The organism is Ruegeria sp. AM4, from assembly GCF_056540665.1.
Map to the genome: position 1 here is coordinate 1 of NZ_JBQFXD010000018.1, position 56,057 is coordinate 56,057.

Sequence of the window (56,057 nt, forward strand, 5' to 3'; positions counted from 1 at the left end):
CTCGGTCCCATCATCGCCAATCCTCCAGCCCATTGGAAGAATTGAATCAGCAGTTCATGCGGCGATCAAGGATGAGTTTTTCAACAAAATAGGCCGTCATCAATAGTTGAATTCTGCACCAATGCCGTCTCGAAAAAATCCATTCCGCAATATGGTACGGTCAGACATTAGGTGAGGACCAGATATGCTCGAAAAAGTAACAACTGCATTGTCCACGTTTCTGATTTCGGGGCAGGCAATTGCGCTTGATTGCGGCGAAGTATCCAAACCCTGCAAAGTAGATACCGGCGAATACCAAATCGCCCTGCCAGACGAATGGCAGGGCGGGCCAGTCGTGATACACTTGCATGGTTATGGCGGGTCCGGAGCAAAGGTGCTTAAAAACAAGCAGTTCGTCGAAGCATTCACCGCGCGGGGCTATGCGTTTGTGGCGCCGACCGCACTGCCATGGCAGGAAGGCAAACCCGCAGATTGGTCGGTTCGGGATGGGTGGATTACCTATCCCCGCTCTGATGTCAGGTTTCTCCGTGACGTGCTGGCAGATGTCGTGATCCGTGCAGACGTGAATCCGGACCAGGTGTTGCTCACAGGGTTCTCACGAGGCGGTTCCATGGTGTGGGAAGTTGCGTGCCTCGCACCAGATCTGGCGCGTGGCTATGCCCCTGCTTCCGGTGGCTTCTGGCTCCCAATGACCCAAGAATGCCTCGGGCCAGTTCACATGCTTCACACACACGGTTTCACTGACAAAGTTGTGCCGCTTGAGGGCAGATCAATACACAATGAAGAATTCGATGTCACCATTACCCAGGCCGATATCTGGGAAGGTCTTGCGTTGTGGCGCCAAACTAACGAATGCCAACACAACGCGGCGGAAAACGAAGTGAGAGCCAATCTCTGGCGCAAACGGTGGGAATGCGAACACGGTAGTCTTGAACTCTTTTTGCACGACGGCGGACACGGCTACCCAAAAGATTGGGGCACGATGGCGCTCGAATGGTTCGAAAGCCTGGAAAACTGACGAAACAACAAAATCACAACAGTCGTATTCGTTCAGACTGAATCGGCCCGTCGACTCTCAAGTCACACCGTGCCGGGTAAACCTCACTAACCCTTAAAGAAAATTTCCCAGATAGCAGCAATGATGACACTGATGCCAGCGGCGAATACCAATGCGATTGCGCTGAAGAACAAACGCGGCTGGCTGGAGCGGCGGATAATCGAAAAATGAACTCTTATCTGGCCTCTAAGCAAACCATCTGCTGCCATCGATATTGCAAAAAAGTCGAGTGCCAGCGCACTGGACCCGCCCTATAGCCGTTGCCATTGCTCATCCTCAGTCACTGACAGCGGTAATCCGATTGCTAGAAATAGCGCTGCGAAGAGCCACATCAATTACAAAAAAATCATCGAGCCAGTGACCGCATGCCTTGGTCAATCCAGAAATTGACCAGGGCTGTTTCCGCAAACTCACCGAGATCAGGATGGTCGCTGAAATGATACAGAAACCTCAACACGGTCTCCTCCTGTGCAAGTGTCAATTGGTTGAACTTGGACTTCCTGAACTCGTGCAGCATTTCTTTCGATGTGTCGGGGTTAAGTGCCAGCAGAATACTTTCACCGGCATATTCCGGACTGTCTGAATTTCGCAGAGTCCAAATCAGATACGCGGGCAAGTAGTACTGAAAGGCTTTGGGGCTGAAAGCAGTGGGGGCTGCGTAACTGTATACGATCATTTGATCGGTCAACTCATGCCATTTGACCCCGCCATAGAATGCAAGAATATCCACGTCATCCATACATTCGGGGGGCTCTGTTGCAAACTTTTGACTGTTGACGCTCTTGGGTTTTGCGCGTGAATGGCTTTCGATCCTATTAAGCCGAAAGCCAGCTCATGATCTCTTTTAAAGGTGCGCAATATCCGAAGGATGTGATCCTGTTCGCGGTCTTTTTCTATGTTCGATACGGCGTGTCCTACCGCGATTTGGAAGAAATCATGGCTGAACGAGGCGTGCAGGTGGACCACACCACGCTGAATCGTTGGGTGGCACGGTACTCTGGCGCCATTACTGAAGCAGCGCGTAGGCGCAAAGGGCCATGCGACCGCTCCTGGCGAATGGATGAGACTTACATAAAAGTGAAAGGCGCGTGGGTTTATCTATACCGGGCCGTCGACAAACACGGCAAGACACTTGATTTCATGCTCTCGCAGCGCCGAAACAAACCCGCGGCGACAGAGTTCTTCGCCCGGACGCTGGAGACCAATGGCCTTCCGAGAAAGATTGTGATCGACAAGAGCGGCGCCAACACAGCTGGTATCAAGGCCATCAACAAGATGCTCAAGGGCTTTGGTTGTCCGATTCCAATGGAGATCGTCAGGCGGAAATACTTGAACAACATCGTGGAACAGGATCATCGGTTCATCAAGAGACGCACTCGGCCAATGCTGGGGTTCAAATCCTTCGCTTCAGCGGCAGCGACGCTCGGCGGAATCGAAGTGGCTCATATGATCCGCAAAGGTCAACTCACGCCCGGACTCTGTCCTTTCAAACAACTCGCCGAGTTGGCCACCTAACTCCGAAGCGATCACTGAAATAGCTCGTCGCCCTCTAAACTCTGCAACAGAACCTCTATGAAGGCGCCAAGCTGCGCGTGTGTCAGGAAACGATTTATAATTATATCTATTCTCAGGAAGGTATGGCCGACGAGCTTTGGTGGTATCTGCCTGAGCACAGAATGTATCGTCGGCCGCTCCGCGCCAGGAAACGTCAGGCCCCCAAGTTCGACCGCGATGTCAGTTTTCTGTTTCGACCGGGTGATATCGCGCATCGCCGCCAGCTTGGGCATTGGGATGACGAATTGATGCTATTCAATCAGGCGCTTGGTCAGTCAAATGTCACGTCGCTGGTCGAGCGAGTCAGCCGGTTCACAGTGCTGTTGAAGAACCCGAACAAGCGGACGAAACCGGTCATGCCTCGCCCGGCAGGCGATTACAAAGCAATCTGCCGAGAGGGGCAAGATCATAAAGGCTGTCCGCAATCTGCCCCACCAGGCACGCAAATCCATCACCTTTGAACACGGCACCGAGTTCGTGAGCTGGCCGCACCTTCAATCCGAGATTGGAACGCAAACTGGTTCTGTGATCCCTCATCACCGTAGCAAAAAGGTACCGTCGAGAATGCCAACCGCAGGGTTCGGCGATGGCTTCCCCCCAAGCGCGACATAACGGCAGTCTCAGATCTTGAATTAAAAATGATCTGCGACCGCCTCAACGCGACGCCTCGGATGGAAACACCAGCCGAGGTCTTTCGCGAAAAGATGATGGAGGAAATGGGCCGAGCCCCCTACCCTAAACGTCAATAGGAGCCGCGGTTCAGGTATCGCTCACACCCCAAAAGCAGAACGTAACAATCAAGTGTGACTGAATCCTGCTTGCGTCTGATCAAGCCAATTTGCTGCTCGTGTGACCGGATTGCTGAAAGCGAATTCCAATCCAGACATAAACGATCAATTTTATTTATGTGACTTATTACTTTTTGTCCGTTGTTTCGATCAATACTAGCCCCTTATTGCTTACTGAAGCGAGTGGTTTTCATTCCTAGCTTGGGCGGCGATCACATTTCCCTGACTCAACACTTGGGGGGCATGACACTGAATTCCTGCTAAGACGAAATGAACAACGCTAAACAAAGCACTAATCAGTATGCGCCTGCCCGGTCCGCAAAATCGCAACTTGAACATTGTGTAGCTAGATGAAGCTAATTCCATTGCAGAAGGCGACAAAATGAAAAGTCTAACCCTAGCTTCTACAATTTTCTTAGCCAGCGCAGGAAATTCGATAGGGCAAGAAAATGTAGCTTCGCCCTCTGGAGAAGAGGTGAGTTCGCAAACAAAAGAGAAACAGCTAGAGGGCCGTCAGTTTGGGGAGAGTGCGGTTGCCACTGACAGCCAAAAAATCAACAATGCGCAAGGCCTAATCCTCAAAGGAATCCGGGACGGGGACCTGAAAGACGCCGTCGATAAATATATTGGGGATCGCTACGTCCAGCACTCGGCCGGAGTAGCCAATGGTAAGGACGGATTCCTTCAGTTTTTTGAACCGTTTCTTGAACAGAACCCAAAACGAAACATCCAGATCGTACGAGCCATTGAAGATGGGCGGTTTGTTTTCCTGCATACCTATCGAAACCTTAACAATGGCGAATCGGAGTGGGTCACCGGTAATCTTTTTGATACGGATGACAACGACAAACTGATCGAGCATTGGGACGTAATTGATGAAGATGAAGGAACAAATCCGGCTGGGCGCACCATGGTGGATGGACCAACCGAGATCACAGATCTGGATAAGACCGAAGCCAACAAAGCGTTAGTTCAAAGTTTTTTCGACACCGTTTTGTTGGGCGGGAAATTCAACGAAATCACCAATTACATCTCGCAAGAACAGTATGATCAACACGCCCCGGGTATGGAAGATGGCCTTTCCGGATTGTACAAGCACATTCAAAAGCTTCGGGAGACGGTTGGAATAGCAAAATACCACAAGGTGCATCGTGTGATTGGCCAGGGTAATTTCGTCGTTGCCTTCAGTCAGGTTCAGAAGGCGCAGAGCCACTTTGCCGTCTTTGACATCTTCCGCGTGGAAGATGGTCGGTTGGTCGAGCACTGGGACGTGCAGGAAAAAATTCTTGCGCCTGAAAAGTGGAATAACTCCGGGAAATTCTGAATCGACAACTGACGCCATCCTCGTCAACTGGGGCCGTGCTCCGGCTCTGGCGAAGTCTGTCAGGGAAGAAAAATATTGTGATCAAGACGTTAACACGGGTGACAGCTATTGCGAGTATCGGGGCATTTGTCCGCCCCGCCGTTGCACGGGCTGGATAATAAGCAGCTAGATGAATAAGAGAACAAAGCAGAAAGTGAGTAACAGAATGAAACGCTTATCTTTAGGACTTATGGCCTTGCTGGCGAGTGCAGGAATTACCATGGCGCAGGAAAACACAACGTCATCTTCCCTGGAGATTGCAAAGAAAGAAGCGGAAGAAAAACAGCCGGAACATCTTCTTGATGGCACTCATATGAACTATTTCTATACGAATGGCGGCGGTATCCACATTCGATTTTATGACGGTATGCTTCAATATGAGTGGATTGCAGGCCCCAGAAAGGGGAATGGGAACAAAGACCTGGAATACTCGTCGAGGAAAATTGGCGACAAATTTTACCTTGTAAGCTGGCTCGAAGAGTCACATCCTGACTACACAACGCTGGTTTTCAACTTCAACAACCAAGTCATGTATTCGTCGGGTATATTTCGCTACGGCACAAAAAATCAATTCACGAGATTTGACGGTGGGATCATAGAAAACTTGGTTCTGGTCGAGAAATAGTGAGACGTACTTGTCAAAGGGTTGCGGATATTACGGCCTGTTCCGGGCGTAGAACTCATCAAATTTCAACAGGAATTGCTGAATGAAGCGCCGCGCCCATGGGACCCAATGTCGTTGCTGGCATTCCTGGTTTCTTGTTCTTTGATCATTCCGGTATTCTGCGCCTCGGTGAAAAGACTCTTTCGCATTCGTTTGCTCATTCAAAACGTTGGACTAATTCTGCATCAGAATGCGGGAGATTTCGGGAGCAGATCTGGGGCGAAGTTTTTTCCCATTTCAATGACGTTAAACGTGAAGAGAACATGCAGCGTAATTGCCAGCTCGTTCAGGCGTTCAGAACATTTTCTGTGGAAGGAATAGAGCAATTTGGGGGAACAAGATCAGAGCAACAAGCGTAACAAGCATCGCCACCCAAAATGGCGCAATTCCGCGAAAAACCTGCGCCAATGGAACAGACGGTGCGATCATCTTCACGAGAAACACATTCAGCCCAACTGGCGGTGTAATCAGACCCATTTCTAGCACAATAACCATCAGCACGCCGAACCAGATCGGATCGAACCCCAAGGCAAGAATGATCGGGAAAATGATCGGCAATGTCAGTACCAACATGGCCAAGCCTTCCAGGAAAGTGCCCAGAACTATTAACGCTGACAGAACAATTAGTAGTGTGCCATAGGCACCGAGATTCAATCCGATCAGCTGCTCTACCATCAGGTCCGGTAAACCACTCCGCGCCAGAAACGGAGTAAATACGTGTGCGCCGATCAGGATCAAATAAGTCATAGCCGTTGTCTTTACTGTTCGCAGCAAGACCGAAACTGTCGAGTTTCGAGTTAGCTTTCCCCGAACCAATGCAGCTACGCTTGTTAGGGCGGCTCCGATACCTGCGGCTTCAACCGGTGTGAATATGCCGAGATAGATACCGCCTATTGTCGTTAGAATGATGAGAAGCAGCGGTGCCGCATCAAACAGGGCGGTCAAGCGCTCCTTACCCGTACTGACCGCTCCCGGTGGCCCCATTTCAGGGTTTAGGCGACACATTATACCGACAGTCAGTACAAACAGTGCCATGAGAAGAAAGCCCGGCAGGATACCTGAAATGAACAATTGCCCAATCGATTCCTCAGTCAAAATCGCGTAGACGATGAAACCTGTGGACGGAGGAATCAAAATCCCAAGTGTTCCGCCTGCGGCTACCGCACCGGTTGCCAACCGGTCATCATATTTAAACCTGTCCATCTCGGGCAAGGCGACCCGGCCCATCGTGAGAGCCGACGCGACCGAGGATCCGGAAAGGGCGGCGAACCCGCCGCAACCAATAATCGTCGCACTTGCCAAGCCGCCGGGCCGATGCCCGATGAATGCAAAAGCAGCGTCATACAGGTTCCGGCTCATTCCGGAAACACTGGCGATGTTACCCATCAAAATGAACATCGGAATTACGATCAGCGTTGATTGAGTGACAACAACCCATGTCTCGTCACCAAGCGTTGACAGAGCAATACTGAGATTGCTCATACCCCAGATACCGACCGTTCCAGAGGCGACCAGCGCAAGACCAACTGGCATCCGCAACGCCAGCAGAACAAACAGCCCCAAAACACCATACAAACCAATCAGCTCACCGCTCATCGGAATTCTCCTCAACAACCAATGGACTGTCCGATACGTTCCAAATTTTCGTCAGCTCAATTAACCCGGCAAATCCGGCGCCAATTGCGAGCATGATCCACATCGGTTGGTGTGGAATGCGTCTGATGTTTGTGGTTTCGTTTGATTCCCCGGCAAGCATTGCTGATTGGATTGCCTGCCATCCCATTGCAGCAAAGCTAACCGCCGCAAGGATGCGAATGGCGGGATCGACAATTTGCCAGAAACGATGTGGCAACACCGGCTCAAGGATATCTACCCGTACATGCCCGCCAATTTGACCGCAGTATCCGATTGCAAGGAAAATTACAGGAACCATCGCAACCTGAACGATCTCCTCTGCTCCGGAAATCGCTTTTCCCGTAAAAAACCGAAGTGTCACATTCAACACAATCAACGCGGCGATTCCGACAATTACAGTTCCCGCCACGATGGCCAGATAGCGATTTGCATTGCTGGCAAGGGCCGACAGATTTTGCCCCTTGGCTAGGCGGTTACTGTGTTTGTCAGGTTCTGGAGAATTGGACTGCATCGGTTCAATCTGCCTTCAGAGCAGAGATTATTGCCGCACCATCAATTCCCTGGGAATCCAGATCGGACGAAACCGATTGATAAAGATCGGCGAGATTTGCAACCATCTCTTCGCTTTGTTCTGATGAAAGATCGACAATCGTGAATCCCTCCAGAGCTTCCAGATGCGAGCGAGCGGCCTCTCCTGCAGTCACGTAGACTCCGGTAGCATGACGGCTCAATTCATGACCGGTGACCCGATTTATCTGTTCCTGTTGATCGGGGGTCAAATTGTCCCACGATGACTGGTTCATGAGGAGAAAGAACGTGGTTACCGTGTTTGGCAGCCCAAAAGTTGCAAATCCGGCGACTTCGTCGAGACGAAAGGACTTTATAGCATCGGCACCGATAAATACGCCATCAATTACCCCCGTTTGCAGTGCGTTGTAGATTTCGGGCGCTGGCATCGTCACAGCGTTCGCACCCCAGGCTTCCAGAACGTCTGCGCCGATTGCCGATGGCGCGCGGATGGTCAGCCCAGCAAGATCATCGATCGTTTCTACCGCACGGTCTCGCGTCAGAAGAACAGCTGCTGAGTTCACCCAAACCGCAAGAACCTTGGTTTTTTCGTAGTCTTGGGCAATCGCATCAAAATTGCCCCACAGCACGTCCACTGCTTCTTCCGGTGAGGCAAACATACCCGGCAACTCAGCAGCCAACGTTCGTGGAAATTGCGACGATGTGTAGCCCTGCAATCCAAAACTGATATCCGCGACGCCGGAAATCACACGATTATATTGCCGTTTTGGTCCGGCCCCTAGCTCTCCGGAGGGGTAAATCCGAACCGTAACCGTACCGTTGGTCGCTTCTGAGATATCCTCCGCCAGAGGACCAAAGACCTTCGCATTCATCGGATGCTGCACCGGAATAAAGTTAGCCAGTGACAGCTCTGTTTCAGCAGCAACAGGAGCAGCGACAGACAGAAGTGCGCACATTCCGAGAATCGAACTGATTATCTTTATGACTGATGGCATTTTGATCTCCTGTTTTCATTAAGATTGATACGTTGAGATGAATTGCGGCTAGCAATGGCCGTTGCTGCCCCTCCGCAGGTCAGAACCGTGCGGCGAGCCGGATTGCGCTTTAGCGAGTTTTCTAGAAAAGGAGCTTCTTCTTGATTTCCAGAGGCGTAGTATCAGCCGTTGGCTCGAACGGAATACCCGCTCCGGCCGCCGCAATGCAGGAAGAAACCTTGCTCCAGTTTTTGTGCACCCAGCCGGGCTTGGAAAACGGATTCACAGGAATATCGTCATAGATCCGAGCCGCTGTGACCTGTCCTTTTGAGTTGTAATCATAAACCGCCAGACCTGCTGTATCGTCCTCGAAATTTATGGCGCCCCAGCTAGCCAGATTTTCCTCGATAGCACAGGTATGTTCGTCGCTCGTCACCGTCACCCAGCGCAACGGAACGCCACCGTCCTCTGCCATAGCTATGGCAAAAAAGCGTATCAATTTCTCGCCCTTGAAGGGCACGCTTGGCACACCCATGAGATAACCGTCTTCGGGAAAAAGTTTGTAGACATCGAAATCAGCAGCGGCGATCTCATCAACATATCTGCGCACTGGTGCGGGGATCTGTTCAATCAGTGTGTCATCTGTGGGGAGCATGGCTTTTCTGACGAATTGTTGGTTGTTGGTCAGAAAGCCGTAACTGTAATAAAGCCGCATCGTTGTGATGCCTTCGATCCCGATGTCGGCCACATTGGCAAACATGATGGGGCGCGGGACAGGCGGGATCGGCATATGAATTCCGACCTCGTGAACCACGCGCTCAGGTGAAGTAGTGTTTTTTACGAGCTTGAGCTTGTCAATCGACGCCCCCATGCTTTCGAGCCATTCCTTTTCCTCTGCAAGGAATTTGGCCACCTCGTCGTAACCAGCAACCAGACCGCCGCGAGGGGAGTCTATCGATGGTTCACCTTCGAATGCACCCAGAATGGCAGCAAAGTTGCCGGCAAGTAAATTTGAGTAAAAATTTGCTGCATTGGCATGAGGACCAGTATCGATATCTTCTGCTATCATATTACGCGCTTCCCTGCATTCCATCGGGTCTTCTCGAAGTTGTGGTTCGAATGGAAGAATGGACCGGTGGCGCCCAGCCGCTGCAATGGCCTGCCGGGCGCCGATATTCCTATGCCGCTTTCGCATCTTCCATGACGGTAACCGCCATGCCGGTCAGCATCGGCATGTAGTAGCTGCGGTGGATTTTGTTGACTTCAGGGGTCAGCGCACCGCGCATGCCCAGCCACATCATCATCTCAACCGATTCCGCACCACCGCGTTCCATCCAGATATCATGCGGGATGTCGATCAGGGCCTTCGGATCATCCTCGATCTTGTTGAGGAATTCCTCATCCCAATCTTCGTTGGTATGGCCGAAGCGCGTACCATTAAGCTGATGCGACAGACCGCCGGTGCCTACCACGGCAACGCGGGCGTCCTCAGGATAGGACTCCACGGCTTTACGAAGCGCATGTCCCAGTTGCCAGATACGGTTGGGTGTCGGCAACGGATGCTGAAGCACGTTGATGTGCAGCGGCACGGTTTTGACGGTCCAATCCGGATCGTGGTCAAAGAGAAGAGGCAGTGGAACCAACAGACCGTGGTCCATCACCATTTCCTGGCAGACGGTCAGGTCGAACTCGCTGTCCATGATGAGCGAGTTGGCCAGATGCCAGGAAAAATCGGCATCACCCTTTACCGGCGGAAGATCCCGAACACCCCAGCCCTCGTCCCCAATCGGGTATTCATCGGCCGCGCCCATCGCAAAGGTCGGGCACTTGTCGTAGAAGAAGTCGGTGCCGTGATCGTTATAGATGACGATCGCGTGCGTGACGCCTTTTTCCTTCAGAAAGGCCTTTGCCGGCTTGTAGCCTTCCCAGCACGGCTGCCATTCAGGAGATTGATCGTTTTGGTCGTAAGCAGTCCCGATCGACGGGATATGCGACGAACCAATACCTGCAACTATTTTTCCCATGTTCGTGTCCTTTGTGATCTGACTTCGTTCAGGTGTTCTGCTTCAGCGGAACGTTCCGTGTCTTCATGAACTCTTCGACGGATTCACCACGTTGCTGAGCGCCCATAGAGGCAAGCCCCTCACCGGTGACGCCGCCAAGTTTGATCAGCATGTAGATGCTGCCGCCGCCTTCTTCGATCAGCGCCTTCACGTCTTTTTCGACGATCTTCTGCTTTTCCCAATCCGAAAGCTTGTAGCTGTTCATGTAGGTTTCAGGGTCCGCTTCGAACGCAGCACGGTTTTCGGCCAAGCGAAGTGAATACGCGAACTTGTTCAGTTGGAGACCCTTTGCCGACCGTTGCCCGGTAAACACCGTTGTGCCCGGAATGTGGTCCGAGTGTCCGGTTTCTTTGCTCATGTTCTTTGCTCCTTTCCCAGCGAGAGTTTGAACGGATTCATCGCCCGGTCCTGGTTCGAAGAACCGGGCGGTCGGATTGCAGCCGCCGCAGTTTTGGCACCCTTGGCTGCCACTACAGTCGCTGCGCTGGCTCACAGTTCCGGCCAGTAAGCGAAAGGCAGACCCGTATGTTGCTTGGCATATGAGATCTGCGCGGTTTCATCGGTCACCAGATATTCCAGCTCGGCCTGTTGCATTCGGCGTTCAAAGGAATTGGTCCCTGGGAAGATGTGGTATTTGGCGGTATTCGCCCACGAGAAGCGTTGGGTCTGGACGTTCCGTTCCACTGCCAGCCTGGAATACTGATCGAGGATGGAGGAGTCGTCCTTGGTATAGTGCTGGATCAAACCGGCCGAGAGCACGCTGATATCAGCAAAAGCCGAATTCAAACCCTTTGCGCCTGTGGGTGGTACGATGTGGGCTGCGTCACCGGCCAGAAACATGCGGCCATAACGCTGTTCTTCGCAGAAGAAACTGCGCAGCGGTGCCAAATCTTTCTGGAAGATTTCGCCGCGGATGAGCTCCCACCCTTCGGTACCCATGCGGGCATCCAATTCATCCCAGATGCGGTCATCCGACCATTCATCCAGATTCTCATCATTGGCAACCTGCAGATAGAGACGCTGAACCTCCGGACTCCGCATGCTCAGCAACGCAAAGCCCCGGTCATGGTAGGTGAAGAAGGCGACCGGTTTGGATTGCGGCGCCTTCACCATGATGCCCAGCCAGCCCAGCGGGTATGTCTTTTCGTGCATCCTGATCCCGCCTTCCGGGAGCGATTTGCGCGACGCGCCGTGATAGCCATCGGCCCCAACCACGAAATCGGCAGTCAAGGTCTTTTCGACGCCACCTTCCTCATAGGTTACAGTGATCTTGTCGCCATGATGATCAGACACTCCGGTCACAGGGGTCTCGTAGAGTACGTTGTGACCCACGCTGTCCAGAGCGCCGAGTAAGTCTTTTGTCACTTCCGACTGACCATAAACGGTGACACCCACGCCAATCAGTTTTTCAAAATCGATGAAATGATGAGTATTGTTGATGCCGACCTCGACACCACGCTGATACATGCATTCTTTCTGAAGCCGCTCACCCACACCGGCGCGGATCATCAGATCGACCGCGTTTTTTTCCATCACGCCAGCACGGATGCGGCCCTCGACATAGGCGCGGCTACGGTTTTCGAACACGATGCTCTCGATTCCGCGCTGGCGGAGAATCCAGGCCAGAAGAGACCCGGATGGACCGGCTCCGATTATGGCTACGGGGACATGCATTGAGTTGCTCCTTTTTACCGTAATGTCCGTTGCTCTGGCCGTTCGAAAAAAGTTCTCGCGGCAGTTCTGCTCAGGCAACTGGGAGGAGATTTCAACGACGGGCCAAAGAACAGACCGGGCAGCTTTGCGCCACCGCCGGATTGGCATCGTCCGACGAAGTCGATCTCCTCCCAATGCCAAATTGCTGAGCCTAGATTAGCGGTCGCAATCCATAAGAGCTATTCATGTGAAATGATAATCTATATAGATTATCATTATAATTATGCACGCCGTTTAGTGTACGACTGCTTCAATCTGATCTGCAGGTAGTGTGCTCGGCAGACGCCTGTTCGACCGCGTTCCAGTCACCGTGACTCTCAGTTTTCCACCAAAGATTGCGCTCCGGCGTGATGCACTATTTCGTCAAATCGCATCCTAAGCCCGTGCGCATCAAGCGAGGCTCTGATCTGATCCTCAAGAACTTTCCGGTAATCCGCGTTTTGAGATTTCGAGTAAACTTCCTGAATCTCAGTGGGTTCATCCTTTAGGTAGGCATTCAGACGCGTGCTCACATGGCGTGGCATGTTCAGAAATTCCACTTTGACCTCAGATGTCCCGGCGCTTTTGATTTCTGAAAAAAGCTGATCGATCAATGAGGGGCGCAAGTGCATATGGGGCAACAATGGCCCGACGAAAACATAAGTCTTTATCCCGGCCTCATTCAGACGGCGTAGTGCGCCCAGCCTTGCGCTTGCCAACGGTGCCTTCATGTCCATTTTTCGGCTCAGAGCGTCATCCGTTGTTGCTATTGAAAGCCCTACTTCTGCATTTTCAAGCTCTTGCAACAGGCCTGCATCATCCATGACAGACGGGCTCTTTGTAAGAATACTGACCCGCCCACGATATCTATGCCTGACCAAAGCCTCCAGAACACCACGGGTCAGGCGGTACTTTCTTTCGACACCCTGATAAGGGTCAGTAACAGTACTGATTGAGAGACGCGGATGTGGCTTCTTTTTTAACAGGCGATGAATTTCGTTTTCGAATATCTCCACCGCATTGGTTTTCACGTAGACATAGTTACCCCAATTCGAGATGCTTTCGCCGACAAACCTTCCCATGAAACTTGCGAAACAGTAGCTGCATGCAAATTGGCAACCAGTATACGGGTTAATAACAAAATCAGCGCTCGGAACCTTTGTGGATGAGATGATGGTTTTGGCCTCTACTTCGTGAATTTCAAGCGCCATGTCGTTGATCCTTTGTTTGTTCGAACTCGTAGACGAAGGTGATTGACGTGCTGCGAGGTGCCGGATCACGCTGCATCGCTGACCTCTTCGAGAACACGTTCCGGCATCGCCCAGATAAGAGCGACTACCGCATAGCAAATGATCGAGACCCAACTGGCCGCGAAGGCGGCCGCAATTCCGAATAGATAAACAAAGATAACCTTGTATCGGTGATTTTTCAGGATCGACCCGCGCAAAACAAAGTCATCGCCAGCGTGTTTTGCAATCGAGCTTTGCAGTCCCATATACGCAAGCGCACACATCGACAGAATGCCGCCATATAGTGCCACAGGGAGAGCGGACCCCAGATTTTCATCAACCCAGGACGTCGCGAATGGGATTAGCGAAAGCCAGAACAGCAAATGTAAATTGGCCCACAGGATTTTACCGTTGACCCGATGGGTAACCGCAAGAAGATGATGGTGGTTGATCCAATAGATTCCGACGTAAACAAAGCTCATTACGTAGCTTAGGAACTTTGGAGCAAGCCCCAGCAAAGCTATTGCTGAGACGTCATCTGGCGCTTCTAACTCCAGAACCATGATGGTGATGATGATCGCAATGACACCATCGCTAAACGCCTCTAGCCTGACAGTTTTCATTATATATCCACATTCTTAAGTTCACCGGATTGAATTATGGGCGGTTCAGGTCTTTGTTCCCTTCAACCAGAAAACGGGGCGCTGATATGCGCCCCGCAGATGTTTTTTGGCGATTGCGCCCAGTTCCACGAGTGAATTTTCAGAACTTTCCGTTGTCGTTCTTCCAGTCGGACTCAGGTGGGATTGCCGCCATGATCCCCCAGTGCTGATCGACGTAGCCATCGCTCAGCCCCAGCAAATCGAAGTAGGCAAAGGGTTTGCCAGCAAATTTTCCTTCGGACATCACCAGAACAAAGTTCCCTTCACCATGTACGGCGTGGATCTTGTCATATTCCATTGTGATGCCTTTTTTGGCGAATTCGCCCAACGCCGCTTTCAGCCCTGACACGCCATTTGCGATATCAGGGTGATGCTGAATATAGTTGTCGCCCTTGACGAAATCCCCGATCTTGTCGATCTCACCCTTTACAAGAACGGTGTCGATATAATCGTGTGCTTTCGTTTTGTTCTCTTCGGTCTTATCAGCGTCGACAATTTGGGTAGCACCATCAAGCTGAGTATTTCCGCTGGGGTTAGGCTTTGAGGCCAACGGCATCATGTTGTCCCAGTGTTCAACAATCAGCCCGTCTTCGAAACGGAACACATCAATCACGACCAGTGGGGATTTGTTATTCCACGCGCCGCTGTATAGGGATTGCACAACAGCAAAGTCCCCGTCGGATAGTGTTCGGTAGGAGTTCACGAGTGTCCCCTGGAATGCACCCGATTCCACCGCACCAATTACAGGCGCGATACCGTCAGGAAAATAAGGGTTGTGCTGAATATACTTGTCCGGATTGACGTACTCTTTCATTGCGGTCGCATCACCAGTCTGGAAAGATTGCAGTACAGCCGCAGCTTTTTCGCCGTTGGACAAATCTTGGGATTGGGCAGTCGTCGCCAGCATCACCATCGACACTGCTGACAAGAAAATTCTACGCATTTCGGTTCCTGTTCATTTCAGTTTGTAAAAGCACATGGGCAATCTTGAAACTTCCAGGGAAGAGCTGATCCATGGTTGGTCAGTTACTTGAATACTCTCGCCCCGCGCCTGTGCGAATGAAATCTAGACACGTCACCACCTTGCTGTTAGTCTGAAAAATATGAAAATAATTTTCCGATAATGTGAAAGATGTTCGACTATCTGCGAGGGATGGCCATCTTTTCGGTTGTGGCCGAAGCCGGCAGTTTCAGTGCTGCGGGAAAAAGGCTAGGGCTGGCCACATCAGGTGTCAGTCAGCATGTCAGCAATCTTGAGAAGCGCCTTGGAACCACTCTGTTCTACCGTTCAACACGAGCGCTTTCACTGACAGCGGACGGAAAGAGCCTGCTGGAAGCGTCGCAGCGAATGTTGAGCGCTGCCGAAGACGGCGTGAATCGCATCGTTGATTCAGGTCCAAGTATTGTTGGTGAGCTAACAATTACGATGCCAACGTTCATGAATAACACCGAATATGAACATGCGATCTGGGATTTTGCGCGGGAAAACCCAGGTGTCTCCCTGACCGTCATGTACAGCGAACACCTTGTTGATCTGGTGAAGGAAGGTGTTGATCTGGCCCTGCGGCTTGGGGAGTTGAGCAGCTCAAACCTTCGCAGCCGCCGCATTGGAACCTTCAGCCGAACGCTGGTCGGCGCACCTCATTATCTGCAACAAGTAGGCCCGGTACTGGAAGTCGAAGATCTCTCCCGGTGCGAGTTTCTGTCTTTTCAGGGACTTCAGGCCAAGCTTGTATTGACCCGACAGGATGAAGAGATTTTCTTTTTGCCATCCGGTTCACGCATCAGAGTCGACTCTTTTTTCGCAATCCGCTCAGCGTTGTTGGCCGGGTTGGGGATTCATCGTGGGCCCAGTTTTCTATACGCCGACGACATTGCCGAAGGCCGCTTGCAAGAAGTGCTTCCGGACTGGAAACTGCCGAACATGGGAATTTTTGCGGTCTGGCCGGATATTGGCGGGCACAAGGCCATAACGAGAATGCTCGTCGAGCATATCGTCGACAAACACAAATCCATCCAGGCCGAACGCCGCATTGCCCTGTAAATTTTGATCGTATCACAAACTCAGGGGCTCAAAAGTTATCGAAGTTCTTTCTTTGGCGTCTCAGCAAAGAACTAAGACGACAGAGATCAGAACTTTCCGGAGTTATTCCACTCCTCCGGCGCGAGGATTCTCTCCAAAACGTCCCAATGTTCGACGAGCTTGCCATCTTTCAGTCGGAAAATATCAAAAGCTGCATAGTGACCATCACCGCGCTGTAGATGCCCATACGTGACCACAAAATTCCCCTGCCCGATCAGTTTGTGCAACTTGTGATACTTCGCGAAACCGTGCGTCTCCAACAGCCTATGAACGTGTTCCTTCAACCCTTCGATGCCATCTTTGGCTCCGGCAGCATGCTGATCGTATTGGTCCGACGAGATATATTCGGTGATCTTCTCAAACCGACCGTTCAGAAGGATGTCATCATAGAAATGTTGCACAATCTCTTTGTTTTCAGCAGTGCGGTCCAGATCTTCGATATCAACCGGACCGTCGACCATAGTACGTCCCGCCGGATTTTCACCCTCATACTTCGCAATAACGTCCCAGTGTTCGATCATTCGATCCTGATCATCAGTATCGAACATATCGGCGGTAACCCATTCTGCTTCACCGTTGTTCAGGCTTTGGTAAACATGGAGGAATACATTCCTTCCGTCTTCTATGGCGCGAATGACCCGAATGTCCCTGACAGGGTTTCGCTTCACGAAGGGCTCAAAGAAATCAATGAAACCCTCCTTGCCGTCACCCACGCCAGTGGAATGTTGCGTATAGCGGGCACCAGTGAACTTATCCAACGCTTGGCGTATGTTTCCATCCCGGATACCTTCCAGATACAGGCCCTTGGCGTTTGCAATCTTTTTGCTGTCCGGCATAGTGTTTCTCTCTTTTTCAAGTCAGAATTGTCGATGTGATTTTGGCGCTTGCCTGAAAACTAACTCAGCAAACTGTCCCTTTGGGATCCGATCCTTAGTGTCCCGATCTCAACCCCAGTAAAGGCGCATTGGATTCTCGACCAACAAAGCCTGCTGCTTCGCTGGTGAGGTGGCTATTCTGGGTATGACATCCACCAGTTGGCCGTCATCGGGAGTGTGTGACTTCATATTCGGATGGGGCCAGTCTGTCCCCCACAGAACACGGTCAGGGAAAAGATCGACCAGTTCGCGGGCAAAGGGGATGACATCGTCATAAGGCGGGCCGCTGACCGTCAGACGCTCTGGGCAGCTTACCTTGGTCCAAAAGTTCTCATGTTCCGTCATCAGTCGTATGAAACGCTGAAAATCTTCGTGATTTATGCCATTTGTTACGTCGGGCCGCCCCATATGATCGACGACAACCGTTGTGGGCAGGCTGGTCAGAAACGGGATTAGTTCTTCAAGGTCGGGCGCTTCGAAATAGACGACTATATGCCAGCCCAGCTTGGCGATGCGCTCGGCAATTCCCTGGAACACCGACTTGGGCGTGCTGTCGACCAAACGTTTCACAAAGTTGAATCGGACGGCTCGTACACCGGCTGCGTCAAGATGCTTCAACTCATCATCCGTGATGGCAGGGTCGACAACTGCAACGCCACGGGCCAGATCCCCGGCTGCATTTAGCGCATCCACAAGCGCGTCATTGTTGCGACCATGGCACGATGCCTGAACGATCACATTCCGAGCAAATCCAAGTCGGTCTCGCAGGGCAAACAGCTTGTTCTTTCCAGCGTCGCAAGGCGTGTATTTACGCTCAGGCGCGTAGGGAAACTGTTGTGCCGGGCCAAAAACATGGCAGTGCGCGTCGACTGCTCCGAGCGGCACTTTGAAAGCTGGGTTCGACGGGTTCGGATGAAAAGGAAGATAGTCGGCGTCCATGTTAATGTCCTTCAATCTGCGAAAATCATTCCATCGAACAATTTGCGTGCGGTTCGTAAAATTCCTGCGGTTTCGATCTCGCCATTTTCTGACAGTTCAACCACAACTGTTGTTTCACCGCTTGGATGCTCGACGGAAAGAGATATGGATGATCCCTGCGGTACAATTGCCTCAGTCGCTGCTGGCGCACCGTCTAACAGGCAAGCGGTGGCGACACTGACCGCGCCAAGAACACCAATAGATGCATGGCAACGGTGTGGAATGAACGTGCGAGTTGATATCGCACCCCCGGCTTTTGCCGAGGAAATCATCGTCATTTTGGGGACTGATTTGCTGGAGACATCACCCAGATTCATCAAATGTCCGGCTTTCAGGCGAATACCTTCAAGTCGCGCTTTTAAGGCCTCGTTCCCATCAAGCTCATCGCGGGATTCCGTGCCCTCGATGCCAACATCGCGGGCGCGGAACACGACCACTGGCATGCCGTTGTCGATTAACGTGGCTTGTATTCCGTCGATTTCATTTACCGGTTGCCCGGTTGGAAGCAGGGCGCCGCATGTTGAACCGGCCGTATCAGTGAATGAAATCGGTATCGGTGCGGCCGCGCCTGGCACGCCGTCTATCTTCGCCTCCCCGGCATACACCACGCGCCCTTTGTGCGTTTGTACCTGAAGGGTCGAAATCTGGCCCGTATTCTCCATGAAGACCGTAACAGGCGTAACTTCATCTTTTGGCTGAACCAACCCCCGCTCGATTGCGAATGGCCCGACCCCGGCGAGTATATTTCCGCAGTTTTGCGCGTCAGTTACAATCGCCTGATCCACGAAGACCTGCAAAAACAAGTAGTTTACGTCGACACCAGGCCGGGTCGATTTCGAAATAACAGCCACTTTCGAAGTCAACGGATCGGCGCCCCCCATGCCATCAATCTGGCGCGGGTCGGGGGAACCCATAATTCTCAGCAGAAATGCGTCTCGCTCTGCTATATCTGATGGCAGATCGTAAGCGAGGAAATACCCTCCTTTGGACGTGCCTCCGCGCATCCACATGCACCTTATTGCATCTGAAGAAGGCGTTTCAGACATACTTCAGGCCTTTGTCAGCAAGGCGACCACGCATGTCATAAATGTCCAGTCCGAGTTCACCGCTGGCCAGGCGTGCGCGCTTGCTTTCCTCGTTAGCTTCACGCGCCCTCGCCTTGCTCAGTACGTCTGTGGCGTCCTCCCGACGAACAACACAAACCCCATCGTCATCCGCGACAATCACATCGCCCGGATTGACTTGAGCTGCAGCACACACAATCGGGACATTGACCGACCCCAATGTCTCTTTGACTGTTCCCTGGGCAAAAACTGCCTTGGACCAGACCGGGAACTGCATTTCCGTCAAGTCGCGGATATCACGAACACCAGCATCGATAACCAGGCCTGCACAGCCCCGTGATCTGGCCGATGTGGCCAAAAGATCTCCAAAGTACCCGTCGCAGCACGGAGATGTTGGGGCCAATACCAATATGTCCCCCTCCTGCAATTGCTCGATGGCCACGTGCAGCATCCAGTTGTCACCCGGTGGAGCCGAGATAGTCACCGCCGAAGCCGCAATCCTGGCGCCCGGATACACGGGGCGCATATAGGACGCCAAAAGACCTTTGCGCCCCTGTGCTTCATGTACAGTCGCAACACCGCATTCAGCCAGCCCGGTTATGACCGCCGGGTCTGCGCGCTCGATATTTTGCACAACCACACCCATTACAACTCATCCACCGTGCGCGGGTAGATCGACTGGAAGCCCTCAGCGTATTCGGCCTTACGACCCCCGGCCATTCCCCCTGAGTTACGACGGAAATGGTTGGCACGGTTACGAGCGACATTGGTGTAGTAGTCCCACAGATGTTCCTGACCCTGCATGCATTCAATTGCCGCGCGCTTCTTGTTCCAGACTGATGTGATGTCGAGGAAAGTGTCCGGTTTCCAGCCCATCTGCTCGGTTTGGTGCGGCTCAAACAAATAGAGCTGCGGTGCGCCAAGGACTTTTTCGCCCGGATTGTGCCCCCAAGCCTGCGCTATCATCCGGCACTCCATAGCAACACTGGTCGCGTACATATGGTCGGTATTGTAGGGATCGTAGGCCGAATGGCTCAGCATGAAGTCGGGCTGTACCTTGCGGATCAGATCCACAACTTCAAATTTCTGCTCACGCTTTAGTTCAAGCGGGTAATCTCCTGCGTCAAAGAAAACGATGTCATGTGCCCCAAGAGCGGCCGCGGCTTTTTCAGCTTCGGCCCGACGCGCTGTTTTCACCTGGTCAAGTGTGCAGCCATCCTGCTTCCATAGCTTTGCAGACTCTCCGCGCTCACCATAAGAAAGGCAGGCGATGGTAACATCAAACCCCTTTTCCTGATGCAGGGCGATGGCGCCACCACAGCGCCAGACGAAATCTGCCGCATGAGCACTGATGACAAGCGCGCTCTTGTTATCCGTCATGATTGGTTCTCCGGAATGCAGGTGTTGGACCACTTGGTTGGGCTTTAGAAAAGAACCCGGCCGGTTCGGCGTGAACCGAGCCGGGTTCCTTCCAGGGAGAGAAGGTTACAGACCGTTCATATTGCACAGAGCATTTGCGGCCTGACCGCCATCCACGGCGATATTTGTGCCGCGAATCCAGGGCGTCATATCGGAAAGAAGGAAGGCAACGACCGGCGCCACATCTTTCGGAGTTCCAGCGCGATCCATGACCTTGCGGGCTTGTTCAGCTTTCTCGCCCAATGTCTCAAGGAAGTCCTTCAGAATTGGCGTCTCCACTGCACCGGGGCTGATGGCATTCACGCGAATACCACGATCGCGCCAGGTCCAACGATGCTGCATGGTCCAGACAACAAGCGCCTCTTTCGCGAAGAAATATGAACGGGCCTGTTCCTTGTCGATGCCGTGGCGGGCTACAAAATCAGCGACCTGTCCAAATTCCAGATTTGCCGCTTCTTTGATCTGGTCCACCGAATTTGGCCAGCCCAGCCCCGCCAGTGATGCCAGATTGACGATGGAAGCTCCATCAGCCAGCTTGTCGATCATCTTTTCTGTGAAGTACTTCAGGCCAACAAGATTAACTCTGATAACCGTTTCGGCATCGACCGTGGGCGGGACACCGGCGATGTTTGCTATGCCGTCGATACCGTCGGGAAGCGCATCCACCAAAGCATCGATTGACGACTTGTCGCCAAAATCGACCTTGTAGAAAGTATCGACATTTTCAGAGACCTCATTCCGGTCGACACCAAGAACCGTGCCACCGAGTTCTTTGACAAGACGTGCTGTTTCCGCACCGATACCTGAGGCACATCCGGTCACGACGATCTTTTTGTTTGTAAGCATTTTGAATTCACCTTCTGTCGGTATTGAACTTCGGCTTGTTCACTCGATCTTAGGCAACGAAATTCATTCGATCTATTGATGGGTAGTGATATTTATTATGATTAACTTTTATAAATACATCTTGTGCGCCCCCCAAACATCCGCCTAATGGTAGCAGAGCGTTTACCGCATCCGTTAAGAAATCCGTTTGTGTTCCGTTACTTACGATGTGTCCTCGAAACTACTCACTGCCAAGCCCGTGCCCTCGGCGTTAATGCGGAAAATCTCAGTGATGACGAATTTGAGCCTTTGCCCAGCCGGCCAGGCTCTTGTGAGATCAAAGTCTCATTCTTAGTCTGAAGGTGATTTTAGCGCGTCAGAATTCATCTCAGAATGCGCCCCGAGTTGGAGTGACAGAATGTCAAATACGTCGCCTGTCCTGTCCGTCATCGTTCGCAAATTCCGCGAAAATCAACGGGATGCAGCAAACGAGGTCCTTGCCCGTTTCGAGCAGGCACTGAAATCGCAACCGGGGTTCATTGAAGTCCGCCACAATGCACCATCAAACGAATCCGGTGGGACTTCTGCGACCGTAATCTCCTTTGCCACGCTGGAAGATCTGATCGCCTGGGAACAGTCGTCAACGCGCAAGGAAATAGTGGAAGAGTTAGCGCAATATATCGAAGGTGAAGTGGTCAAGAACCGGTTGTGGGATCTCGATTCTCTGCTGGGTGGCCTCGGCGCGCGCCATGTCCATCAGAAATGGAAAACCGTATCGGTCCTGACCTTTTGGGTTCTGGTCGTGGGGGCATGTCTAAGCTGGATAGCCGATCAGATTTCCCCCGAATTTCCAGTTGGTTATCCGCGGACAGTTCTACTTCTGATCTGCAACATCCTTCTAAACTCCTATTTCTTTCTGCCCAGATCGATGGAGCTTTTGCACCGGCTGGAAGAGAAGTACGGGGCGAAGCCATCTGCCTAACGCCGAGCCTCTGTAACACCCACCATGGTGCGAAAACAAAAGTTCAAAAGTGTTCCCCGATTTTTAGGCGGTGACCCGGACACAGAAACCGAGAGCAAATTCATGAATAACGGAAAACTCCTACATATTCACACAGCCGCAAGAACCGGGCGGCCAATGGTTTCGCACGAAAGCGCCATCGCCGTTGCAGATGCGGGACTAGAGGGCGACAGGTATCTAAAGGGTGACGGACGTTTTTCCCGTTCGCCTGGGTCTCGTGACGTTACTCTATTCGAAAATGAGGTGTTGGAAGCCCTTAAACAGGAGCACGGTTTGGAGTTGCAGCCCAAGGAGCATAGGCGCAACCTGACGACCGAAGGTGTCGCATTGGCGCAGCTTGTCGGCAAAACCTTTACTGTAGGAGCAGTAACTTTGGAAGGCCTTCGCCCCTGCAACACGTGCCGTTTTCTGAATGTCGCTTCACGCAAACAGGTCTCGGTACCACTTGCAGATCGAGCCGGGCTGATTTGTCGGGTCGTAAAGGGCGGAACAATCAACGTCTCGGACCCGATCAAACAGCGTTGAAACGGGCCCACACACCCGATTGGGGACTGATTTCGAAGCTCTTCGATATAGCCATATTTGTCTCCCACAAAATGCGGAGAGCGTAAGTCGATCAGGTTATCCATGGCGCGGCCACGATGATTGTCAATCAGAACGAACAGCCAGGTTAATTCGCGTTACGCGAATTTTCCCGGAACTGCCCGAATTTAAATGCATTCGCTTCACTCACCCTCAGACCAAACAATTGTGGGCGGATCGCGAAACGCAAACCGTTCCAGATGCGATGCTGCCACATGTTCCAGTCGTTTTCGGTGTTCGTCGGTATCCGCAAATGTCTGCATTATCAGGGTATCGTCACCTTCGGTGCTGAGCTCAAAGTAGCCGTAGCTCAGGGTTACCTTTGCAGTTGCTTTAGTCTGCTCTACGTCGACTTTATGTGCGAAATGCTGGGCGAGCTGCTGCAGATACCGCGACGCTGGGGAAAGGGCGATGCGGGCTGTTGATGTAAGTTGAGCACTCATAGCAAGAACCCCTCGGGGCCTGTGATGGTATGCGCTTCGGTGAAGGCCAGAATACCATCGTAACCCAGATTGCGGCCAATCCCGGATTGCTTGAAGCCGCCAAACGGTCCGCGTGAATCCTGTGCCGTCGGGCCGTGAGCGTTGAGATAGGTGTAGCCGGCTTCGATCCGACGCGAGATCGCAACAGCACGTTCCTGATCCGGCGTCCAAACCGAAGAACACAGGCCATAGATGCTGTCATTGGCTTTGACGATGGCTTCTTCATCGGTTTTAAACTTCATGATCGGCAGAGCCGGACCAAACTGTTCCTCATGTACGACCGAAAGCGATGGATCGGCATCGTAGACCAATGCAGGTCTCTGGAAATAGCCACCACCGTTGTACAATGCTTCGTCCGGCACCTGACCGCATTCGCGCACTTCCGCACCCTTGGCACGCGCCTCGGCGATCATGTCGGTCACCACCCTCAGCTGCTTGGCATTGTTGACCGGCCCCATGGTGGTTTCCGGCAACAGACCGTCACCAACAACCGCACGTTCACAGGTCGCAGTTAAACCATCAATCACCTCGTCATATCGGCTCTCATGCACATAAAGCCGTTTCAGAGCCATGCAGATTTGACCCGACGATCCGAAGGCACCCCAGTACATCCGATTGAATGCATCATCATCCAACACGGCGTCGTCCAGAACCAGCCCGGCGTCGTTGCCGCCCAGCTCCAATGTGACCGGGGTGATGTTGTCGGCGGCCACCTTCATGACGTGACGCCCGATGGTGGTGGAGCCTGTAAAGTTCACCATACGCACCAAGGGATGCCCAACCAGCGGATCACCGATGGTCGACGCAGAACCGGTGAGGATGTTCACCACGCCCGGTGGCAACAATCCGGCGATGATTTGCAGGGTCAGACTCGGTGCCAGCGCCGAATTGGCCGAAGGTTTGACAACCACTGTGTTACCTGCGGCCAAAGCCGCAGGTAATTTGGCGCCCAGGATCGACAGCGGCCAGTTCCATGGGACGATCAGCGCTGCAACGCCGCGCGGTTGGCGTGCGATTAGCGTGTCAAACGGAGGGCCCTTGATCTGTTCATCAATCGCCATACGCTCGGCAAACGCGGCGGCCTGCATGAAACGGTCCCCCAATCGGGACATCTCCAGCAGTGTTTCACGCCCGATCTTGCCGTGTTCACGTGTGAACAGGCGCGAGCGATATTTGACGTCGTCATCATCCGCTGTGAGCTTCTGGGCGACTTCGCGCAGCAGCGCCGCACGCTCGCCAAAGCTTAGCGCGGACCAGGCTGGAAATGCAGTGTGGGCGGCCTGAACTGCGTCTTCGACATCTCGTTCGGTGGCAGAGGCGGCATGGCCGACCAATTCCTCGGGCCGGGCCGGATTGTGAATGTCGTAAACGTTTCCATCCGAAGCATCGCGAACCTCACCGTTGATAAAAATTCCAGTTGTAATGACCTTATCCATGTTGCTCATGGTTTCGCTCCTTCAAAGCTGGTGAGAGACCGGGGGCACACTGAACGCCGACGACGCCAAGTGAGCGTCTTCCCAAGTAGATCCGCATCTAACAGCGGGCATTTCGGTTTAAGCTTGGTATGAGAATGACCTGCCATGCCATCCTCACCCAATCATCGTCTGAGGAAGCCAGACGGCGATTTGCGGAAACAGGATCAACAACAGCAGCATTAGGGCCATCGCAAACCAGAACGGCCAAATTCCACGAAACACCTCGGCCATCGAGACATTAGGCGCGATGGATTTGACGACAAAGACGTTGATGCCGACCGGTGGGCTGATCATTCCCATTTCCAGAACGATCACGACAAGTACCCCAAACCAGATCATTTTCATGCTGGCCATCGACGGATCGAACCCGAATTCAAGCGCGGCGATGATTGGCAACACAACCGGGATTGTTAGAACCAGCATTGCGATGCCTTCCAGAAACATGCCCAAAAACATGTAAATGAGGATAATCACTAGCAGAATTCCATAATCCCCTATCGGCAGGGATGTCAGCAGAACCACCAGTTGGCCAGGCAGTTCAGTGAGCGACATGAATGGAATAAAGATGAAGGCGCCAATTAGGATAAGGAAGACGGTGGCCGAGGCCTTCATCGTCTGCAATACGACCTCTCTGATCGCGGAAAGGGTCAGGGTACGACGTACGGCAGCTACAATCAGGGCAAGAAAAGCACCGACCGAAGAGGCCTCAACCGGTGTGAAAAAGCCCGTGTACATACCGCCTATTGTGATGCCGACGACAAATGCGAAAGGTAATGCCGAGACCAACGCGTCTCGCCTGTCTGGCCAAGATGCGCGTTCGCCCGCAGGCCCGGCCTCTGGCTTGCGCAACACCGTCTGATAGATCGCGCCTATGAACAAAAGCGTCAGAACGATACCGGGTATCACACCGGCCATGAACAAGCGCCCAATACTCTGCTCGGTGAGCACCGCATAGATAATCATGCCGCCAGACGGCGGGATCAGAAACCCCAGGGTTCCGCCCGCGGCGACTGCCCCTGTTGCCAGACTGTCAGAATAGTTGAATTTTTTCATCTCTGGCAGCGCCACACGACCCATCGTTATGGCAGCCGCAAGTGAAGACCCGGAAAGGGCAGCAAACCCTGCACAAGCCGCAATTGTCGCCGACGCCAGCCCGCCGCGATAGTGGCCCATCCAGCGATAGGCGGCGTTAAACAGGTCTGCCGACATACCGGAAACCCCCGCGAGATTGCCCATCAAAACAAACATTGGGATAACCAGCAGGTTGTAGTTCGATGCTGCCTCGAATGTCTCTCCGGACATGTTCGACATAGCTGTTCGAAGGCCGCGGGCCAATGCCTGGTCAGAATCCATACCGACCAACAAGAATTTCTGCGTCGTCGCGACAATTGTGCCTACAACGCCTACCAAAATCATCGACAGTGCAACGGGAAAGCGCAGCCCAAGAAGCACAAACAGAGACAACAGCCCCAGTATTCCAATCAGCGTTAGGCTCATTCTGTGCCTCCCAGATTAAGAAGGCGTACAGACCCGCGGAACAGGCGCTGATACACATCCAAAACAAGGACGATCCCATAGAGCCCGGAACTGATAGCCAACAGGTAGTAAAAAGGTTCATACGAGATCAGCAGTTGCTGCGTCGTTTCACCGAATTTCGTAGCCTTTTGCCCCGCGTGGATCAGTTGCCATGACATGACGAACATCAGCCCGCCACCGATAAGCCGCAGCAGCACCATCGACCACTTCTCAAAACCAGCCGACATGCGGGATTCGAATACTTCGATTTCAATGTGTGCGCCCGTTCGCCCACCCAGTGGAATGGCCAGTGCGACCAGGATCACAAGGCTAAGGATCAACAAATCCTCGGCCCCTTTGATCGGTGCACCAAATATTTTTCGCATTATCAACACGTTGGCCGCACTCAGAAATACCATGAATGCCAACGTCAAACCGCCGCCGATCAAGGCAATACCAAGCAGAAACTTATCGATCAGCCGGATCGGTACGGGCAACAACTCTTTGCCAGACATGGTCATCCTCCACGATGGGGTAAAGCTAAAGACGCGCCCGGCCGAACCGGGCGCTTTTTGCTCGATTACTGGTTGATGGCTTCGTAGATCTCGCGCGCACCGGTGATGCCGCGCGATTCATAGTCCGCAAAAATCACGTCCAGACCTTGATTGACAGCTTCATCCATCTTGGCCCGCTCTTCCGCGCTGACTTCCACAAGCTTGATATTGGCCATCTGTTCTGCACCATCCAACATGGCCTCCGAACGCCCGTCGGCCGCGTCAAAGCTGGCCGCCCCCTGCAACGAGAACGTCTCGCCCGCAAGTTCGTCGATAATGGCCCGATGCTCATCTGAAAGATCCATGTAACGTTCTTTGTTCATCGCAACAAAGAACACGGCAAACTGCACTGGCACGTTGGTGACGAGATGACTGGAGACGTCCCAGAAATTCCACGGTGCCGTGATATTGTTGTACGTGGCGGTGGTGGCGTCGATGGTTCCGGTCGAAAGACCAGTATACATTTCGGTGACCGGCATCTGAACTGGCACAGCACCCAGTGCTTCAATGATCGGTGTAGTCATCGCCGCGAACGGCACCATTTTTTTGCCTTTAAGGCCGTCCATGGTCGACACGTCGCTGGTTGCAGCCCAAACGTTCCCGGTCGTGGTGAAAACACCCAACAGCTTAACATCCTGATATTCCTGAGCGAGATGCTCCTCATAGACGCTCAACATCCTTTCCGTGGACTCTTTTGCGCTCGTGGCTTTTCCCGGCGGAATAATCAGCATTGTTCGCGGGAAGATGTTTGGCGTGTAAGCCTGAAGGCCGAAGACAACGTCAGCCACGCCTTCAACCACGCGCTTATATTGCTGAACCGGCCCAGCACCCAATTGACCCGCAGGATAAAGCTTCATCGTCAGAGTACCGTCCGACCGCTTTTCCAACTCTTCACCGAACCACTTAAACAGGTTCGAGTTGATGTGATGTTGCGGCGGAATGAAGGTTGCAACCGACAGCTCCTCCGCATGCGTGAATGAGGCGACAGCCGTCGACGCTGCGACAGTCAGGGCACCAAGTATGTTTGAAAGTTTCATCGCGTTCCTCCCGGCATTCATGATCAGGGCAGATTACGCATTGCTCGACATTCAATCTATTTATGTGTATTTATATATCTCATGCAGAAAACTAATTTCCTTGACCTAGATGGTCATATCCTTCGAACATTTCTGGCAATTCTCGAGAACAGTTCTGTTTCCGTCGCAGCAGAACAATTAGGGGTCACACAACCTGCAGTCAGCCACACTCTGGGCAGGCTGCGTAATATTCTGGGCGATCCATTGTTCGTTCGATCAGGGCAGGGTTTGATGCCGACAGAGACAGCGCTTGCATTGAAGGAACCGGTGCAAAGAGCCATTGATGGGCTCAAATGTCTGACAGATGATCGTATCTTTGATCCAAGAGCTGAGAATATGGAATTTGTAGTCGCAGCAAACGATATGCAGCGCGATCTCGTCTTTCCCCAGCTCATACGCGAAGCTTGGAGCGATGGCATTTCAGTTGATTTCCAGTTTCTGCCATCGGGCCAGCCAACAGTTAACATGATGCGAGAGGCTCGGTGCGCACTTGCGCTGACACCTCTGCCACCGGATGGCCCGGACATTTTCCAGAAACCATTGTTTTCAGGTGAGATGATGTGTTTCTACGACGCCGAAATGCGTGATCCGCCGAAATCCTGGAAAGAATATTGCAACGCAGATCATTTGACAGTCCGGTTTGCGGGTGGCGGGACTTCTATCAAGGTCATCACAGATCTTGAGGCATCGCAGATTGGCGAACCGCGTGTATCCGTTCCCAATTTCAACGCAATTCCCCCCTTTATCAAAGGGACACAAATGATCGCCACCGAAGTTAGCCTGATGCGCCTGCACACTTTGCGTGAACTTGACGCGGCCCCCCTGCCCTTCAAAAGTAATCGCGTCACAATTTACATGATCTGGCACGAGCGCAGCACAAATGATCCGGCACATATCTGGCTACGCAATAGAATATCCGAAATCGCATCAAAGATTCCTGAATTGATGCAGGAATTGTGACCAGCTCTCGCTTGGACAGTCACAATGCGATCGAGGAACAATAAAACAACCTAATACTGAATATAAAGCCCTATGAATGGGCTTCATGCTTTGTCTCGATATTCTGTTTGGATCAAATTTGGATATCAGGAGATCGAGATGGCAAAGCTGTTAGCTGGCCGTCAGCGTTGGTTGGCCGGGCCCAAAAGGTTAAAGCCTGCCAACCTTGTCGCTTTGCTTACAACAATTACAGGGCTTGTCATCCTGACAGGCGCGCTGAATGACACCGTGCTGTCGGGTTCTGATCATACGATGATCCAGGCTTTAAGCGTCGTAGTCTTCACTCTGGGCCTCTGGATCACCGGTGTAGTCCCCGAATTCTTCACCTCATTACTATTCCTTTTCCTGTCTGCGCTGCTTGCCATCGCGCCGCCCGAGGTGGTGTTTTCGGGGTTTCAGTCCGGAGCGCTATGGATGATTTTCGGAGGTCTCGTCATTGGCCATTCGGTAACACATTGCGGTCTTGGAGACAGGTTGGTTAATCGCCTTCTTGCTTTGTCTGCGCCGGGTTACCTGGGGGTTTTGACGACGGTTGCGTTATCCGGTCTTGCCTTGTCGTTTATGATACCGACCGCAATCGGGCGCGTAGTCCTTATGGCTCCAATCGCGGTTCACCTTGCCAAACAGCTCGGATTTGAACCAGGATCGAAGGGACAAGCAGGGCTGGTTCTGACTGCTGGAATGAGTACATCTCTTCCCGCTTTCACCATCTTGCCATCGAACGTTCCGAACCTGGTTATGTCGGGTTCTGCCGAGGGACTTTATGGCATCTCATTCACGTACGCGCAGTATCTGGTCCTGAATTTCCCAATTCTTGGTGTATTAAGCCTAGTCGCTACAATTGGCCTGAACTGGTGGTTTTTTCGAGAATCGCCCAAACGCCAGACGATTTCAATTGAACCCAAACCACTCACAGGATCGCAACTCCGGCTATCCGGAGTACTTGTGGTGACCATCTTACTCTGGGTAACAGACAGCTGGCATGGAATCGCACCTGCGTGGGTCGCCCTTGGGGCCGCACTGATCTGCGCTTTGCCTGTATTTGGTGTCATCCCCGTCAGCGACTTACCTCAGAAAATCAACATTGCGCCAATCTTCTTTGTTTCCGGGGTCATTGGCTTCGGAGCCGTGGTTTTTCACTCCGGTATAAGTGCCTGGGCCGGAGAGTATCTGGTGGGCATGTTCCATGAAGCAAATCTTTCTAGCAATACGGCTATTTTTGCCTCTCTGGCCGCCATCGGATCACTGGTGGCAGTGTGCACAACGGTTCCGACCGCGCCAGGTGTAATGACTCCATTGGCAGGGCAGTTGGCAGAAGCCACTGGCTGGCCAATTGAGTGGGTCTTAATGGCGCAAGTTCCAACATGGATACTCGTGCCGTTTCCATATCTGGTTCCGCCATTGCTTCTGACAATGTCAATCGGTCGAATTCCATCAACGCAGGCGGTTCGCCTGTTGCTAGCTTACTTCGCGATTGGGGTCACTGTGCTCGCCCCACTTCACTTTCTTTGGGCAAGGTCATTAGGTTTCTTTCTTTGATAACAACACTCAGTGGGTTGGAGCTTTTTCCCTCCATATAGCTCTACCGCACTGATTGAGGTTGGAAAGTCCCCTTGCACAGACTTGCCCGTTAGAACTGTATTATTCATCCGCTGACAGCGCCTTTGCCAGTTCGCTTTGCTTCGAACCGCGTGCCCGTTTGAAGGTAAGATACACCATCGTCACCAGCAGCAGTCCATTGACGACGACCAGAATTGTCGAGACCGGACGGTCTACAAATATCCAGTAACCTTCGCGCGAGATCAGAAGCGAGCGTCGCAGGTTGTCTTCAAGGATCGGGCCGAGGATCATGCCGATAACCACGGGTGCAAGAGGATAGTTCGCAGCCCTGAACAGGATGCCAATCTGGCCGAATACAAGCATGATCTGAAGATCAAAAACAGACGCCTGAAGAGCATAAGTGCCGATGGAGCACAACAGCAGGATGCTGGGGATCAGGTAGACCTTTGGAATGCGCAGAACATAGACAAACAGCGGTGTGGCAAGAATTCCTGCGATCAGCAGGAAGATATTTGATGTCAAATACACCATGAAGATGCCGCCAACTACGTCCGGGCTGTTTTCGAACATCGCAGGCCCCGGAATGAAGCCCAGGATCAGAAGCGCGCCCAATAGCATCGCAGAGGATGCGTCGCCGGGGATGCCAAGAGCCAAAGTGGGCACCAGCGTGCCTCCAACGGTGGCGTTGTTTGCGGATTCCGTTGCAACCACACCACCTTCGGCGCCTTCACCGTATTTCTCCTCTGGCTTTGCAGCCGCTTTCGCAACTGCATAGCTGGTGAACGAACTGATCACCCCGCCCGCTCCCGGGATCGCACCAAAGAATGTACCGATGGCCGAGGAGCGGATCAGATTGACATAATGCTTCAACGTCATGCTGATGGTCCCAAGACCCGGCCTTTCCACCTTGACGTCCGGTTTCTGCAAAAGGTCCCGGCCCAGCATCTGGGCGGCCATCTCGGATATCGCAAACAATCCCACGACGACCGCGACGATGTGGAAACCATTCAAGAGATTGTGTGACCCAAATGTGAACCGCAGCCCGGTCGAAAAGGAATCCGTTCCGACAGTGGCAATGAGAAGGCCGAAACATCCCGCCAGCAGGCCCTTCACAATGGACCCGCCAGAAATCACCACGATTGCAAACAATCCCAGAACCGCCAGCATCGCATATTCAGGCGGCGCAAAATTCGCGGCAAAGCTGGCTAGAATTGGCGCGCAAAAGATCAGAACAACACCGCCGATCAACCCGCCAATGGCAGAACTGGTAATCGCGATGCCGATGGCATCAGATGCACGGCCCTTCTGGGCCAACGGATACCCATCAAACAGTGTTGCTGCGGCGAGTGGTGTGCCGGGAATACGCAACAGAATTGCGGATACCGATCCACCACAGGAACCGCCTACAAAAATCGCGATCAAAAATCCCATCGCTGCAACGGGTGGCAATCCGATCGCCACAGGCAGCAAGAGTATGATCCCCATCAACGGACCAAGGCCGGGCATGGCGCCAACCAACAGACCGACCAGGATGCCACAGAACGTGAATCCTAAGGCGAGCGGTGACAGGAATACATCAAGTCCGACGGAAAGAAACTCTACAATCACAATGCACCTACCAGGGGATAAAGATATTCCAGATGCCGAGCGGCAAGACGACATTCAGGAAGACTTCAAAAAAGAAAGCAAAGACAGTCGCGATGCCTAAGGACGCAATCGCCATTTTCAGATACTGTCGCATCCCGCAGATCCACATGATCGCAAAAATCATCGGGGTGGTTGCAAGGTGATAGCCCAGTGTCGTCAGGCTCATGAGATAGACGGCGAAAACCACGATCAACATACCGGCGCGGCGCAAGTCAGATAGCTCAACGTCGCTGGCGTCGGATGTGTCCCCTTTCTTGATGAACTCGGTCACGAGTTGAACAACCAGAAGGATCCCCATGAATGACGCGATAATACGCGGGTATGTGGCTGCGTTGTCGTAGGGACCGCCACTGGCGATCCCCTGTTCTTTCAGATCAGTTTCGATCTGCCAAAAGATGGTTACGATGACAACGAGAAGAAATCCCAGAGCAGCTAAGTTCAGTAATCTTGACGATGCCATCGCGCCCTCTCCTTAATTGAGTTTCCCGAGTTCTTCTTCTTCCCACGCCAGCGCGTTGCCCATAGAATTGAGCTGTGCGTCGACCGAGCCCACGATTTCCTCGTATCTGGTGTGATCCCAATCAAGTGGGACAAAGCCAATGGCCTCAATGGCTTCGATAACGTCCGGTCTGGCCATTGCGCGCTCCATCGCGCCGCGCAGCTTCTCGGTCACGTCGTCAGGCGTGTCAGGGTTGACAATCCACCAGGTCCAACCCATGGGCCCAAGGTTCGAGAGGCCCAGATCAATTCCCAGCTCACCGATGGTTGGCGCCCCGTCATAGGCTTTTTTCGAGCTCTCCAGCTCAGACAGAACCAGCAGGATTTTGACCTTGTCCGGGTTTGCCCGGTAGTTGCCAACATTGATGAACGCAAAATCCAAAACCCTCGATCCCAGGTCTTTGAAAACATTGCCGTCCTGAGTGTAAGGTACGTTCTGGGCGACGCAACCATGTGACTGCAACACCTTCGCAATCACCATATGAGGCAAATTGTTCCGTGATCCCGAGGAATACCGCAGATCGCCAGGGTTGTCCTTACAATAGACCATCAATTCCTGAAAATCCGCCCAACGCGATTCATCAAGCTGACCTGCAATGGCAAAGGCATTGGCAACCGCAGCGCTGAGCGGTTTGAAATCTTTGTAACTCCAGTCTGCATTGCCCAAGATTGGCTGTAAAACCAACGGGGCAACATAGCCGTCAAATATGGTATAGCCATCGGCGGGCTTGCCCATGGCCGTCTTCTGACCTTTGGTTCCGGCCGCTCCCGGCAGTGAGATCACTGGCATGTCTGTGCCCAGCTCTTCGCCCATGGCCTTGGCGACAACCTGGCTCATGGCCATTGCATTGCCCGGACCCCAAGGATGGATGACTTCGATATTCCGCTCGGGGAATTCCGCGAGCGCTGTGAGGGCTGATGCCGTCACAAACGCACCTGCAAGAAGAGTGCTTTTTAATAGTCCAATACGTTTCATGATTTTCCTCCTGTGAGATTTCCGAACAGAATGTGTGCTATTCCCCGGCCAGCGCGACCTTGGGTCGTGCCAGATCGAAATGCGTAAACAGTTCCGGCGGCGCGTCGTGCAGAGAAAAGTGATGCGCGATTTCTTTTCCAAGCCGCTCTGCCACGGCAGGGTCGCTCAATGGCGTCTCTTGACGGGGGTCGATTTCGACGTTGAACAGAGCGGTCTCGCAATCCTCCAGAGTATCGCCGTCCTGACCAACCTGGGTGTTCTTCGGATCCAGCTTGATCCTGAGAGTCGGCGCGCCCTTCGTGAAATTGAACGGTGCAGCCAGTTCACTTGATTGCAATTCGCCAATATCGAAAAGAGCAGTCATATGCGCGGGCATCAGTGTATAGAGATGCAGATTTTGCCCCGAGAGGTCCTCGGGGTAACGATAATAGGAATACGTGCCGTCCGTTACGCCTACCGGTCCGCCGAACATGCCGAAGATCAGACTATCGCGAGTGGGCACATCACTGGCCAACATCGGCAACAGTGAACCACCTGTCACAGTTTCTGGGATGCTGCAGCCGTGGATATCCAGGAATGTCGGCATCAGATCGGTGGTCTGCGTCAGCGATTTTCGGTGTGTGCCACTCTGATCACCATGATCGGGATGCCAGATCATCATCGGGATGTGGCTGATTTCCTCGTAGTACGGCATGCGGTTCTTGGCCCACCAGTCATGTTCCGACAACAGAAAACCATGATCCGTGGTCAGCACCAGCGCCGTTTCTTTCCAAAGCTCATGTTTATCAAGGTAATCCAGCAGCTTGCCAAAATACTCGTCACACATTGCCACCAGCGCGGCATAATTGCCCCGGATTGCCGCAACCTCCTCTGGCGAATTTCCGTTCCTTTCGTAGGCCGGCCAATCGAGGATCTTACCGTTGTAACCGGTGTCATAGGCTGTCTTGAATCGCTCGGGGGCAACGAAGGGCTCGTGCGGATCGAAACATTCAAGTTGCAGGAACCAGTCGTCCTCGTCCTTGTTGATGTCGAGAAACTCGAAGGCGCTGGCAAAACACTTCGCTGTCGGGAAATCGCTTTCTTCGACCAGACATTCCTCGGAGATGGCGCCACGCAGTTTCTTCAACGCGATTCTGTCGGAATTGCCCGTCGTGAGAGATCCGGTCTTGGACAGTTTATCTAGCGGATAGTGCCGCTCATCGAAGCGCTCTTTATAGCGCTCAACAGGTGGCCGAACCAAAACCTTCAGCGCATCGTATTCCTGTCCACGGACGAAATCCCAACTATCAAAGGCGTTTGCATATCCCCAGCCGCCGTTTTCGAAATAGTGCAGATGGTCCGAAATCAGATGCGTGTAAACGCTGTTTTTGCTCAAAATTTGCGCAAAACTTTCATCAAAAGGCTCCAACGGGCCCCAATTACGGTGGGTGAAGTTCAGGCGCCCCGTATGCATGTCGCGCCGTGCGGGCATGCAGGGAAGTGAACCGACGTAATGCTTGTCAAACGTCACGGACTTTTCGGCAAAGCGGTCAAAGTTCGGAGTCGCAACCGATGTTCCACCGTAGGCACCAAGCGCCAGACGATTCAGGGAGTCAAACAAAACAAATATCGTTTTCATGAAATTGGTCGCCCCTTCGTCAGTTCCCTAATAATTTGCCATGTGGATATATATTCTGCATAGTGAATTTAAGTGAGGTGTGTATTCAAAAAAGGAATATCATGGACAAGAAACTCAGGGCGTTTCTGGCCGTTGCGCGGGACAAGTCCATTACCACCGCAGCATTGAGTATCAACCTTGCGCAATCATCAGTGACAAAACGCATCAGCAGTCTGGAGGTCGAATTGGGGACCCCCTTGTTCCACCGGGATCGGCGCGGCATGTCGCTAACCGAGGCAGGCGAGAAATTTCTGGTGCGGGCGGAACGAATAGAACGTGAGTATCGCGACGGGTTGGAGGAGATCGGGGTCATAGCATCCGCAGGCATGTCGGAATTAACCGTCGGAGCTGGGCCGATTTTTCACCTTAACTGGGTGGCTGGATTGTTTGCCGATCTCATCGAGAGATTTCCCGATCTGAGGCTCAATCTCAAGACCGAACACCGGGAAAGCATGGGCAAGCTACTGATGGCCGGAGAGCTAGACGTTTATCTCGGAATTCTTTCGAAAGATGAAATGGACGCGTCTCTCTTTGTGAAACACGTCACGCAAGTTGAACATGGGATTGTCCTCCGTGAGGATGATCCGATTTCTCAGGCCGATACGATCAATCCGGCTGATCTCGCCAGCTATAAGTGGGTGAGTTTCACGGTTGATCCTGTAACCGAGCAGAAAATTGAGAAATTCACGCTTCCTAAGGGGGCAAAAAAATCACTGATCAATATACGAACGACATCGCTAGCAACGGGGCTTCAGCTCGTCAAATCAGGAAAATTTGTCATGTCCGCCCCGCTCCTGCTTGCGAAGGTCGTGGCAAAAGAAGGGCTCGTCATCCGTCCAGTGTTGCACCGGATGGAACCGCGCGATGCCGGAATACATGTAAGAAAAAGTTCTTTGGAATATGGTGCCATTAAGACCGTGATCGCATATTTTGATCAACGTGTGATTCAAAACTGACTGCGTGTCTAAAAGGCATTGTTGCACAAATTGGCTTAAGGATTCACTCCATGAATCTAGCATGACAGCAGGGAAGCATGAGCCGTTGTGTCCCTACGAAGTACAAGACCAAGAAATGGCCTTCGTACAACACGGTACTGAAGCAACGCAGATCGCATTCGATCTGGTGTAATCCTGGAATGGTTTGGACTCCGCCGCCGTCTGGAAAGCGTGATCGGCAGCAGGGCCATCCAGATCTATCTGACGCTGAAAGTGGTGTTTGGCTGGGCGCTGTAGCGAACTCACAACGACACATCGAGGCCGGCGGGTGCGTTTGCACCTTCAGATCTTTCCGTCGGTTTTTTACTTGGCAGTTACTCTCCCGGCACAAGTGATTTCCGTAACAGCACAAATCTCCTATCTGCTTTGCGCTCATTATAGCGTTATTTTGCTCGTTACATCCGCCGCCTTTTAAATTTTCATTTACATCTGATAAGTACCCCTTATTACGTATGATTGAAATTTGCCGCGAAGCGATGCAAAATGCGCCCCATGACAGCCCCTGCCCCATACCTGCCCGACGCTCCCCCTGCCCTTTCAAAGGAAGATCAGGACGCGCTCACGGATCTCTATGTCCGCGGCACGCCGGCCAATACGCTGCGGGCTTATGAGCGCGACCTGCTCTACATCACCGCCTGGAAAACAGCGCGCTTTGGCGCGGTGTTGGACTGGCCGGAGAGCGAGCCTACCGCCCTCGCCTTCATCCTTGATCACGCCCGTGATCTGAATGATGCACCAGAAACGGATGTGGCGCGCGAAACCGCAGAAGCGCTCATTGCGCAAGGCCTGCGCAAATCGCTGGCCTGCCCGGCCCCTTCGACGCTGGACCGGCGCATCGCCTCCTGGCTGGCCTTTCACCGGATGAAGAACCTCGCCAGCCCCTTTAGCGCGCCACAGGTGAAACAGGCCCGCGCCAAGGCCCGCCGCGCCGCCGCCCGTCCCCCTGCCCCGAAGTCGCAGCACCCGATCACCCGTGAGGTTCTGGAGCAACTGTTGGCCACCTGCCGGGGGTCGCGGCGCGATTGCCGCGACCGGGCAATCCTGATGCTCGGCTGGGCCAGCGGTGGGCGCAGGCGGTCGGAGATCACCGGGCTGATGCGTGAGGATGTCTCTCTCAAGGAATTCGACAAGACCGGCGTGGTCTGGCTCTCACTGCTGGAGACCAAGACCACCCGGAAAGGTGAAACCCCACGGCTGGTGCTGAAGGGTCGCGCCGCGCAAGCATTGGTGCATTGGATCGAGGTCGGACAAGTCACGAACGGGCCGCTGTTCCGCCCTGTCTCCAAGGCTGACAATGTGTTGAAGCGTCGTCTCAGCCCGGATTCGATCTACCAGATCGTCAAACACCGGCTGGCACTGGCGGGACTGCCGGAGGATTTTGCCTCGCCCCACGGGTTGCGCTCGGGTTTCTTGACCCAGGCCGCTTTGGACGGTGCCCCGATCCAGGCCGCCATGCGCCTGTCCCTGCACCGCTCCATGGCGCAGGCGCAGAAATATTATGATGATGTGGACGTCGCAGAAAACCCGGCAACCGACCTGTTGGGGTGATCACTTACTGATTATTCAAAGAAATCTCAGCCTGAGGGAAACTCTGACTGCAGTGCCTATGTCTTTTTCCCTGCCGCATCCATCAAAGTGACCAGCCCGGAAACATGTCGTGGCAAATTACAACGGGAATGCAAGATATCGACTATGATCACACTATCCGGCTGGTCCAGGTAGACGAGGAAATGCTCTCCTGCCTGTACGTATCTGAGATCAGCCGCCTCCTCGACCAATAATGAACAGCTACGGCTGGCCACCCTGCCCTCCGTGATGGCCTGACATCGCGCTATCAATTCTTGTTCATAAAGATCGGCCTGATGCGGTCCGAACTTGTCAATTGTCCATCGGGCAATTTCCACCAGGCTGGATTCAGCACGGCGTGTCAGTCGAAAGGGTCTGGTCACGCTTTGGAACGTGCCCTTGCAAAGGCACGACGGATCGCATCCGAACCGCTGCCTTCTGCCAGATCTCCAGTCTGAGCCTGCGTCACACCCTCCTGCAGGCCTTGTTTGAGAGACACCAGTCCCGCTTCTTCCCGTTCTAGAAGCCGAAGCCCGGCACGCAGCGCTTCACTGGCGTTCTGATAACGACCGGACGCAACCAGATTCTGCACTAGTTGATCCTGCGATTCTGTAAGTACCACATTGCGGGTTACCATGGCATAAGCCTCCTGATTGGCAATATATGCCAAAGAGGAGGTTGGTTCAACAGTTGGGAATTCCACACGCGGCAAATTAGTCAAGCTGTTCTTATTGCCGGCCTAACGGAGCAGTTGAGTGCCCACTGTCGTGGCTGGGTAAGCCATCACCCCTCCACTTTCGCACATTCCAAACACTGGGCCGACCTCATTGCCCCGAACGCCTATCTGATCACCCTTGATATTCTCGAACATCAGATGGTCACCAGCCAAGGTTCGCGCCGGGACTCCCCTGACCGGACGATCCTATTACCGGACTGAACTCAGTTAGATGGCAGCGTTCGGTGTTCGGCGCGCCTTATTTTGGAGGCGGGAGTGTCGCTGAAGAAATTCAACGAGAATGACCTAACTTAGGTGTCGCCGCAGGTAGTTGAGACCACCCCAAAACGCGAGGCTCCACGGTTAGTGCGCAAGGGTCGCGCAGCGAGGCCGCTGGCGTGTTGGATCGAAGTGGGTCACGCCGAGGACAGCCCCATGTTTCACTCGGTCTCGAAATCTGGCCGGATACGGAAGCGCCGCCTCAACCCGGACGCCATCGACCAGATCGACAAACACTGACTGAAGCTAACAGGACTACCGTAGGATTATGCCTCACCGTAGGGGCTGCGTTCGGGTTTCCTTACTCAAGCCCCGCAGGAGGCACACCGATCAAGACCGACTTGCACCTATCGCACTGGCCCAGAAATGCGGTGACGACGACGATATCGCCGACAATCCGGCAACCGATTTATTGGAATGAAACCAACATCGGTCCAATTGATAAGCAACTTCAGTATACCTTGGTTCACAGGGCAGTTGCTCCAAAGACCAGCACTGGAAGAGTATTAACTACACCATCAAATTAGCGGACACAGAAAGTCAGCTACTAGAACACCGCCCTGCCCTGGCAAAACAATGAGCTTGTCAGCACTTTTCAAGAATAACCACCAATTGGGCTTTTTAGTGGAGTGGGGCTCAATACTAATCTGATTTAATCATCTGCAACTTGAGCAAAACGTGAGCGCATTGCAGTATTTCTGGCAGGATTTCGCTTGGCTGAAAAGACAAAGTGGCCGGCGTCTGGCAACCCTCTAATCTCGAATTCCGAAGGCGAACTTTTGCCGCAAGCATGCAACCTCAAAGCGCCTCTTAAGCACCCAATGGAGACGTGAGTTAACAGCTGTTAACTTCGGGACGCTTGTGCAGGCTTCGCAACGACCCACAAGTTATTGATTTTTCTCTTGACATGAATCGGAATACGAGTGCCTAAATGTACTCAAGTTGCGCAACCAAACAAAAAAGAGCAGGAAATCTGCAACTATGTTACAAACCACACCAATTGCTGCGACGACGCAGTCTCACGTTACACGTGAAATCTCTGATCGTCTACAAGTTGCACTGACGACCCACTTAACTCAGGCGTATTCCCCTGAGTTGTCAAAGACCCTCCGACTCTTCAGCGCGACAGAGGTTGCCGACCTGTTTGGCACAACCGGACAGTTCTTGCGAAAGGGCCATGCTGAGGGCTCTCTTCCAGAGCCGGAGTTCAACAAGAACGGACGTCGCTTTTATTCCGGAGCCGAAATCAAAGCAATGCGCCAGATCCTTGAAGGAAGTTCCAGAAAGCCCGGAAAGTACCTTCCCGGTCGTCGCGATGCCGACCAGCTTCAGGTTGTTCAACTCATGAACTTCAAGGGTGGTAGTGCGAAATCCACCTCAGCCATTCACCTTTGCCACTATCTTGCACTTCAAGGTTATCGCGTTCTGGCTATCGACCTTGACCCACAAGGCAGCTTGACCGGATTCTGTGGAATTCAGCCAGAAATCGAGTTTGAGGGGAATTCGATCTATGATGCTCTGCGCTACGAGGACTCGGTCCCGATGTCAGAGTGCGTCCGGACCACTTACTTCCCTGGCTTGGATCTTTCCCCCGCCCAGTTGATCCTGTCAGAGTTTGAAACGGAAACCGCTGTCTACGCCCGCAAAGGCGTTCCCTTCTATAATCGTCTTGCCAGCGCAATCGAAGAAGTCGAAGCAAACTATGATGTAATCATTATCGATAGCCCGCCTTCTTTGGGTTTCTTGACGCTGGCAGGATTGTTTGCGGCAACATCTGTGATCGTACCGCTGACACCGAGCATGTTGGACGTGGCCTCCACCCAGCAGTTTCTTGAGATGACTTCGGCATACCTGGAAGAGTTTGAGAACTCCGGGATTCCGATTGTCCATGACAATTTCCGGTTCCTCATAACACGGGACGACCCCTCGGATACCCCATCACAGCAAATTGTAAGCCTTATGCGGGCGCTGTTTCAGGATCGAGTAATCGGAGCAACTGCGCTGCGAAGCACGGCGATTGCCGATGCCGCGATGCTGAAAATGACAATGTACGAAGTTGTTCGATCAGAAATGACACGGTCTACCTATGACCGCGCCCGATCGAGCATGGATGCCGTCGGGCACGAAGTCTCAAACATGATTCAAACCGCGTGGGGCCGTTGAAATGGCACTTAAACAAAACAAAACCAGCATGGCTGCAGCAATAGCGGCGGCAGCCGGAAACCCTCCCATTCCGCCTACGAAAACCGAGCGTGCCAATGCCGCGCTTCCACGAGGCACCATAGCCTCCGTCCGTGTTGGCGCCGGCGGAATCCAAGAAATTGATACCTCGCTCATATTGCCTTGGGGTCCGAAGGACAGGCTTGGAGTGGAGTTAACACCTGTTAACTCAAAAGCCGAGCCCAACGTCGATGCAGCTGTTCTGGAGCTGGCCGAAAGCATCAAAGACGCAGGAGGCCAACAGGTTCCTGTCCTCTTGCGTCCGTCTGAGGAAGTGGACGGCCACTTCGAAGTTATTTACGGCCGCCGCCGTATCCTGGCCTGTCAGCATCTAAATCAGCCTGTACGCGCGCTTGTACGGACTCTCGATGACAAAGAGGCGCTTCAGGCAAAAGGTTTAGAGAACTCTTCTCGTGTTGACCTCAGCTACTACGAGAGAGCCCGGTTTGCTCGAGAGATTCTGAACCAAGGATATGACCGTTCGGAAGCGATCACGGCGCTGGCAATTTCTAAAAACACGCTGTCGCAATTGGAGCGAATTACAAACGATATTCCCGAAGATCTTGGCGATATGATTGGCCCAGCACCGAAATCCGGACGGCCCAAATGGACGGCACTCGCCGATGCGTTACGAAAAAAGGTGATAACAGCGGACAAGGCTATGAAGCTCTTGGAGACACTCAACCCAGGTAGTTCAGACGATCGGTTAAATGGGCTTTTAGGCAGCCTGGCTCGAAAAAAAGAAGCACAAGAAAACCGACCGGCACCCGACGTTGTTATCAAGACCAGCAATTCAGCGGTGAATATGACGATCAAAAGAGCAGGGGAGAATGAAGCCTACTCACGTTGGCTTACGGAAAACCTTGCTCAGTTAATTCAGGAATCCTACGAGCGCTTCAAAGAAAACGCCGAGGAGTAAGCGAGTTAACAATTGTTAACTCTACATGAGGCAACGAGCAAAGAGGAGGAAAGCAAAGAAGAAACCCCCGAAACCTAAGGCTCCGAGGGCTGAAAACCAACTAGTGGTTATAGATTTGACACCTAAACCCTAACAGCCCGCGAATCACGAGACAACAAAAAACGCCTCTGGGTGAATAGGTTTTCTTTGTCTGCTGACATAAAATTATGAAAACAGTAACAGCATTGGCTCCAAACGGAGCAACCTTGTTGGGAACGGCAGGGCAGGGGGGTAGTACGCCTAAAAAATGGTTGCTTCTTCGAGCCGTCGAGGAAGCCAGAGAACCGCTTGGGCTTAAATCCACTTCCCTCAACGTCCTGAGAGCGATGATTTCCTTTGTGATTGGAGATCAGATTTCACCAGACCAGGATGATCACCATGTTTGTTTTGCCTCCAACGCTGCGATCGCCAAACGAACTCACGTCAGTGTACAGACCGTTGAACGCCATATCTCGGCGCTGGTTGAGCTTGGGCTTATCCGCCGCGTCATGAGCGCCAACGGAAAACGTTGGGCACGCCGGGATCGACAGGGCAGGGTGGTCGCAGCAACTGGACTGTCCCTGATGCCTTTGTCTGAACGGCACGCTGAGTTCATCGAGGAAGCCCAGAGGCATGCTGATCGAGTTCTGGAGTTCACGGTGCTCCGCGACAAGGTTTCTACAGCTCTGGCGCGTCTCAGAAAGCTCGTGGCAAACGACGCCACAATCTCAGATTTGATGGTCACCGCACGCAATGCTCTGCGTCGCAAACCAGATGCAAATGTACTCAGCGAACTGCTGGCTGAAATCTCTGTGGAAATCTCTGAGATAAAACGGACAGATTCAGATAATTTGAGGGACAGTGACCATGAAATTGAGGGGCACAAAGAGGACTCTTTGAATCCAATAGTTAAGAAAGAAGAATATTCTCAGATTCAAGTTTCTCCAGATCAAATGGAGCGCAGCTTTCCACGTTTGTGCTCGGAACTTCGCTTTGCCCGGGATCAGGCACATTGTGACCGTCTTATGGACGATATCGCCGAGTACCTAAGATTTGGTCAGACCTGGTATGCTATGAAATCGGCATATGGCCCAGCTCTCCGTTTCTTAGTGCTCGGATATATTTTCCAACGAGCGGAGAACATAAAATCCCATCAAGCCTATTTGATCTCACTGATTTCAAAAATCGATCAAGGAGACATACAACCAACCGCATTGTTGACGCAAAATTCAAAATAACCGCAGAAGTGAAGGCCGCACCCATGATTTCTCCTCACGCTCATGAGTTTAGAACAACAGGTGCGGTACATGCCATCGGTCTATTGTGAATTTCATTCAGATGTATTACATTGTACTACAACACGGAAACAGGTGATTGCGATGAGTACCAGCCCATATTCAATCCGTCTCGATGAAGACCTGAGAAAGACCCTGGAACGGGAAGCTGCGATCGAAGACCGACCGCCTGCACAACTCGCCGTACGGGCAATTAGAATGATGTTAGAATCCAAAGCCGCTAAACGTGCAGCCATTGATGCGGCTGTTGAAAAAGCAGACCAAGGCAAGTTCATCACGGCAGACGAAATGAATGCCTGGATAGACAGCTGGGATACCGAGAATGAACTTTCGGCTCCGGTAGCAAGCGGGCAATCCAACAGCCAATGAAGATTGTATTTCTCGAAGATACGGCCAGGGACATTCAGTGGTTCCGTTACTACTACACGTCAGTTTTTCCTGAAGGCAGCCAAAGGGCACGAGCTCAGCTCAAAGCCATTCAGCTTACTCTTGCAGCCAACCCTTATGCTGGTCACCCAAGTGACACACGGCAAGACATACGGGAGCTTTCAGTACCCCGAACCCCATTCACGCTAATCTATCGTGTAATGCCTACTCAGATAGAGATTCTTCGTCTCTGGGATACCAGGCAGGGTGCGGATTACTGAAACCAGGAGTTTAAATTGGTGGCATCAGGCGGGCAGGGTAGGGGCGGGCAAGCAACCGAACCTACTTTGCTGTTAGATCGCTAGATTCTGCACAGAGGGCGGAAAGCAGGCATTCGCTGCGCTTTGCGCCAATGACCGCATTGCGGACTAATGCGGCCGCTCAATGGTCACCGGCGCGACGACCGCTTGCTTTCGAATGCAATCTTGGCGTTCTTTCCAACATAGATTGTCCAGACGGAGACTTTCCACAAAATTGGGCCGTGCCTCAGCGACCCGCTACAGTGGCCTGATAAGCGTCAAGCTCAGTGATCAGCTCAGTACCTATAGGCGCGTCGTTTCTGGCGCAAAATTCAGACCACACCGCTCCGTAGGGTAGGTCCTTCAGTTCCTCTGTCACAACAAACCGGCTTGTGAAATCCAGCGCGTCCTCCGCTGCTCGCAAGCGATCCCAGGGCTTCAGAAGCGCCTGCAGAAGCGCCTTTTGCATGTTGCGCGTGCCGATAACCCAAGCGGCCGTGCGGCTGATCGTGGCGTCGAAGAAATCAAGCCCGATATGGGTCTTGCCCAACAGGTCGCCGCTGACCAGTTCATGTGCTATCGCCAGGATGTCATCGTTCAGCATGATCACATGGTCGCTGTCCCAACGCATAGGGCGCGACACGTGCAGCAGAAGCTCATCCAGAGACAGGGCCACGGCGCTCAGTTTGTCGGCGATATTCTCGGTCGGGTGGAAGTGCCCCATGTCGAGGCACAGCAGTGTCTTGTTGCGGATCGCATAGCCCATGTAGAACTCATGGCTGCCCACCGTGCAGGCCTCGACCCCGATGCCGAAAAGCTTGGATTCGACCGCATCCAGCATATCCGATTTCGCCTGGGCCAGCATGGTGTCGAGCGAGGCCTCAAGCCGGGCCCTTGCCGCCATACGGTCGATAGGAAGGTCCTTGAACCCATCCGGAACCCAAATGTTGTTGATGCAGGGTGAACCAAGCGCGGCTCCCATCTGCGCCGCGATGTCCCGCGTGCGTTTTCCATGTTCGATCCAAAAGTCCCTGATGCCCTTGTCGGGGTGTGCCAACGTCAGGTTGTCATCGGCCTTTTGATGGGCAAAGAAAGTCGGGTTGAAATCCAGCCCGATGCCGATGCCCTTGGCCCAGTCGACCCATGGCGCGAAATGGCGATACTCGATCTCATCACGGTCCGGGGTATCGTCTGTGTCCATGTACATCGCGTGCAGATTCAACCGATGTGACCCGGGGATATTTGCATAGGCAAACTCAAGATCCGCCCGCAGTTCGTCGGGGTTGCGGGCCCGGCCGGGATGGTTTCCGGTTGCCTGAATGCCCCCGCCCGAGGTGGCGGTCTGGTTTTCGAACCCCACCACGTCATCGCCTTGCCAACAGTGAACGGAAATCGGGATGTCCTTCAGAGCCTTGATTGCAGCATCAGTGTCGACGCCCCAGTCAGCGAATTGCGCTTTGGCGCTTTCATAGCTCATGGACCGTCTCCCTATCGCGTGAAGGCCTGAACGTTGCCCGCATCAACGTTCAGAATGTTACCCGTGGATTTGGCCGACGTCTCGGCGGCGAAGAAATAACAGGCCTCGGCAATATCTTCCGGCAGGACTGAGCGTTTCAGCATGGATCGGTTGCGGTACATCTCTTCCAGCCCCTCCTTATCCGTGCCGTAGGTCGAAGCCCGCTGATCCAGCCAATCGCCTTCCCAGATCTTGGAACCCCGCAACACCGCATCCGGGTTCACAACGTTGACCCTGATCCCGACCTCAGCACCTTCAAGCGCAAGGCAACGGGCCAAGTGGATTTCCGAGGCCTTCGCCGCGCAATAGGCCGAGGCATTGGGCGAGGCGGCAAGCCCGTTTTTAGAAGCCACGAAAACGATAGATCCGCCCATGTCCTGCACCCGCATGATCTTGAAAGTTTCCCGGCTGACGAGGAAATACCCCGTGGACAAGATGTCCATGTTCTTGTTCCAAAGGTCGAGGGACGTTTCCTCAACCGGGGCAGAGGATGCGATCCCGGCGTTCGAGACAAGGATGTCGATGCCGCCAAATTCGACGGATGTTTCAGCCAACGCCTGGGCCACGGCATTTTCATCCGTGACGTCCATCAGGACGGTGCAAACGACGTCCTTGCCGAACTGCTGGGTCAGGACCCCTTCCGTCGCGGTGAGGCTTTCAGGATTGATGTCGGCCAGCACGACACAGGCGCCCTCGGACAGATAACGTTCTGCCGTTGCCGACCCTATGCCGCCGGCGCCGCCGGTGACCAGCGCGACGCGACCAGCCAGCGATTTTGGCTTCGGCATGCGCAGCAACTTGGCTTCTTCCAACAGCCAGTATTCAATGTCAAAAGCTTCCTGCTCTGGCAGGCCGCAGTATTCGCTGACGGCACTTGCCCCGCGTATAACATTGATCGCGTTGACGTAGAATTCGCCGGAAATGCGGGCCGTGCCCTTGTCTTTGGCAAATGTGATCATGCCAACCCCGGGGATCAGGTAGACAACCGCGTTGGGGTCCCTAAGCGCAGGCGAGTTATCGTGTTTGCAACGGTTGTAGTAGGCCGTGTAGTCCTCACGATAGGCCGCGACTTGCGCGGGCAGGCCTTCAAGCACTGCGTCGATGTTGTTGTGGGCCGGGTCGAAGCCGACGACCAAAGGACGGATCTTAGTGCGCAGGAAATGGTCGGGGCAGGACGTACCAAGGGCCGCCAGCGCCTCCATGTCCTTAGAATTCACGAACTCAAGCACCGAGTCGCTGTCGTTGAAATGCCCGACCATGAGCTGGTTGCCACTGACAAAGCCACGGATCGCGGGCATCAGCCTGGCGGCAACGGCCCGCCTACCTTCCCGGGCGAGGCCCTGGTGGACCGCTCCGCCAAAGGCCGGAACATCGGCGGTCTTTTCGGCCAACCACTTGGTCGCGACGTTGATCACGTCGATGGTGCAGTAATAGCAGTCTTTCGCCGTGTCAGCCCATGTGAACAATCCGTGACTTTCTAGGACAACGCCATCGGCATCCGGGTTTTCCAGGCAGAACTTTTCAAGCCACAGGCCCAGTTCATACCCCGGCCGTTTCCACGGCAGCCAACCGATCCGGTCACCGAAAATTTCCTGGGTCAGCTCCTTCGAATTCTTCGACGCTGCGATCGCAATAATCGCGTCGGCGTGGACGTGATCGACATGTTTGCGCGGCACATAGGCGTGCAAGGGCGTGTCAATTGAAGCCGCGCGCGGGTTCAGTTTGAAGGTGCAGTGGGGCAGATAGCCGACCATTTCATCTTCAAACTCGACCCCGCGATAAAGCCCCTTCAGCGCGTTCAGCTTGTCCATGTATAGCGTGGAGAAGCCGTCAAGTTTCATGGACCCGATGTCACCGCCGGAACCCTTGACCCAGAGCACCTCGACCTCTTTGCCGGACAGTGGGTCGGTTTCCATGACCTTCGCAGAGGTATTGCCACCGCCATAGTTTGTGACGCGCTTATCCGATCCCAGCGTGTTGGAGCGATAGAGAAGCAGTTCCGATTCGGACATACCACCTGCCACAGCGTCATCCCAGCGGTTCTCAAGAAGCTGATTTTCGATGGATTTCAACGTTCTGCCCTCCTCACGATGCAGCGGTCGGTACTGCACCATCGCATTTAGGCTTAGTAGTGTGCATCGTTATGTCAATCAAAAACAATCACAAACAGTCATTCTGCAATGCAGAATGATTGAAAGTGATCGAAAATGATTGACAGCTGCGGCGAATCTGCGCAGCGTGGAGTGAATGGGAGGTGGCTTTGCACGAAAAAGAACGCCATAGGATCATCATTTCTGCGGTGCAGGATCGCCCAGTCGTGACGGTTGGGGACCTGTGCACCTTGACCGGCGTGTCCGAAGCCACCATCCGGCGCGACATTTCAACACTTCACATGAAACAGAAGGTACGCCGTGTCAGAGGCGGCGCTGAGGCGATAACGCCACCGCAGTTCGCCGGGCTGGCGGGCCGTCCGTTCGTCGTCAACGAAACCATGAATATCGCAGCGAAGCAGGCGATTGCGCGCGCGGCGGTTGAGATGTGTAGCGAAGGTGACAGCATCATCATCAACGGGGGCACAACGACCTTTCAGATGGTGCATCCGCTGGCCAACCGCAGGATGCAGGTCTTTACCAATTCGTTCCCGATTGCCGAGCACCTGCTGAAGCATTCGAAGAACACGATCATGTTGTCAGGCGGCGCGATCTACCGGGAACAGAACATAATCCTGTCGCCCTTTGACAACGACGTGACCCGCAACTTCTATGCAAAGCGCATGTTCATGGGGGCGCAGGGGCTGGGCCCCATCGGCCTGATGGAGGCCGATCCGCTTTTGATCCAGGCAGAACAGAAACTGATCGGACAGGCAGATGAGCTTATCGTTCTGGTCGACAGTTCGAAATTCGCGCAGCGCTCCAGCCTGGTGCTTTGCCAGTTGGACCGGATCACGACCGTGATCACCGACGAAGGAATTCCTGACAAGGCGGCGGCCATGCTTGAGGCTGCCGATGTGAATCTGATCGTTGCCCAGTCGGGCAGCGTTCAAGAAAACGAGGTGGCCTCTTGACCGCCTCCGAAACCCGAGACCCAAACATGACTTTCTGGGAGGAACTATCATGAAGCGTCGTACTTTCACATCACTTGTCGCAGGGATGAGCCTTGCTGCCGGTATGTTTGGCACCACGGCGATGGCGCAGGACAACATGCGCATCGCTCTGGTCGTAAAAGCGCTTGGGATCGGCTTCTTTGAAGCGGCCGCCGAAGGCGCTGAAGAGGCTGCCGGAGAGCTTGGCAATGTCGAGATCATCTACACCGGCCCGACCGACACCACTGCGGAAGGTCAGATCGAGGTCATCAACTCCCTGATCGCGCAGGGTGTCGACGCCATCGCGATTTCGGCAAACGACCCCGATGCACTTGTGCCAGCGCTGAAACGCGCGATGGACCGCGGTATCACCGTGATTTCCTGGGACTCGGGTGTGTCTGAAGGCGGACGCCAAATGCACCTGAACCCATCCTCGACCCCGCTGATCGGCAATACGATCATCAAGCTTGCCGCGGATCACATGCCGGATGGTGGTGAAGTCGCGATACTGTCGGCGTCGGCCACGGCAACCAACCAGAACGCCTGGATCGAGGCCGCGAAAGAAGTTCTTCCGAACTATGACGGCGTAGATCTGGTGGCCACCGTCTATGGCGACGACCTCAGCGACAAATCCTACCGAGAAGCACAGGGCCTCATGGCATCCTACCCTAACCTGAAGGCGATCATCGCGCCAACGACCGTTGGCATCCTGGCGTCCTGCCAGGCGGTGACCGACGCGGGCAAGATCGGTGAGATCAACGTGACCGGTCTGGGCCTCCCGTCCGAGATGGCAGGCTGTGTTGATAGCGGTGCAACCAAGAGCTTCGCAATCTGGAACCCGATTGACCTTGGCTACTCGGCCACCATGCTTGCGCACGCAATCGCCAACGGTGCTGAAACCGGTGCCGGTGTCGAAATCCCGATGGGCCGCATGGGCTCGGTGACGCTGGATGACACCGGCTCGGCAGCCATGGCTGATCCGTTCACCTACGACAGCTCGAACATCGAACAGTTCAAGTCGATCTTCTAATCTGAACGACGTGTCTGGGCGTGTGCGATGACCCACGCCCCGACACCCCACTCTTCCCACATCCAGAAACACCGTCCATGCAGTTGGAATTGAGACCAGACGTGTCGAACGCCGCCGCCCCTACACCGCTTCTGAGCCTGTCCGGCGTGACCAAGACATTTCCCGGCGTGCGGGCCCTTTCAGATGTTTCGCTAAACCTCTACCCGGGCAAGGTCACGGCATTGGTGGGCGAAAACGGTGCTGGCAAGTCTACCGTGGTGAAGGTTCTGACGGGCATTTATCAACCCGACGAGGGTGACATCCGGATCGATGGCGAGGCTCTCAGTTTCCCGACACCGCAATCCGCCGAAACTGCTGGCGTGACCGCCATCCATCAGGAAACCGTCCTTTTCGACGAGCTGACGGTGGCGGAAAACATCTTTCTCGGCCATGCGCCAAAGGGGCGATTTGGCCTGATCGACAAAACTGCCATGGCGACCCGTGCGCGCGAGATTCTGGATGGAATCGGGGCCAAGATTGATCCGGGCGCGACGCTCAAGGACCTTGGAACCGCGAACAAGCACCTGGTTGCCATTTCCCGGGCGCTGTCCATCGACGCGCGCGTTGTGATCATGGACGAACCGACCGCAGCCCTCAGTCAGAAAGAAATCGAAGAGCTTTACGAACTCGTTGAAAGCCTGAAGGCGCAAGGCAAGGCGATCCTCTTCATTAGCCACAAGTTTGACGAGATCTTCCGCATCGCCGATTTCTACACCGTCTATCGCGACGGCCAGATGGTCGGCGAAGGGGCGATTGTAGATGTCAGCGAGCCGGAACTGGTCAAGCTTATGGTAGGCCGCGACGTCAGCCAGATTTTCCCCGAACGCGACCACAACGTCGGCCACGATATCCTCGAAGTCGCGGGGTACGACCACCCGACCGAATTCGCGGACATCGGTTTCACGCTCAGGCGCGGCGAAATCCTCGGGTTCTACGGGCTGGTCGGCGCAGGTCGGTCCGAATTCATGCAGGCCCTTTTCGGGATCACCCGCCCCTCGGGCGGAACCTTGAGGATCGACGGGGCACCGGTTTCGATTGCATCGCCCGCCGACGCGGTCGCAAGTGGCATCGTCTATGTCCCGGAGGACCGGGGCAAACAAGGCACAATCAGCGCGCTGCCGATTTTTCAGAACGTGACGCTGCCGTCACTCTCTCGCACCTCGCGCAAGGGGTTCATCAGGCTGGCCGAGGAATTCAAGCTGGCGCGGGAGTATACCGAACGTCTCGACCTGCGCGCCGCTTCGCTGGACACCGATGTCGGCAACCTGTCGGGCGGCAATCAGCAGAAGGTCGTGATCGCCAAATGGCTCGCCACCCAGCCCAAAGTCATCATCCTGGACGAACCCACCAAGGGCATCGACATCGGGTCCAAGGCCGCTGTGCATGAATTCATGGCGGAGCTTGCCGCGCAAGGGCTCGCCGTCATCATGGTCAGCTCCGAAATCCCCGAGATCGTGGGAATGTCCGATCGAGTGATCGTCATGCGTGAGGGGCGCTTAGTGGCGGAACTGGCCCGCGACCAGATCACGCCCGAAACGCTTGTCAGCCACGCCGCAGGGATCAGGGAGGCCGCGCAATGAAACGTATTCTCGCCTCCCGCGAACTTTTGCTGCTGGTCGCCATCGCATTGGTGCTTGGCATCATCTCAAACCGCTTCCCAGCGTTCATCACGCTGTGGAACCTGGCTGCCGTCTTCAACGACACCTCGCCGCTGATCCTGCTGGCCATCGGTCAGATGATCGTGATCTTGACGAAGTGCATCGACCTCTCGGTCGCCGCCAACCTCGCGCTGACCGGCATGGTCGTGTCCCTGATCAATATCTCGGCACCAGGTCTGCCGATTATCGTAACGCTGGTCGTGGCCACCGGGTTCGGGGCGTGCCTTGGAATGTTCAACGGTATCCTTGTGTGGAAACTGGACATCCCGCCTATCGTGGTGACGCTTGGTACCATGACCATCTTCCGGGGAACCATCTTCCTTCTGACCGAGGGCAAATGGGTCAACAGCCACGAGATGAGCGACACTTTCAAGGCATTCCCGCGCACCGAGCTACTTGGCCTTCCGGTGCTAAGCTGGTTTGCCATCGCGGCGGTGATCCTTTTCACCATCGTCATGACCCGCACCACCCTGGGCCGCGCCTTCTACGCTGCCGGGGGCAACCCCCATGCGGCGACCTATGCCGGGATCAACGTGGGCCGGACCCAGTTCTGGGCCTTCACGATCTCTGGCGCGCTGGCCGGTCTGACCGGCTACCTCTGGGTCTCTCGCTTCGCGGTTGCTTATGTCGATGTTGCTGGGGGGTTTGAATTGACCGTCGTGGCAGCCTGCGTCATTGGCGGCGTGTCGATCATGGGTGGCATCGGTTCGGTCCCCGGCGCGCTGCTGGGAGCGCTGTTCCTCGGCATCATTGCCAATGCCCTGCCAGTCGTGAACATCTCTCCCTTCTGGCAGATGGCCATCTCGGGCGGTGCGATCATCATCGCGGTTGTTCTAAACGCCCAGGCCAACCGGACGAAGGGCCGCGTCATCCTGAAACGCGCGGAGCACGCGACATGACCACGACGACACGCTCGATCCCCGATCGCCTGCGCTCGCCGTTGGAGCGGAACCTAAAAAGCTGGGAAAGCCTGCTGATGCTGGTCGCAATCGGCATCTTCATCGCCAACAGTTTCGCCTCACCCTATTTCCTGAATGCCTGGAACCTCTCCGACGCGACCTTCAACTTCACCGAAAAGGCGATGATCGCCTTTGCCATGGCCCTGCTTATCATCTCTGGCGAAATCGACCTCAGCGTCGCCGCGATCATCGCACTGGCCTCGACCGCCATGGGCGCCGCCGTGCAGGCGGGTGTCGGGACAGAGGGGCTGGTCCTTATCGGTCTGGCCGTCGGTCTGGCCTGTGGGGCGGTAAACGGTTTCCTCGTCACCGGCCTTGGCCTGCCATCCATCGTCGTCACCATCGGAACGATGAGCCTTTTCCGCGGGATCAGTTTCATCGTGTTGGGCGATCAGGTCTACAAGGGCTATCCAGCCGATTTCGCCTTCTTCGGGCAGGGCTATGTCTGGTGGGTGATTTCCTTCGAATTCGTCCTCTTCGCCATCATTGCGGTGATCTACGCGGTCATCCTGCACATGACCAATTTCGGCCGCGCGGTCTTTGCCATAGGAAACAATGCCACCGGGGCGCTGTTTTCGGGCATTCGGGTGGGTCGGGTGAAGTTCACCCTGTTCCTGCTGACGGGCCTGATGTCCGGGGTCGCCGCCGTCTGCCTGACATCCCGCCTCGGCTCGACCCGACCCTCCATTGCCTTCGGGTGGGAACTTGAGATCGTGACCATGGTCGTCCTTGGCGGGGTCAACATCCTGGGCGGCTCCGGCTCCATCCTCGGCGTTGTGGTCGCGGCCTTTGTCATGGGGCTTGTGACTTTCGGACTTGGCTTGCTGAACGTGCCCGGTATCGTGATGTCGATTGTTATCGGGGCGTTGCTGATCTCGGTCATCGCGCTGCCCCGGCTCTGGTCGATGTGGAGGGGCTGACATGGAAAAATACGCCTTCAAGATGAAGCTCAACCCGGGCTTCAGGGATGAATACGAAAAGCGCCACGATGAGATCTGGCCAGAACTTGCCACGCTGCTGAAAGACGCGGGCGTGTCTGACTATTCGATCCATCTGGACGAAGAAACGAACATTCTTTTTGGCGTCCTCTGGCGCACCGACGACCACAAAATGGATGCCTTGCCCCGCCACGAGATCATGCAGCGATGGTGGGCGCATATGGCGGACATTATGGAAACCAAGCCCGACAACGAACCCGTGGCGGTGCCGCTGACGCCCGTCTTCCACATGCCATGACCCCCCGGCACGTCGCCGTCATCGACATCGGCAAGACCAACGCCAAGATTGCGCTGGTCGATGCGACTGACATGTCCGAAGTGGAGGTGCTGACCCGGCCTAACATGGTTCTCGCCGCTCCACCCTATCCGCACTTCGATGTTGAGGCTATCTGGCGCTTCGTTCTGCACGGGTTGGAGCAGTTTCAGAAGGCGCACGGCGTAGATGCCATTTCCATCACAACCCACGGGGCGTCTTGCGCCCTGATCGCGCCAGACGGCGCGCTCGCTGCCCCGATCCTCGACTATGAGCACACAGGCCCTGATGATCTGGCCGTGGCTTACGACGCCATCCGCCCGCCCTTTGAGGAAACCGGATCGCCAAGGTTGCCGATGGGTCTGAACCTGGGTGCGCAGTTGCATTGGCAATTTGAGCAGGACCCCGCGCTTCGCGAACGCACCGCCACCATTGTCACCTATCCGCAGTACTGGGGGCATCGCCTGACAGGAATGCCCGCCAGCGACGTGTCGTCCCTTGGTTGTCACACCGATCTGTGGAATCCGTCCAAGGCGCACTATTCTTCGTTGGTCGAACGGTTGGGCATATCTGAAAAAATGGCGCCCGCGCGCAAATCTGCGGAGGTTCTCGGACCCGTGTTGCCGCAGGTCGCATCGCAAACCGGCCTGCGCTTTGACACGCCAGTGCACTGCGGCATCCACGATTCAAACGCATCGCTTTTGCCTCATGTACTGACCCGAACCGGGCCGTTTTCCGTTGTTTCGACCGGGACTTGGGTCATTGCCATGACCATCGGCGGCGAAGAAGTAACTCTGGAACCTTCGCGTGACACGCTTCTTAACGTCAACGCATTGGGTGCCCCGGTACCCTCCGCCCGTTTCATGGGGGGACGCGAGTTCGAGTTGGCGATGATTGGTCAAACCACCCAATCTGCAGAGCAATTCCTTGACCTGGTCGCGAAAGACGGCCCCATGCTCTTGCCCGCAATGGTTCCGGACAGCGGACCGTTTCAGGGGCAAAAACACAGCTGGATGGGGTCAGAGCCTTTGCCCGGAACCCAGGAACGCGCGGCGGCGGTGAGTTTTTACCTCGGATTGATGACCGCGGAATGCCTGTCGCTGACCGGACACAAGGGCCCCATTATCGTCGAAGGTCCATTTGCCAAGAACAAAGGCTTCGCCAGTATGCTCGCCGCGGCGACAAACTGCAGGGTCGACGCGACCGTCACCGCAACAGGGACGAGCCAGGGAGCCGCCCTCTTGGCGACAGGCGCACTCCCCGAGCGCGCGGCCTTCGACGTCGAAACCTATTTTCACAAGACCGACGTGAGCTACCAACGTTACGCGAACAGTTGGCACAGAGCCGCAAAAGCAGGCCTGGAACCACGCCCATAGGATACCCTAAAAACCTGCACGGAACTCCGATTACAGACATTGGGGACCAGCGTGAAACTGAACGGAATGGGCTCGAACCTGACCTTCGATGCGGCTGACGCAAATGGCCGCTTTGGGCCGCGTGCGGCAGGGCCAAGCGCAAGAAGCTGGATGCGCTGTTCAATGACCCGGAGACCCGTGAGGCGATGAAGCTGAGCAAAGCGGTCGAAAAGCGGGTCGCCACATGGGTGCCCGAAGGCATGGTCTGAGACCTACAGGCGGGGCGCACAAGCGCCCTGCCACTCCGGACATATTCCACCGAGCGATAACATGTTGAAAGTAAGCGCGGAATCCCGCCCATGATGCCTAAGCTTCATTCGGTGCTAGCTTGAAAGCAATACGTGAAAGATATATATTAATGATAGATACCGATTGGAGGCAACAATGCCAGATACTGCGGTTGCAAAAGTGTTCATGACCGGCCGGTCTCAGGCGGTGCGGTTGCCGAAAGAATTCCGGTTCAAGACCAATGAAGTGCGGATCAGGGCCGAAGGCTCAAAGGTCATTCTTGAACCCATAGAAAACGATTGGGAATGGTTGGACGAGCTGCACAAGCTGGGTCCGCTCGATGAGGATGCCGCGGGGGCTGCAGAGGAAGATGTACCGCCGCAGGACCGCCCCGAACTGGATGTGTTCAAGTGAAATTCCTGCTCGACACCAACGCCGTCATTGGCATCATCGCGGCCAATAGCAGCCTGATTTCCCGGCTGTCCGAGCATGTTCCAAGCGACTTCGCGGTGCCGTCTGTCGTCATGTATGAACTCTATTGGGGCGCATACAAAAGCACAAAAGTCGCTGAGAATGTTGCGCGTGTGGATGCGCTCCGGTTCGAAGTGCTGGACCTGTCAGCTGCCGATGCAAAAGCCGCTGGTCTGATCCGCGCTGATCTGTACAGGAAAGGCAAGCCCATTGGGGCATATGATCTTCTGATTGCGGGGCA

General features: G+C 54.0%; 56 protein-coding genes and 2 pseudogenes (1 of these 58 running past the window's edge). 28 read left to right on the top strand and 30 right to left on the bottom strand.

Annotation, left to right across the window (positions count from 1 at the left end):
- Positions 1-184: 184 nt before the first annotated feature.
- On the top strand, positions 185-1,018 hold the full coding sequence (locus tag ACR0JA_RS21735; RefSeq protein WP_480579600.1) for a CE1 family esterase: 834 nt from the start codon (positions 185-187) through the stop codon (positions 1,016-1,018).
- Between the two features lie 385 nt (positions 1,019-1,403).
- On the opposite strand, the gene ACR0JA_RS21740 is transcribed toward ACR0JA_RS21735, so the two are convergent.
- Positions 1,404-1,796, bottom strand: coding sequence for a DUF6714 family protein (locus ACR0JA_RS21740; RefSeq protein ID WP_480579602.1), 393 nt, complete (start codon positions 1,794-1,796; stop codon positions 1,404-1,406).
- Between the two features lie 95 nt (positions 1,797-1,891).
- On the opposite strand from ACR0JA_RS21740, the gene ACR0JA_RS21745 reads away from it, so the two are divergent.
- The 4 genes and pseudogenes from ACR0JA_RS21745 (at position 1,892) to ACR0JA_RS21760 (ending at position 5,387) form a co-directional block, all read left to right on the top strand.
- A complete protein-coding gene (locus tag ACR0JA_RS21745) occupies positions 1,892-2,572 on the top strand; it encodes an IS6 family transposase (RefSeq protein ID WP_480579604.1) in 681 nt (226 codons plus the stop codon).
- 53 nt (positions 2,573-2,625) lie between these two features.
- Positions 2,626-3,360, top strand: a pseudogene (locus ACR0JA_RS21750) (IS30 family transposase); the annotation flags it as partial.
- 421 nt (positions 3,361-3,781) lie between these two features.
- Positions 3,782-4,723 (top strand): nuclear transport factor 2 family protein, encoded by a 942-nt coding sequence (locus tag ACR0JA_RS21755; RefSeq protein ID WP_480579606.1) that lies wholly within the window; start codon positions 3,782-3,784, stop codon positions 4,721-4,723.
- Positions 4,724-4,928: 205 nt separating this feature from the next.
- Positions 4,929-5,387 carry a MoaF-related domain-containing protein gene (locus tag ACR0JA_RS21760; RefSeq protein WP_480579608.1) on the top strand — a complete coding sequence of 153 codons (459 nt, stop codon included), beginning with the start codon at positions 4,929-4,931 and terminating at the stop codon, positions 5,385-5,387.
- A 333-nt stretch (positions 5,388-5,720) separates the two neighbouring features.
- Here ACR0JA_RS21760 and ACR0JA_RS21765 read toward each other — a convergent pair whose 3' ends face one another.
- The 10 genes from ACR0JA_RS21765 to ACR0JA_RS21810 form a co-directional block, all read right to left on the bottom strand.
- Positions 5,721-7,022: a TRAP transporter large permease gene (locus tag ACR0JA_RS21765; RefSeq protein ID WP_480579610.1), complete on the bottom strand. Its 1,302-nt coding sequence runs from the start codon at positions 7,020-7,022 to the stop codon at positions 5,721-5,723.
- Positions 7,012-7,572 (bottom strand): TRAP transporter small permease, encoded by a 561-nt coding sequence (locus ACR0JA_RS21770; RefSeq protein WP_480579612.1) that lies wholly within the window; start codon positions 7,570-7,572, stop codon positions 7,012-7,014. The genes ACR0JA_RS21765 and ACR0JA_RS21770 overlap by 11 nt, the downstream gene beginning before the upstream one ends.
- A 4-nt stretch (positions 7,573-7,576) precedes the next feature.
- Positions 7,577-8,584: a TRAP transporter substrate-binding protein gene (locus ACR0JA_RS21775; protein WP_480579614.1), complete on the bottom strand. Its 1,008-nt coding sequence runs from the start codon at positions 8,582-8,584 to the stop codon at positions 7,577-7,579.
- Positions 8,585-8,705: 121 nt separating this feature from the next.
- The gene (locus tag ACR0JA_RS21780; RefSeq protein WP_480579616.1) at positions 8,706-9,632 is read right to left on the bottom strand and encodes a hypothetical protein; all 927 of its coding nucleotides are present in this window, start codon (positions 9,630-9,632) and stop codon (positions 8,706-8,708) included.
- Positions 9,633-9,741: 109 nt separating this feature from the next.
- Positions 9,742-10,587: a class III extradiol dioxygenase family protein gene (locus tag ACR0JA_RS21785; protein WP_480579618.1), complete on the bottom strand. Its 846-nt coding sequence runs from the start codon at positions 10,585-10,587 to the stop codon at positions 9,742-9,744.
- 28 nt (positions 10,588-10,615) lie between these two features.
- Positions 10,616-10,984: a hypothetical protein gene (locus tag ACR0JA_RS21790; RefSeq protein WP_480579620.1), complete on the bottom strand. Its 369-nt coding sequence runs from the start codon at positions 10,982-10,984 to the stop codon at positions 10,616-10,618.
- Between the two features lie 131 nt (positions 10,985-11,115).
- Complete coding sequence (locus ACR0JA_RS21795) at positions 11,116-12,300, bottom strand: 4-hydroxybenzoate 3-monooxygenase (protein WP_480579622.1); 1,185 nt, start codon at positions 12,298-12,300, stop codon at positions 11,116-11,118.
- Between the two features lie 356 nt (positions 12,301-12,656).
- On the bottom strand, positions 12,657-13,598 hold the full coding sequence (locus ACR0JA_RS21800) for an SPL family radical SAM protein (protein WP_480579624.1): 942 nt from the start codon (positions 13,596-13,598) through the stop codon (positions 12,657-12,659).
- Positions 13,595-14,170, bottom strand: a complete 576-nt coding sequence (locus tag ACR0JA_RS21805) for a TMEM175 family protein (RefSeq protein ID WP_480579626.1) — start codon at positions 14,168-14,170, stop codon at positions 13,595-13,597. The genes ACR0JA_RS21800 and ACR0JA_RS21805 overlap by 4 nt, the downstream gene beginning before the upstream one ends.
- A gap of 139 nt (positions 14,171-14,309) precedes the next feature.
- Entirely contained in the window at positions 14,310-15,122 is an 813-nt protein-coding gene (locus ACR0JA_RS21810; RefSeq protein ID WP_480579628.1) for a nuclear transport factor 2 family protein, read from the bottom strand.
- A 219-nt stretch (positions 15,123-15,341) separates the two neighbouring features.
- On the opposite strand from ACR0JA_RS21810, the gene ACR0JA_RS21815 reads away from it, so the two are divergent.
- Positions 15,342-16,253: a LysR family transcriptional regulator gene (locus ACR0JA_RS21815; RefSeq protein WP_480579630.1), complete on the top strand. Its 912-nt coding sequence runs from the start codon at positions 15,342-15,344 to the stop codon at positions 16,251-16,253.
- Between the two features lie 86 nt (positions 16,254-16,339).
- On the opposite strand, the gene ACR0JA_RS21820 is transcribed toward ACR0JA_RS21815, so the two are convergent.
- The 6 genes from ACR0JA_RS21820 to ACR0JA_RS21845 form a co-directional block, all read right to left on the bottom strand.
- Positions 16,340-17,128 (bottom strand): nuclear transport factor 2 family protein, encoded by a 789-nt coding sequence (locus ACR0JA_RS21820; RefSeq protein ID WP_480579632.1) that lies wholly within the window; start codon positions 17,126-17,128, stop codon positions 16,340-16,342.
- A 108-nt stretch (positions 17,129-17,236) separates the two neighbouring features.
- A complete protein-coding gene (locus tag ACR0JA_RS21825) occupies positions 17,237-18,106 on the bottom strand; it encodes an amidohydrolase family protein (protein ID WP_480579634.1) in 870 nt (289 codons plus the stop codon).
- An 11-nt stretch (positions 18,107-18,117) separates the two neighbouring features.
- On the bottom strand, positions 18,118-19,191 hold the full coding sequence (locus tag ACR0JA_RS21830) for a 4-oxalomesaconate tautomerase (protein WP_480579636.1): 1,074 nt from the start codon (positions 19,189-19,191) through the stop codon (positions 18,118-18,120).
- The gene (locus ACR0JA_RS21835; RefSeq protein ID WP_480579638.1) at positions 19,184-19,855 is read right to left on the bottom strand and encodes a 4-carboxy-4-hydroxy-2-oxoadipate aldolase/oxaloacetate decarboxylase; all 672 of its coding nucleotides are present in this window, start codon (positions 19,853-19,855) and stop codon (positions 19,184-19,186) included. Before ACR0JA_RS21835 ends, ACR0JA_RS21830 begins: the two co-directional genes overlap by 8 nt.
- Positions 19,855-20,589: a PIG-L deacetylase family protein gene (locus ACR0JA_RS21840; protein WP_480579640.1), complete on the bottom strand. Its 735-nt coding sequence runs from the start codon at positions 20,587-20,589 to the stop codon at positions 19,855-19,857. Before ACR0JA_RS21840 ends, ACR0JA_RS21835 begins: the two co-directional genes overlap by 1 nt.
- A 105-nt stretch (positions 20,590-20,694) precedes the next feature.
- Entirely contained in the window at positions 20,695-21,474 is a 780-nt protein-coding gene (locus ACR0JA_RS21845; protein WP_480579642.1) for a coniferyl-alcohol dehydrogenase, read from the bottom strand.
- 397 nt (positions 21,475-21,871) lie between these two features.
- Between ACR0JA_RS21845 and ACR0JA_RS21850 the strand changes: the two genes are divergently transcribed.
- Positions 21,872-22,435 carry a putative antibiotic biosynthesis monooxygenase gene (locus ACR0JA_RS21850; protein WP_480579644.1) on the top strand — a complete coding sequence of 188 codons (564 nt, stop codon included), beginning with the start codon at positions 21,872-21,874 and terminating at the stop codon, positions 22,433-22,435.
- 156 nt (positions 22,436-22,591) lie between these two features.
- The gene (locus tag ACR0JA_RS21855) at positions 22,592-22,999 is read left to right on the top strand and encodes an MOSC domain-containing protein (RefSeq protein WP_480579646.1); all 408 of its coding nucleotides are present in this window, start codon (positions 22,592-22,594) and stop codon (positions 22,997-22,999) included.
- A 200-nt stretch (positions 23,000-23,199) separates the two neighbouring features.
- Here ACR0JA_RS21855 and ACR0JA_RS21860 read toward each other — a convergent pair whose 3' ends face one another.
- The 5 genes from ACR0JA_RS21860 to ACR0JA_RS21880 form a co-directional block, all read right to left on the bottom strand.
- Entirely contained in the window at positions 23,200-23,499 is a 300-nt protein-coding gene (locus tag ACR0JA_RS21860; RefSeq protein ID WP_480579648.1) for a DUF2218 domain-containing protein, read from the bottom strand.
- The gene (locus ACR0JA_RS21865; protein WP_480579650.1) at positions 23,496-24,983 is read right to left on the bottom strand and encodes an aldehyde dehydrogenase family protein; all 1,488 of its coding nucleotides are present in this window, start codon (positions 24,981-24,983) and stop codon (positions 23,496-23,498) included. The genes ACR0JA_RS21860 and ACR0JA_RS21865 overlap by 4 nt, the downstream gene beginning before the upstream one ends.
- A 144-nt stretch (positions 24,984-25,127) precedes the next feature.
- Positions 25,128-26,510, bottom strand: coding sequence for a TRAP transporter large permease (locus ACR0JA_RS21870; protein ID WP_480579652.1), 1,383 nt, complete (start codon positions 26,508-26,510; stop codon positions 25,128-25,130).
- The gene (locus ACR0JA_RS21875; RefSeq protein ID WP_480579654.1) at positions 26,507-27,043 is read right to left on the bottom strand and encodes a TRAP transporter small permease; all 537 of its coding nucleotides are present in this window, start codon (positions 27,041-27,043) and stop codon (positions 26,507-26,509) included. The genes ACR0JA_RS21870 and ACR0JA_RS21875 overlap by 4 nt, the downstream gene beginning before the upstream one ends.
- Before the next feature lie 65 nt (positions 27,044-27,108).
- The gene (locus ACR0JA_RS21880) at positions 27,109-28,119 is read right to left on the bottom strand and encodes a TRAP transporter substrate-binding protein (RefSeq protein WP_480579656.1); all 1,011 of its coding nucleotides are present in this window, start codon (positions 28,117-28,119) and stop codon (positions 27,109-27,111) included.
- Between the two features lie 81 nt (positions 28,120-28,200).
- Between ACR0JA_RS21880 and ACR0JA_RS21885 the strand changes: the two genes are divergently transcribed.
- Together ACR0JA_RS21885 and ACR0JA_RS21890 are read left to right on the top strand one after the other, a co-directional pair.
- Positions 28,201-29,118: a LysR family transcriptional regulator gene (locus tag ACR0JA_RS21885; RefSeq protein WP_480579658.1), complete on the top strand. Its 918-nt coding sequence runs from the start codon at positions 28,201-28,203 to the stop codon at positions 29,116-29,118.
- A 138-nt stretch (positions 29,119-29,256) separates the two neighbouring features.
- The gene (locus ACR0JA_RS21890; protein ID WP_480579660.1) at positions 29,257-30,696 is read left to right on the top strand and encodes an SLC13 family permease; all 1,440 of its coding nucleotides are present in this window, start codon (positions 29,257-29,259) and stop codon (positions 30,694-30,696) included.
- Positions 30,697-30,798: 102 nt separating this feature from the next.
- On the opposite strand, the gene ACR0JA_RS21895 is transcribed toward ACR0JA_RS21890, so the two are convergent.
- Genes ACR0JA_RS21895 through ACR0JA_RS21910 form a run of 4 tightly spaced genes read right to left on the bottom strand, consistent with a single transcriptional unit; the run spans position 30,799 to position 35,456 of the window.
- The gene (locus tag ACR0JA_RS21895; RefSeq protein WP_480579662.1) at positions 30,799-32,325 is read right to left on the bottom strand and encodes a tripartite tricarboxylate transporter permease; all 1,527 of its coding nucleotides are present in this window, start codon (positions 32,323-32,325) and stop codon (positions 30,799-30,801) included.
- A gap of 7 nt (positions 32,326-32,332) precedes the next feature.
- Complete coding sequence (locus tag ACR0JA_RS21900) at positions 32,333-32,824, bottom strand: tripartite tricarboxylate transporter TctB family protein (protein WP_480579664.1); 492 nt, start codon at positions 32,822-32,824, stop codon at positions 32,333-32,335.
- Between the two features lie 12 nt (positions 32,825-32,836).
- Entirely contained in the window at positions 32,837-33,838 is a 1,002-nt protein-coding gene (locus ACR0JA_RS21905) for a Bug family tripartite tricarboxylate transporter substrate binding protein (protein WP_480579666.1), read from the bottom strand.
- 37 nt (positions 33,839-33,875) lie between these two features.
- Positions 33,876-35,456: a sulfatase gene (locus tag ACR0JA_RS21910; RefSeq protein WP_480579668.1), complete on the bottom strand. Its 1,581-nt coding sequence runs from the start codon at positions 35,454-35,456 to the stop codon at positions 33,876-33,878.
- Positions 35,457-35,557: 101 nt separating this feature from the next.
- On the opposite strand from ACR0JA_RS21910, the gene ACR0JA_RS21915 reads away from it, so the two are divergent.
- The 3 genes and pseudogenes from ACR0JA_RS21915 to ACR0JA_RS21925 all read left to right on the top strand — a co-directional run bounded on the left by ACR0JA_RS21915 (position 35,558) and on the right by ACR0JA_RS21925 (position 38,038).
- Positions 35,558-36,451 (top strand): LysR family transcriptional regulator, encoded by an 894-nt coding sequence (locus ACR0JA_RS21915; protein WP_480579670.1) that lies wholly within the window; start codon positions 35,558-35,560, stop codon positions 36,449-36,451.
- A gap of 77 nt (positions 36,452-36,528) precedes the next feature.
- Positions 36,529-36,724: pseudogene (locus ACR0JA_RS21920) on the top strand (transposase); the annotation flags it as partial.
- A 258-nt stretch (positions 36,725-36,982) separates the two neighbouring features.
- On the top strand, positions 36,983-38,038 hold the full coding sequence (locus ACR0JA_RS21925) for a tyrosine-type recombinase/integrase (protein WP_282121183.1): 1,056 nt from the start codon (positions 36,983-36,985) through the stop codon (positions 38,036-38,038).
- A gap of 56 nt (positions 38,039-38,094) precedes the next feature.
- Here the strand turns inward: ACR0JA_RS21925 and ACR0JA_RS21930 are convergent, their stop codons facing one another.
- Positions 38,095-38,439, bottom strand: coding sequence for a type II toxin-antitoxin system RelE/ParE family toxin (locus ACR0JA_RS21930; RefSeq protein WP_282121182.1), 345 nt, complete (start codon positions 38,437-38,439; stop codon positions 38,095-38,097).
- Positions 38,436-38,693, bottom strand: coding sequence for a type II toxin-antitoxin system ParD family antitoxin (locus ACR0JA_RS21935; protein ID WP_282121181.1), 258 nt, complete (start codon positions 38,691-38,693; stop codon positions 38,436-38,438). The genes ACR0JA_RS21930 and ACR0JA_RS21935 overlap by 4 nt, the downstream gene beginning before the upstream one ends.
- Positions 38,694-39,086: 393 nt before the next feature.
- On the opposite strand from ACR0JA_RS21935, the gene ACR0JA_RS21940 reads away from it, so the two are divergent.
- The 6 genes from ACR0JA_RS21940 to ACR0JA_RS21965 all read left to right on the top strand — a co-directional run bounded on the left by ACR0JA_RS21940 (position 39,087) and on the right by ACR0JA_RS21965 (position 44,149).
- The gene (locus ACR0JA_RS21940; RefSeq protein WP_282121180.1) at positions 39,087-39,290 is read left to right on the top strand and encodes a hypothetical protein; all 204 of its coding nucleotides are present in this window, start codon (positions 39,087-39,089) and stop codon (positions 39,288-39,290) included.
- Positions 39,291-40,031: 741 nt separating this feature from the next.
- Positions 40,032-41,213, top strand: coding sequence for a plasmid partitioning protein RepA (repA, locus tag ACR0JA_RS21945; protein ID WP_282121179.1), 1,182 nt, complete (start codon positions 40,032-40,034; stop codon positions 41,211-41,213).
- 1 nt (position 41,214) lies between these two features.
- Complete coding sequence (gene repB, locus ACR0JA_RS21950) at positions 41,215-42,189, top strand: plasmid partitioning protein RepB (RefSeq protein WP_282121178.1); 975 nt, start codon at positions 41,215-41,217, stop codon at positions 42,187-42,189.
- A gap of 206 nt (positions 42,190-42,395) precedes the next feature.
- Positions 42,396-43,445: a helix-turn-helix domain-containing protein gene (locus ACR0JA_RS21955; RefSeq protein WP_480579673.1), complete on the top strand. Its 1,050-nt coding sequence runs from the start codon at positions 42,396-42,398 to the stop codon at positions 43,443-43,445.
- Between the two features lie 69 nt (positions 43,446-43,514).
- Positions 43,515-43,871, top strand: coding sequence for a CopG family ribbon-helix-helix protein (locus ACR0JA_RS21960; RefSeq protein ID WP_282121176.1), 357 nt, complete (start codon positions 43,515-43,517; stop codon positions 43,869-43,871).
- The gene (locus ACR0JA_RS21965) at positions 43,868-44,149 is read left to right on the top strand and encodes a type II toxin-antitoxin system RelE/ParE family toxin (protein WP_480579676.1); all 282 of its coding nucleotides are present in this window, start codon (positions 43,868-43,870) and stop codon (positions 44,147-44,149) included. Before ACR0JA_RS21960 ends, ACR0JA_RS21965 begins: the two co-directional genes overlap by 4 nt.
- Positions 44,150-44,414: 265 nt before the next feature.
- On the opposite strand, the gene ACR0JA_RS21970 is transcribed toward ACR0JA_RS21965, so the two are convergent.
- Both ACR0JA_RS21970 and ACR0JA_RS21975 read right to left on the bottom strand, forming a co-directional pair.
- A complete protein-coding gene (locus tag ACR0JA_RS21970; RefSeq protein WP_480579678.1) occupies positions 44,415-45,644 on the bottom strand; it encodes an L-rhamnose isomerase in 1,230 nt (409 codons plus the stop codon).
- Between the two features lie 11 nt (positions 45,645-45,655).
- On the bottom strand, positions 45,656-47,797 hold the full coding sequence (locus ACR0JA_RS21975) for a bifunctional rhamnulose-1-phosphate aldolase/short-chain dehydrogenase (protein ID WP_480579680.1): 2,142 nt from the start codon (positions 47,795-47,797) through the stop codon (positions 45,656-45,658).
- 146 nt (positions 47,798-47,943) lie between these two features.
- On the opposite strand from ACR0JA_RS21975, the gene ACR0JA_RS21980 reads away from it, so the two are divergent.
- The 9 genes from ACR0JA_RS21980 to ACR0JA_RS22020 all read left to right on the top strand — a co-directional run.
- Entirely contained in the window at positions 47,944-48,747 is an 804-nt protein-coding gene (locus ACR0JA_RS21980) for a DeoR/GlpR family DNA-binding transcription regulator (protein ID WP_170758944.1), read from the top strand.
- A gap of 49 nt (positions 48,748-48,796) precedes the next feature.
- The gene (gene rhaS / locus ACR0JA_RS21985) at positions 48,797-49,795 is read left to right on the top strand and encodes a rhamnose ABC transporter substrate-binding protein (protein WP_480579682.1); all 999 of its coding nucleotides are present in this window, start codon (positions 48,797-48,799) and stop codon (positions 49,793-49,795) included.
- Positions 49,796-49,872: 77 nt separating this feature from the next.
- Positions 49,873-51,414 carry a sugar ABC transporter ATP-binding protein gene (locus ACR0JA_RS21990; RefSeq protein ID WP_480579684.1) on the top strand — a complete coding sequence of 514 codons (1,542 nt, stop codon included), beginning with the start codon at positions 49,873-49,875 and terminating at the stop codon, positions 51,412-51,414.
- Positions 51,411-52,391, top strand: a complete 981-nt coding sequence (locus ACR0JA_RS21995) for an ABC transporter permease (RefSeq protein ID WP_480579686.1) — start codon at positions 51,411-51,413, stop codon at positions 52,389-52,391. The genes ACR0JA_RS21990 and ACR0JA_RS21995 overlap by 4 nt, the downstream gene beginning before the upstream one ends.
- Entirely contained in the window at positions 52,388-53,371 is a 984-nt protein-coding gene (locus tag ACR0JA_RS22000) for an ABC transporter permease (RefSeq protein WP_480579688.1), read from the top strand. Before ACR0JA_RS21995 ends, ACR0JA_RS22000 begins: the two co-directional genes overlap by 4 nt.
- A 1-nt stretch (position 53,372) precedes the next feature.
- Positions 53,373-53,687, top strand: a complete 315-nt coding sequence (gene rhaM, locus ACR0JA_RS22005) for an L-rhamnose mutarotase (protein WP_299668385.1) — start codon at positions 53,373-53,375, stop codon at positions 53,685-53,687.
- On the top strand, positions 53,684-55,078 hold the full coding sequence (locus ACR0JA_RS22010; protein ID WP_480579690.1) for an FGGY-family carbohydrate kinase: 1,395 nt from the start codon (positions 53,684-53,686) through the stop codon (positions 55,076-55,078). The genes rhaM and ACR0JA_RS22010 overlap by 4 nt, the downstream gene beginning before the upstream one ends.
- A gap of 423 nt (positions 55,079-55,501) precedes the next feature.
- The gene (locus ACR0JA_RS22015) at positions 55,502-55,759 is read left to right on the top strand and encodes an antitoxin (protein ID WP_480579692.1); all 258 of its coding nucleotides are present in this window, start codon (positions 55,502-55,504) and stop codon (positions 55,757-55,759) included.
- Positions 55,756-56,057: the 5' portion of a PIN domain-containing protein gene (locus ACR0JA_RS22020; protein ID WP_480579694.1), read on the top strand. 91 nt of this gene lie beyond the right edge of the window; the window shows 302 of its 393 coding nt (coding positions 1-302); its start codon is at positions 55,756-55,758; its stop codon lies beyond the right edge, outside the window. The genes ACR0JA_RS22015 and ACR0JA_RS22020 overlap by 4 nt, the downstream gene beginning before the upstream one ends.

What these genes read in the sequence shown, in the direction of transcription:
- ACR0JA_RS21735 (WP_480579600.1), top strand. Translation starts at nt 185, where the DNA reads ATGCTCGAAAAAGTAACAACTGCATTGTCCACGTTTCTGATTTCGGGG.
- ACR0JA_RS21740 (WP_480579602.1), bottom strand. Translation starts at nt 1,796, where the DNA reads ATGGATGACGTGGATATTCTTGCATTCTATGGCGGGGTCAAATGGCAT.
- ACR0JA_RS21745 (WP_480579604.1), top strand. Translation starts at nt 1,892, where the DNA reads ATGATCTCTTTTAAAGGTGCGCAATATCCGAAGGATGTGATCCTGTTC.
- ACR0JA_RS21755 (WP_480579606.1), top strand. Translation starts at nt 3,782, where the DNA reads ATGAAAAGTCTAACCCTAGCTTCTACAATTTTCTTAGCCAGCGCAGGA.
- ACR0JA_RS21760 (WP_480579608.1), top strand. Translation starts at nt 4,929, where the DNA reads ATGAAACGCTTATCTTTAGGACTTATGGCCTTGCTGGCGAGTGCAGGA.
- ACR0JA_RS21765 (WP_480579610.1), bottom strand. Translation starts at nt 7,022, where the DNA reads ATGAGCGGTGAGCTGATTGGTTTGTATGGTGTTTTGGGGCTGTTTGTT.
- ACR0JA_RS21770 (WP_480579612.1), bottom strand. Translation starts at nt 7,572, where the DNA reads ATGCAGTCCAATTCTCCAGAACCTGACAAACACAGTAACCGCCTAGCC.
- ACR0JA_RS21775 (WP_480579614.1), bottom strand. Translation starts at nt 8,584, where the DNA reads ATGCCATCAGTCATAAAGATAATCAGTTCGATTCTCGGAATGTGCGCA.
- ACR0JA_RS21780 (WP_480579616.1), bottom strand. Translation starts at nt 9,632, where the DNA reads ATGATAGCAGAAGATATCGATACTGGTCCTCATGCCAATGCAGCAAAT.
- ACR0JA_RS21785 (WP_480579618.1), bottom strand. Translation starts at nt 10,587, where the DNA reads ATGGGAAAAATAGTTGCAGGTATTGGTTCGTCGCATATCCCGTCGATC.
- ACR0JA_RS21790 (WP_480579620.1), bottom strand. Translation starts at nt 10,984, where the DNA reads ATGAGCAAAGAAACCGGACACTCGGACCACATTCCGGGCACAACGGTG.
- ACR0JA_RS21795 (WP_480579622.1), bottom strand. Translation starts at nt 12,300, where the DNA reads ATGCATGTCCCCGTAGCCATAATCGGAGCCGGTCCATCCGGGTCTCTT.
- ACR0JA_RS21805 (WP_480579626.1), bottom strand. Translation starts at nt 14,170, where the DNA reads ATGAAAACTGTCAGGCTAGAGGCGTTTAGCGATGGTGTCATTGCGATC.
- ACR0JA_RS21810 (WP_480579628.1), bottom strand. Translation starts at nt 15,122, where the DNA reads ATGGTGATGCTGGCGACGACTGCCCAATCCCAAGATTTGTCCAACGGC.
- ACR0JA_RS21815 (WP_480579630.1), top strand. Translation starts at nt 15,342, where the DNA reads ATGTTCGACTATCTGCGAGGGATGGCCATCTTTTCGGTTGTGGCCGAA.
- ACR0JA_RS21820 (WP_480579632.1), bottom strand. Translation starts at nt 17,128, where the DNA reads ATGCCGGACAGCAAAAAGATTGCAAACGCCAAGGGCCTGTATCTGGAA.
- ACR0JA_RS21825 (WP_480579634.1), bottom strand. Translation starts at nt 18,106, where the DNA reads ATGGACGCCGACTATCTTCCTTTTCATCCGAACCCGTCGAACCCAGCT.
- ACR0JA_RS21830 (WP_480579636.1), bottom strand. Translation starts at nt 19,191, where the DNA reads ATGTCTGAAACGCCTTCTTCAGATGCAATAAGGTGCATGTGGATGCGC.
- ACR0JA_RS21835 (WP_480579638.1), bottom strand. Translation starts at nt 19,855, where the DNA reads ATGGGTGTGGTTGTGCAAAATATCGAGCGCGCAGACCCGGCGGTCATA.
- ACR0JA_RS21840 (WP_480579640.1), bottom strand. Translation starts at nt 20,589, where the DNA reads ATGACGGATAACAAGAGCGCGCTTGTCATCAGTGCTCATGCGGCAGAT.
- ACR0JA_RS21845 (WP_480579642.1), bottom strand. Translation starts at nt 21,474, where the DNA reads ATGCTTACAAACAAAAAGATCGTCGTGACCGGATGTGCCTCAGGTATC.
- ACR0JA_RS21850 (WP_480579644.1), top strand. Translation starts at nt 21,872, where the DNA reads ATGTCAAATACGTCGCCTGTCCTGTCCGTCATCGTTCGCAAATTCCGC.
- ACR0JA_RS21855 (WP_480579646.1), top strand. Translation starts at nt 22,592, where the DNA reads ATGGTTTCGCACGAAAGCGCCATCGCCGTTGCAGATGCGGGACTAGAG.
- ACR0JA_RS21860 (WP_480579648.1), bottom strand. Translation starts at nt 23,499, where the DNA reads ATGAGTGCTCAACTTACATCAACAGCCCGCATCGCCCTTTCCCCAGCG.
- ACR0JA_RS21865 (WP_480579650.1), bottom strand. Translation starts at nt 24,983, where the DNA reads ATGAGCAACATGGATAAGGTCATTACAACTGGAATTTTTATCAACGGT.
- ACR0JA_RS21870 (WP_480579652.1), bottom strand. Translation starts at nt 26,510, where the DNA reads ATGAGCCTAACGCTGATTGGAATACTGGGGCTGTTGTCTCTGTTTGTG.
- ACR0JA_RS21875 (WP_480579654.1), bottom strand. Translation starts at nt 27,043, where the DNA reads ATGTCTGGCAAAGAGTTGTTGCCCGTACCGATCCGGCTGATCGATAAG.
- ACR0JA_RS21880 (WP_480579656.1), bottom strand. Translation starts at nt 28,119, where the DNA reads ATGAAACTTTCAAACATACTTGGTGCCCTGACTGTCGCAGCGTCGACG.
- ACR0JA_RS21885 (WP_480579658.1), top strand. Translation starts at nt 28,201, where the DNA reads ATGCAGAAAACTAATTTCCTTGACCTAGATGGTCATATCCTTCGAACA.
- ACR0JA_RS21890 (WP_480579660.1), top strand. Translation starts at nt 29,257, where the DNA reads ATGGCAAAGCTGTTAGCTGGCCGTCAGCGTTGGTTGGCCGGGCCCAAA.
- ACR0JA_RS21900 (WP_480579664.1), bottom strand. Translation starts at nt 32,824, where the DNA reads ATGGCATCGTCAAGATTACTGAACTTAGCTGCTCTGGGATTTCTTCTC.
- ACR0JA_RS21905 (WP_480579666.1), bottom strand. Translation starts at nt 33,838, where the DNA reads ATGAAACGTATTGGACTATTAAAAAGCACTCTTCTTGCAGGTGCGTTT.
- ACR0JA_RS21910 (WP_480579668.1), bottom strand. Translation starts at nt 35,456, where the DNA reads ATGAAAACGATATTTGTTTTGTTTGACTCCCTGAATCGTCTGGCGCTT.
- ACR0JA_RS21915 (WP_480579670.1), top strand. Translation starts at nt 35,558, where the DNA reads ATGGACAAGAAACTCAGGGCGTTTCTGGCCGTTGCGCGGGACAAGTCC.
- ACR0JA_RS21925 (WP_282121183.1), top strand. Translation starts at nt 36,983, where the DNA reads ATGACAGCCCCTGCCCCATACCTGCCCGACGCTCCCCCTGCCCTTTCA.
- ACR0JA_RS21935 (WP_282121181.1), bottom strand. Translation starts at nt 38,693, where the DNA reads ATGGTAACCCGCAATGTGGTACTTACAGAATCGCAGGATCAACTAGTG.
- repA (WP_282121179.1), top strand. Translation starts at nt 40,032, where the DNA reads ATGTTACAAACCACACCAATTGCTGCGACGACGCAGTCTCACGTTACA.
- repB (WP_282121178.1), top strand. Translation starts at nt 41,215, where the DNA reads ATGGCACTTAAACAAAACAAAACCAGCATGGCTGCAGCAATAGCGGCG.
- ACR0JA_RS21955 (WP_480579673.1), top strand. Translation starts at nt 42,396, where the DNA reads ATGAAAACAGTAACAGCATTGGCTCCAAACGGAGCAACCTTGTTGGGA.
- ACR0JA_RS21960 (WP_282121176.1), top strand. Translation starts at nt 43,515, where the DNA reads ATGCCATCGGTCTATTGTGAATTTCATTCAGATGTATTACATTGTACT.
- ACR0JA_RS21965 (WP_480579676.1), top strand. Translation starts at nt 43,868, where the DNA reads ATGAAGATTGTATTTCTCGAAGATACGGCCAGGGACATTCAGTGGTTC.
- ACR0JA_RS21970 (WP_480579678.1), bottom strand. Translation starts at nt 45,644, where the DNA reads ATGAGCTATGAAAGCGCCAAAGCGCAATTCGCTGACTGGGGCGTCGAC.
- ACR0JA_RS21975 (WP_480579680.1), bottom strand. Translation starts at nt 47,797, where the DNA reads ATGGTGCAGTACCGACCGCTGCATCGTGAGGAGGGCAGAACGTTGAAA.
- rhaS (WP_480579682.1), top strand. Translation starts at nt 48,797, where the DNA reads ATGAAGCGTCGTACTTTCACATCACTTGTCGCAGGGATGAGCCTTGCT.
- ACR0JA_RS21990 (WP_480579684.1), top strand. Translation starts at nt 49,873, where the DNA reads ATGCAGTTGGAATTGAGACCAGACGTGTCGAACGCCGCCGCCCCTACA.
- ACR0JA_RS21995 (WP_480579686.1), top strand. Translation starts at nt 51,411, where the DNA reads ATGAAACGTATTCTCGCCTCCCGCGAACTTTTGCTGCTGGTCGCCATC.
- ACR0JA_RS22000 (WP_480579688.1), top strand. Translation starts at nt 52,388, where the DNA reads ATGACCACGACGACACGCTCGATCCCCGATCGCCTGCGCTCGCCGTTG.
- rhaM (WP_299668385.1), top strand. Translation starts at nt 53,373, where the DNA reads ATGGAAAAATACGCCTTCAAGATGAAGCTCAACCCGGGCTTCAGGGAT.
- ACR0JA_RS22010 (WP_480579690.1), top strand. Translation starts at nt 53,684, where the DNA reads ATGACCCCCCGGCACGTCGCCGTCATCGACATCGGCAAGACCAACGCC.
- ACR0JA_RS22015 (WP_480579692.1), top strand. Translation starts at nt 55,502, where the DNA reads ATGCCAGATACTGCGGTTGCAAAAGTGTTCATGACCGGCCGGTCTCAG.